This window comes from Thiomonas sp. (assembly GCF_034007205.1).
GTDB lineage: Bacteria > Pseudomonadota > Gammaproteobacteria > Burkholderiales > Burkholderiaceae_C > Thiomonas.
The window spans coordinates 110,813-167,567 of the sequence record NZ_JAVERI010000005.1 but is presented as its reverse complement, the minus strand read 5'-3'; the positions used below and the strand labels follow the sequence as shown (position 1 = coordinate 167,567).

At 65.0% G+C, this 56,755-nt stretch carries 48 protein-coding genes and 1 tRNA gene (2 of these 49 cut by a window edge); 31 read left to right on the top strand and 18 right to left on the bottom strand.

Annotated features, from left to right (window positions below; genetic code table 11):
• From secG to RBR52_RS06030, 18 genes are all read left to right on the top strand, one after another.
• Positions 1–212, top strand: the 3' portion of a protein-coding gene (gene secG, locus RBR52_RS06115) for a preprotein translocase subunit SecG (protein ID WP_320376308.1). 214 nt of this gene lie to the left of the window's left edge; 212 of the gene's 426 nt are visible here — the last part of the coding sequence; the start codon falls outside the window, past its left edge; it ends in the stop codon at positions 210–212.
• Between the two features lie 415 nt (positions 213–627).
• Positions 628–712 (top strand) — tRNA-Leu (locus RBR52_RS06110).
• A gap of 59 nt (positions 713–771) precedes the next feature.
• The gene (locus RBR52_RS06105; RefSeq protein ID WP_320376307.1) at positions 772–1,131 is read left to right on the top strand and encodes an NADH-quinone oxidoreductase subunit A; all 360 of its coding nucleotides are present in this window, start codon (positions 772–774) and stop codon (positions 1,129–1,131) included.
• 63 nt (positions 1,132–1,194) lie between these two features.
• Entirely contained in the window at positions 1,195–1,671 is a 477-nt protein-coding gene (locus tag RBR52_RS06100; protein WP_320376306.1) for an NADH-quinone oxidoreductase subunit B family protein, read from the top strand.
• Positions 1,672–1,729: 58 nt separating this feature from the next.
• Positions 1,730–2,380, top strand: a complete 651-nt coding sequence (locus RBR52_RS06095; protein ID WP_320376305.1) for an NADH-quinone oxidoreductase subunit C — start codon at positions 1,730–1,732, stop codon at positions 2,378–2,380.
• Positions 2,381–2,389: 9 nt separating this feature from the next.
• The gene (locus RBR52_RS06090) at positions 2,390–3,643 is read left to right on the top strand and encodes an NADH-quinone oxidoreductase subunit D (RefSeq protein ID WP_320376304.1); all 1,254 of its coding nucleotides are present in this window, start codon (positions 2,390–2,392) and stop codon (positions 3,641–3,643) included.
• Positions 3,644–3,681: 38 nt separating this feature from the next.
• Positions 3,682–4,182 (top strand): NADH-quinone oxidoreductase subunit NuoE, encoded by a 501-nt coding sequence (nuoE, locus tag RBR52_RS06085; RefSeq protein WP_320376333.1) that lies wholly within the window; start codon positions 3,682–3,684, stop codon positions 4,180–4,182.
• Positions 4,182–5,519, top strand: a complete 1,338-nt coding sequence (gene nuoF, locus RBR52_RS06080) for an NADH-quinone oxidoreductase subunit NuoF (protein WP_320376303.1) — start codon at positions 4,182–4,184, stop codon at positions 5,517–5,519. Before nuoE ends, nuoF begins: the two co-directional genes overlap by 1 nt.
• Positions 5,520–5,558: 39 nt before the next feature.
• The gene (nuoG, locus tag RBR52_RS06075; protein ID WP_320376302.1) at positions 5,559–7,964 is read left to right on the top strand and encodes an NADH-quinone oxidoreductase subunit NuoG; all 2,406 of its coding nucleotides are present in this window, start codon (positions 5,559–5,561) and stop codon (positions 7,962–7,964) included.
• 96 nt (positions 7,965–8,060) lie between these two features.
• Positions 8,061–9,122 (top strand): NADH-quinone oxidoreductase subunit NuoH, encoded by a 1,062-nt coding sequence (gene nuoH / locus RBR52_RS06070; RefSeq protein WP_320376301.1) that lies wholly within the window; start codon positions 8,061–8,063, stop codon positions 9,120–9,122.
• Between the two features lie 9 nt (positions 9,123–9,131).
• Positions 9,132–9,620, top strand: a complete 489-nt coding sequence (gene nuoI, locus RBR52_RS06065; RefSeq protein ID WP_320376300.1) for an NADH-quinone oxidoreductase subunit NuoI — start codon at positions 9,132–9,134, stop codon at positions 9,618–9,620.
• Positions 9,621–9,721: 101 nt separating this feature from the next.
• On the top strand, positions 9,722–10,351 hold the full coding sequence (locus RBR52_RS06060) for an NADH-quinone oxidoreductase subunit J (RefSeq protein WP_320376299.1): 630 nt from the start codon (positions 9,722–9,724) through the stop codon (positions 10,349–10,351).
• Positions 10,352–10,354: 3 nt separating this feature from the next.
• Entirely contained in the window at positions 10,355–10,669 is a 315-nt protein-coding gene (nuoK, locus tag RBR52_RS06055) for an NADH-quinone oxidoreductase subunit NuoK (RefSeq protein WP_320376298.1), read from the top strand.
• Positions 10,670–10,672: 3 nt separating this feature from the next.
• Positions 10,673–12,697 carry an NADH-quinone oxidoreductase subunit L gene (gene nuoL, locus RBR52_RS06050; protein WP_320376297.1) on the top strand — a complete coding sequence of 675 codons (2,025 nt, stop codon included), beginning with the start codon at positions 10,673–10,675 and terminating at the stop codon, positions 12,695–12,697.
• 20 nt (positions 12,698–12,717) lie between these two features.
• Entirely contained in the window at positions 12,718–14,202 is a 1,485-nt protein-coding gene (locus RBR52_RS06045) for an NADH-quinone oxidoreductase subunit M (RefSeq protein ID WP_320376296.1), read from the top strand.
• Between the two features lie 11 nt (positions 14,203–14,213).
• On the top strand, positions 14,214–15,680 hold the full coding sequence (gene nuoN, locus RBR52_RS06040) for an NADH-quinone oxidoreductase subunit NuoN (protein ID WP_320376295.1): 1,467 nt from the start codon (positions 14,214–14,216) through the stop codon (positions 15,678–15,680).
• Positions 15,681–15,692: 12 nt separating this feature from the next.
• Positions 15,693–16,010 (top strand): DUF2818 family protein, encoded by a 318-nt coding sequence (locus tag RBR52_RS06035; protein WP_320376294.1) that lies wholly within the window; start codon positions 15,693–15,695, stop codon positions 16,008–16,010.
• Entirely contained in the window at positions 16,007–16,606 is a 600-nt protein-coding gene (locus RBR52_RS06030; RefSeq protein WP_320376293.1) for an NUDIX hydrolase, read from the top strand. The genes RBR52_RS06035 and RBR52_RS06030 overlap by 4 nt, the downstream gene beginning before the upstream one ends.
• An 18-nt stretch (positions 16,607–16,624) precedes the next feature.
• Here RBR52_RS06030 and RBR52_RS06025 read toward each other — a convergent pair whose 3' ends face one another.
• Positions 16,625–17,689 carry a glycosyltransferase gene (locus tag RBR52_RS06025; protein WP_320376292.1) on the bottom strand — a complete coding sequence of 355 codons (1,065 nt, stop codon included), beginning with the start codon at positions 17,687–17,689 and terminating at the stop codon, positions 16,625–16,627.
• A 108-nt stretch (positions 17,690–17,797) separates the two neighbouring features.
• On the opposite strand from RBR52_RS06025, the gene RBR52_RS06020 reads away from it, so the two are divergent.
• From RBR52_RS06020 to pbpC, 4 genes are all read left to right on the top strand, one after another.
• The gene (locus RBR52_RS06020; RefSeq protein WP_320376291.1) at positions 17,798–19,066 is read left to right on the top strand and encodes a lipoprotein-releasing ABC transporter permease subunit; all 1,269 of its coding nucleotides are present in this window, start codon (positions 17,798–17,800) and stop codon (positions 19,064–19,066) included.
• Positions 19,059–20,102, top strand: coding sequence for a hypothetical protein (locus RBR52_RS06015; RefSeq protein ID WP_320376290.1), 1,044 nt, complete (start codon positions 19,059–19,061; stop codon positions 20,100–20,102). Before RBR52_RS06020 ends, RBR52_RS06015 begins: the two co-directional genes overlap by 8 nt.
• 71 nt (positions 20,103–20,173) lie before the next feature.
• Positions 20,174–26,242, top strand: coding sequence for an alpha-2-macroglobulin family protein (locus RBR52_RS06010; RefSeq protein ID WP_413818297.1), 6,069 nt, complete (start codon positions 20,174–20,176; stop codon positions 26,240–26,242).
• Between the two features lie 8 nt (positions 26,243–26,250).
• The gene (pbpC, locus tag RBR52_RS06005; RefSeq protein ID WP_320376288.1) at positions 26,251–28,476 is read left to right on the top strand and encodes a penicillin-binding protein 1C; all 2,226 of its coding nucleotides are present in this window, start codon (positions 26,251–26,253) and stop codon (positions 28,474–28,476) included.
• Between the two features lie 106 nt (positions 28,477–28,582).
• Here pbpC and RBR52_RS06000 read toward each other — a convergent pair whose 3' ends face one another.
• Positions 28,583–29,614 (bottom strand): peptidoglycan-binding protein, encoded by a 1,032-nt coding sequence (locus RBR52_RS06000; protein ID WP_320376287.1) that lies wholly within the window; start codon positions 29,612–29,614, stop codon positions 28,583–28,585.
• Between the two features lie 309 nt (positions 29,615–29,923).
• Here RBR52_RS06000 and RBR52_RS05995 point away from each other — a divergent pair, with 309 nt between their 5' ends.
• On the top strand, positions 29,924–31,885 hold the full coding sequence (locus tag RBR52_RS05995) for a DEAD/DEAH box helicase (protein WP_320376286.1): 1,962 nt from the start codon (positions 29,924–29,926) through the stop codon (positions 31,883–31,885).
• A 209-nt stretch (positions 31,886–32,094) separates the two neighbouring features.
• Complete coding sequence (locus RBR52_RS05990) at positions 32,095–33,327, top strand: nucleoside recognition domain-containing protein (RefSeq protein ID WP_320376285.1); 1,233 nt, start codon at positions 32,095–32,097, stop codon at positions 33,325–33,327.
• A gap of 32 nt (positions 33,328–33,359) precedes the next feature.
• On the opposite strand, the gene RBR52_RS05985 is transcribed toward RBR52_RS05990, so the two are convergent.
• The 5 genes from RBR52_RS05985 to RBR52_RS05965 all read right to left on the bottom strand — a co-directional run bounded on the left by RBR52_RS05985 (position 33,360) and on the right by RBR52_RS05965 (position 38,769).
• Positions 33,360–33,890, bottom strand: coding sequence for a hypothetical protein (locus RBR52_RS05985; protein WP_320376284.1), 531 nt, complete (start codon positions 33,888–33,890; stop codon positions 33,360–33,362).
• Between the two features lie 98 nt (positions 33,891–33,988).
• A complete protein-coding gene (locus tag RBR52_RS05980; protein ID WP_320376283.1) occupies positions 33,989–35,257 on the bottom strand; it encodes a M20/M25/M40 family metallo-hydrolase in 1,269 nt (422 codons plus the stop codon).
• Positions 35,254–37,026: a 2-oxo-4-hydroxy-4-carboxy-5-ureidoimidazoline decarboxylase gene (gene uraD, locus RBR52_RS05975; protein WP_320376282.1), complete on the bottom strand. Its 1,773-nt coding sequence runs from the start codon at positions 37,024–37,026 to the stop codon at positions 35,254–35,256. The genes RBR52_RS05980 and uraD overlap by 4 nt, the downstream gene beginning before the upstream one ends.
• Before the next feature lie 2 nt (positions 37,027–37,028).
• The gene (gene puuE, locus RBR52_RS05970) at positions 37,029–37,976 is read right to left on the bottom strand and encodes an allantoinase PuuE (RefSeq protein WP_320376281.1); all 948 of its coding nucleotides are present in this window, start codon (positions 37,974–37,976) and stop codon (positions 37,029–37,031) included.
• Between the two features lie 19 nt (positions 37,977–37,995).
• Positions 37,996–38,769, bottom strand: coding sequence for a GntR family transcriptional regulator (locus tag RBR52_RS05965; protein WP_413818295.1), 774 nt, complete (start codon positions 38,767–38,769; stop codon positions 37,996–37,998).
• Positions 38,770–38,943: 174 nt separating this feature from the next.
• On the opposite strand from RBR52_RS05965, the gene uraH reads away from it, so the two are divergent.
• The 5 genes from uraH (at position 38,944) to RBR52_RS05940 (ending at position 44,106) form a co-directional block, all read left to right on the top strand.
• A complete protein-coding gene (uraH, locus tag RBR52_RS05960; protein WP_320376280.1) occupies positions 38,944–39,297 on the top strand; it encodes a hydroxyisourate hydrolase in 354 nt (117 codons plus the stop codon).
• A gap of 54 nt (positions 39,298–39,351) precedes the next feature.
• On the top strand, positions 39,352–40,416 hold the full coding sequence (locus tag RBR52_RS05955) for a porin (RefSeq protein WP_320376279.1): 1,065 nt from the start codon (positions 39,352–39,354) through the stop codon (positions 40,414–40,416).
• Positions 40,417–40,545: 129 nt separating this feature from the next.
• Positions 40,546–41,751 carry a urate hydroxylase PuuD gene (locus RBR52_RS05950; protein ID WP_320376278.1) on the top strand — a complete coding sequence of 402 codons (1,206 nt, stop codon included), beginning with the start codon at positions 40,546–40,548 and terminating at the stop codon, positions 41,749–41,751.
• Positions 41,752–41,798: 47 nt separating this feature from the next.
• Positions 41,799–43,247, top strand: a complete 1,449-nt coding sequence (locus RBR52_RS05945; RefSeq protein WP_320376277.1) for a nucleobase:cation symporter-2 family protein — start codon at positions 41,799–41,801, stop codon at positions 43,245–43,247.
• A gap of 82 nt (positions 43,248–43,329) precedes the next feature.
• Positions 43,330–44,106, top strand: a complete 777-nt coding sequence (locus RBR52_RS05940; protein WP_320376276.1) for a type III pantothenate kinase — start codon at positions 43,330–43,332, stop codon at positions 44,104–44,106.
• On the opposite strand, the gene hslU is transcribed toward RBR52_RS05940, so the two are convergent.
• From hslU to dksA, 4 genes are all read right to left on the bottom strand, one after another.
• Positions 44,094–45,395, bottom strand: a complete 1,302-nt coding sequence (hslU, locus tag RBR52_RS05935) for an ATP-dependent protease ATPase subunit HslU (protein ID WP_320376331.1) — start codon at positions 45,393–45,395, stop codon at positions 44,094–44,096. The genes RBR52_RS05940 and hslU overlap by 13 nt on opposite strands.
• 17 nt (positions 45,396–45,412) lie before the next feature.
• Positions 45,413–45,955, bottom strand: a complete 543-nt coding sequence (gene hslV / locus RBR52_RS05930) for an ATP-dependent protease subunit HslV (protein ID WP_320376275.1) — start codon at positions 45,953–45,955, stop codon at positions 45,413–45,415.
• Between the two features lie 72 nt (positions 45,956–46,027).
• Positions 46,028–47,971 (bottom strand): STAS domain-containing protein, encoded by a 1,944-nt coding sequence (locus RBR52_RS05925; protein WP_320376274.1) that lies wholly within the window; start codon positions 47,969–47,971, stop codon positions 46,028–46,030.
• 80 nt (positions 47,972–48,051) lie between these two features.
• The gene (gene dksA / locus RBR52_RS05920; protein ID WP_320376273.1) at positions 48,052–48,540 is read right to left on the bottom strand and encodes an RNA polymerase-binding protein DksA; all 489 of its coding nucleotides are present in this window, start codon (positions 48,538–48,540) and stop codon (positions 48,052–48,054) included.
• Here dksA and RBR52_RS05915 point away from each other — a divergent pair.
• A complete protein-coding gene (locus RBR52_RS05915) occupies positions 48,524–48,850 on the top strand; it encodes a hypothetical protein (protein ID WP_320376272.1) in 327 nt (108 codons plus the stop codon). The two genes, dksA and RBR52_RS05915, sit on opposite strands and share 17 nt — an antisense overlap.
• Positions 48,851–49,258: 408 nt before the next feature.
• Here the strand turns inward: RBR52_RS05915 and RBR52_RS05910 are convergent, their stop codons facing one another.
• Genes RBR52_RS05910 through RBR52_RS05880 form a run of 7 tightly spaced genes read right to left on the bottom strand, consistent with a single transcriptional unit; the run spans position 49,259 to position 55,919 of the window.
• Positions 49,259–50,305 (bottom strand): GTP-binding protein, encoded by a 1,047-nt coding sequence (locus RBR52_RS05910; RefSeq protein ID WP_320376271.1) that lies wholly within the window; start codon positions 50,303–50,305, stop codon positions 49,259–49,261.
• 55 nt (positions 50,306–50,360) lie between these two features.
• Entirely contained in the window at positions 50,361–51,542 is a 1,182-nt protein-coding gene (locus tag RBR52_RS05905; RefSeq protein ID WP_320376270.1) for a class I SAM-dependent rRNA methyltransferase, read from the bottom strand.
• 14 nt (positions 51,543–51,556) lie between these two features.
• Positions 51,557–52,555 (bottom strand): tyrosine recombinase XerC, encoded by a 999-nt coding sequence (locus RBR52_RS05900; RefSeq protein WP_320376269.1) that lies wholly within the window; start codon positions 52,553–52,555, stop codon positions 51,557–51,559.
• Positions 52,556–52,582: 27 nt separating this feature from the next.
• The gene (locus RBR52_RS05895; RefSeq protein ID WP_320376268.1) at positions 52,583–53,254 is read right to left on the bottom strand and encodes a DUF484 family protein; all 672 of its coding nucleotides are present in this window, start codon (positions 53,252–53,254) and stop codon (positions 52,583–52,585) included.
• Positions 53,255–53,268: 14 nt separating this feature from the next.
• Positions 53,269–54,132, bottom strand: a complete 864-nt coding sequence (gene dapF / locus RBR52_RS05890; protein WP_320376267.1) for a diaminopimelate epimerase — start codon at positions 54,130–54,132, stop codon at positions 53,269–53,271.
• Positions 54,133–54,141: 9 nt separating this feature from the next.
• Positions 54,142–55,047 (bottom strand): lipid A biosynthesis acyltransferase, encoded by a 906-nt coding sequence (locus RBR52_RS05885; protein ID WP_320376266.1) that lies wholly within the window; start codon positions 55,045–55,047, stop codon positions 54,142–54,144.
• Positions 55,044–55,919 (bottom strand): lysophospholipid acyltransferase family protein, encoded by an 876-nt coding sequence (locus RBR52_RS05880; protein WP_320376265.1) that lies wholly within the window; start codon positions 55,917–55,919, stop codon positions 55,044–55,046. Before RBR52_RS05880 ends, RBR52_RS05885 begins: the two co-directional genes overlap by 4 nt.
• A 217-nt stretch (positions 55,920–56,136) precedes the next feature.
• On the opposite strand from RBR52_RS05880, the gene metK reads away from it, so the two are divergent.
• A protein-coding gene (gene metK, locus RBR52_RS05875) for a methionine adenosyltransferase (RefSeq protein ID WP_320376264.1) crosses the window boundary here: on the top strand, positions 56,137–56,755 show its 5' portion. It continues 575 nt past the right edge of the window; the window shows 619 of its 1,194 coding nt (coding positions 1–619); the start codon lies at positions 56,137–56,139; its stop codon lies beyond the right edge, outside the window.

The window sequence follows — 56,755 nt, the reverse complement described above, 5'->3', positions numbered from 1 at the left end:
TGATGGCCTATTTCGGCAACCGCGCCGATTCCGGTGACGGTGGCTTGATGGAGAAACTCGCCGCGCCGGCGCCGGTGGCCTCGGTTGCCACCCCTGCGAAACCGGCTGGTCCGATCAGCGAAATTCCCGGCGTTCCGGCTGCGGGGAACAAGGCTTCTCAAGCGGTGGCGCAGCCCAAGGCAGCGGCTTCGGCGGCGTCTGCGAGCCAATAAATTCGCGTCTCCTGCAGCCAGGCTCACGATTGATGGTGCATTGCAGCAAACACAAGCTCTGCGACTTGTCAATCTGATCTGGGGTTGAGTATTGCGTTAGAGCAATATCCTGCTGCCGCATGTTGATTCGCTGCGGGGGAACCATGTAAGATTCTTATGCTTTGCAAGTCCAGTAACAAGCAAATGGTGTGGTGCTGGCAATGTGGTAACAGGGGCTTGAGCAGGCTTGCGAAAGAAGTCCGCAGTCTCTACACCGAAGGCGCTACACCGCAGCCAGACCAGCGTGAACTGGGTGATGATCCTCAGCATCGCCGATTTCTGTCCCAGATGAGGTTTGTTGCGCCGGGCCACTTTCGCCGTGCAGCTTTTGTTGTGCGGGTCCAGCGGTGATGTTCAAGTGATATCCGGTTTTTGAGCCGACGTGGTGGAATTGGTAGACACGCTATCTTGAGGGGGTAGTGGCGAAAGCTGTGCGAGTTCGAGTCTCGCCGTCGGCACCAAAAATGATTGAAGGGCAGGGCCGCAACCCGACCCACACAACAACAGGAGATGGAGTGCGATGAACCTTGAGCAGTATCTGCCGGTGTTGTTGTTCATCCTGGTGGGCATTGGTGTGGGCGTGGTGCCCCAACTGCTCGGTTATCTGATCGCACCGAGTCGCCCCGACGCGGAAAAAAACTCTCCTTACGAGTGCGGCTTCGAAGCGTTCGAGGACGCGCGCATGAAGTTCGACGTGCGCTACTACCTCGTCGCCATTCTCTTCATCCTGTTCGACCTCGAAATCGCCTTCCTCTTTCCCTGGGCCGTCGCCCTGAAGGACATGGGCCAGATCGGCTTCTGGGCGATGATGATTTTTCTCTCCATCCTCACGATCGGCTTCATCTACGAGTGGAAGAAGGGAGCCCTCGACTGGGAATGATCACTCGCACACATGAACTCGTAGGCTGTGGCGTTGGTCTGAATCGGTGAGGAGGAAAGCATCATGAGCATTGAAGGCGTATTGCAGGAAGGTTTCATCACGACCTCCGCAGACAAGGTGATCAACTGGACGCGCACCGGTTCGCTCTGGCCGATGACTTTCGGGCTGGCCTGTTGCGCGGTGGAAATGATGCATGCCGGGGCGGCCCGATACGATCTCGATCGCTTCGGCATCGTGTTTCGCCCCAGCCCGCGTCAGTCCGACTTGATGATCGTCGCCGGAACCCTGGTCAATAAGATGGCCCCCGCCCTGCGCAAGGTCTACGACCAGATGGCCGAGCCCCGCTGGGTGCTCTCCATGGGGTCTTGCGCCAATGGCGGCGGCTATTACCACTACTCCTATTCCGTGGTGCGCGGCTGTGACCGCATCGTGCCGGTGGATGTGTATGTGCCGGGCTGCCCGCCGACGGCCGAAGCGCTGCTTTACGGGTTGATCCAGTTGCAGAACAAGATCCGCAGGACCGAAACGATCGCACGCTGACCGCCCAGCACTTCCAGCCTTCGCCTACGGCCTTCACCAACTCCGCACCATCGACGCCATGACCAGCAAGCTCGAACGACTCGACACCGCGCTGCGCGCCGCATTGGGTGAGCGCATCGTGGCCCTGCAGGCCAGCGTGGGCGAACTCACGCTCGACGTGGCCCCCGGCCATTACCGCGAGGTATGTCTGGCCTTGCGCGATGAGGCCGAACTGCACTTCGAGCAATTGATCGATCTTTGCGGCGTCGATTACGCGCAATACGGCAATACCGTGCGCGATGAGGCGGGTCGCTTCATGGTGGTGGTGCATCTGCTGTCTTTGCAGCACAACTGGCGGCTGCGCGTGCGCGTGCGCTGTGCCGACGATGATCTGCCGCTGGTGGCCTCGGTCAACGACATCTGGAACGCCGCCAACTGGTTCGAGCGCGAGGCCTTCGATCTTTACGGCATCATTTTCGAAGGTCACCCGGATCTCCGCCGCATCCTCACCGACTACGGCTTCATCGGCCATCCCTTCCGCAAGGACTTCCCGCTTTCCGGTACGGTGGAAATGCGCTACGACCCCGACAGCAAGCGGGTGATCTATCAGCCCGTCACCATCGAACCCCGCGAGATCACCCCGCGCATCATCCGCGAGCCGGGCTATGGTGGCCTGGGCATGGTTCATCCCGGCGGTGTCAACCGTGCTGATCTGGGGCGCCGAGCTTGAGGCATCGATATGGCTGACATCAAAAACTACACCCTCAACTTCGGCCCGCAACACCCTGCGGCGCATGGCGTGCTGCGCCTGGTGCTCGAACTCGACGGCGAAGTGGTGCAGCGCGCCGATCCGCATATCGGCCTGTTGCACCGGGCCACCGAAAAACTGGCCGAGCACAAGACCTACATCCAGGCGCTGCCGTATATGGACCGCCTCGACTATGTGTCGATGATGTGCAATGAGCACGCCTACTGTCTGGCGGTGGAAAAACTCCTGGGCGTCGAGGTGCCGATTCGGGCGCAGTACATCCGGGTGATGTTTGCCGAGATCACCCGTCTGCTCAATCACCTCATGTGGCTGGGCGCGCATGGGCTGGATTGCGGCGCGATGACCGTTTTCCTCTATGCCTTCCGCGAGCGCGAAGACCTGTTCGACATGTACGAGGCGGTGTCGGGCGCGCGCATGCACGCGGCCTATTTCCGACCCGGCGGCGTGTACCGCGACCTGCCCGACAGCATGGCGCAGTACGGAGAGTCGAAGATACGCAATGCTCGCGCCGTCGCGTCGCGCAACGCCAATCGTCAGGGTTCGCTGCTGGACTTCATCGAAGACTTCACCCAGCGCTTCCCGGCCTATGTCGATGAATACGAAACCCTGCTGACCGACAACCGCATCTGGAAACAGCGTACCGTGGGCATCGGCGTGGTGTCTCCCGAGCGTGCGATCAATCTGGGGATGACGGGGCCGATGCTGCGCGGCTCCGGCGTGGTCTGGGATCTGCGCAAAATGCAGCCCTATGACGTCTACGACCGCATGGATTTCGACATCCCGGTCGGCAAGAATGGCGACTGCTACGACCGTTATCTGGTGCGCGTGGAAGAAATGCGCCAGTCCAACCGCATCATCAAGCAATGTGTGGATTGGCTGCGCGCAAATCCCGGCCCGGTGATCACCGACAACCACAAGGTGGCAGCCCCTGCGCGCGAAGAAATGAAGACCAGCATGGAAGCGCTGATCCATCATTTCAAGCTGTTCAGCGAAGGCATGCACGTGCCCGAAGGTCAGGCTTATGCCGCCGTCGAGCATCCCAAGGGCGAGTTCGGCATCTACCTCGTATCGGATGGGGCGAACAAACCCTACCGGCTCAAGATCCGGGCCCCTGGTTTCGCGCATCTGGCCGCACTCGACGAAATGTCGCGCGGCCACATGATCGCCGATGTCGTGGCCATCATCGGCACGCTCGACATCGTTTTCGGGGAGATCGACCGCTGATGGATCGCTCGCCTGTCACTCGTGAAATGCAACGCATGATGTTGTCCGAATCCACCCGCCAGCGCATCGACCTGGAAGTGGCCAAATATCCGTCCGAGCAGAAACAGTCGGCGGTCATCGCGGCGCTGTCCATCGTCCAGCAGGAGCAGGGCTGGGTCTCGCCCGAGGCCGAAAAGGCGGTGGCCGACTATCTCGGCATGCCGCCGATCGCCGTGCATGAGGTGACGACCTTCTACAACATGTTCAACACCCGGCCGGTCGCGCGATTCAAGCTCAGCGTCTGCACCAATCTGCCCTGCGCGCTCAGCGGCGGGACCGCCGCGCTCAAGCACCTCTGCGACAGGCTCGGCGTCGCGCCGGGCGAAACCACCGCCGATGGCCTGTTCACCGTGCAGGAATCGGAGTGCCTGGGCGCCTGCGGCGACGCCCCGGCGATGCTGGTCAACGACCGCAGGTTGTGCAGCTTCATGCAGCCCGAACGCCTGGACGCGCTCATCGATGAACTGCGTGCCGCGGCGTCGAAGGAGGAGTCCAAGTGATGCACCAGCCGAACCAGCCTTTCGGACGCAGCAGCGGGCAGGAGACCTGCTTTCACGGCCGCCACATCCAGCCGCAGATCCTGGCCGGGCTGGATGGCAGCAACTGGGGCATCGAAGGCTATCTGGCGCGCGACGGTTATCAGGCGCTGCGCAAAATCCTCACCGAAGGCTGGACGCCCGAGCAGGTCATCGCCGAGGTCAAGGCATCTGCACTGCGCGGGCGCGGCGGCGCGGGGTTTCCTACCGGGCTGAAGTGGAGTTTCATGCCGCGGCAGTTTCCCGGTCAGAAGTATCTGGTGTGCAATTCCGACGAAGGCGAGCCGGGTACGTTCAAGGACCGCGACATCCTGCGCTTCAACCCGCATGCGGTAATCGAAGGCATGGCCATTGCCGCCTTCGCCATGGGCATCACCGTGGGATACAACTACATCCACGGCGAGATTTTCGAGGATTACGAACGTTTCGAAGAGGCCCTGCGTCAGGCGCGCGATGCGGGCTATCTGGGCGATCACATCCTGGGCAGCGGCTTCAGCTTCCAGTTGCACGCCACGCATGGTTTCGGCGCCTATATCTGCGGCGAGGAAACCGCGCTGCTCGAATCGCTCGAGGGCAAGAAGGGACAGCCGCGCTTCAAGCCGCCTTTCCCCGCAAGCTTCGGTCTGTATGGCAAGCCCACGACGATCAACAATACCGAGACCTTCGCCGCAGTGCCGTGGATCATCCGCAACGGCGGCCAGGCCTATCTCGAAGTCGGCAAACCCAACAACGGCGGTACCAAGATCTATTCGGTCTCGGGCGACGTGGCCCTGCCGGGCAATTACGAAGTGCCCATGGGCACGCCGTTTGCCAGACTGCTCGAACTCGCCGGCGGCATGCGCGAAGGGCGTGCGCTCAAGGCGGTGATTCCGGGTGGATCATCCGCGCCGGTGCTTCCCGCCGACATCATGATGGACTGCACCATGGATTACGACTCGATCGCCAAGGCCGGCTCCATGCTGGGCTCGGGCGCGGTGATCGTGCTGAACGACACGCGCTGCATGGTCAAGTCGCTGATGCGCCTGTCCTACTTCTACCAGCACGAATCGTGCGGCCAGTGCACGCCCTGCCGCGAAGGCACGGGCTGGCTGTACCGGGTGGTGCATCGCATCGAAAACGGCCAGGGCCGCATGGAAGACCTCGATCTGCTCAACTCGGTGTCGGACAACATCGCCGGGCGCACCATCTGCGCGCTGGGCGATGCCGCGGCCATGCCGGTGAAGTCGTTCATCAAGCACTTCCGTCACGAGTTCGAGCATCACATCACGCACAAGACCTGCCTCGTGCCGGCCTATGTCTGAAGCGTTATTTGTCTCGATTCCGCACAGGACACTTTCATCATGGTTGAACTCGAAATCGACGGTCAGAAAGTCCAGGTGCCCGAGGGCGCGATGGTCATGGACGCGGCGACGCAGCTCGGCATCTACGTGCCGCATTTCTGCTATCACCACAAGCTCACCATCGCCGCCAACTGCCGCATGTGCCTGGTCGATGTGGAAAAGGCGCCCAAGCCCTTGCCGGCCTGTGCCACCCCAGTTGCACAGGGCATGGTCGTGCGCACCCATTCCGAGCGCGCGATCCAGGCGCAAAAAGGCGTGATGGAGTTTCTGCTCATCAACCACCCGCTCGATTGCCCGATCTGTGACCAGGGCGGCGAATGCCAACTGCAGGATCTGGCTGTGGGCTACGGCGGTTCGGCCTCACGCTACACCGAAGAAAAGCGCGTCGTCTTCCATAAAGACGTTGGCCCCTTGATCGCCATGGAGGAGATGACGCGCTGCATCCACTGCACCCGCTGCGTGCGCTTCGGTCAGGAAATCGCCGGCATCATGGAACTTGGCATGGCCAATCGCGGCGAACATTCCGAGATCATGGCCTTCGTCGGCAGCACGGTCGATTCCGAGCTATCGGGCAATATGATCGACCTCTGCCCGGTGGGGGCGCTGACCAGCAAGCCGTTTCGCTACAGCGCGCGTACCTGGGAACTGTCGCGCCGCGCCTCCATCAGCCCGCACGACAGCGTGGGCGCCAACCTGATCGTGCAGGTCAAGGGCGACCGCGTCATGCGCGTGGTGCCGCAGGAGAACGAGGCCGTCAACGAATGCTGGTTGTCCGACCGCGACCGTTTCGCCTACGAAGGGCTCAACGGCCCCGAGCGGCTGACGGCACCGCAGATTCGTGAGAACGGCCAATGGAAGCAGGTCGACTGGCAGACCGCGCTCGATTTCACCGTACAAGGCCTGCGCCGCGCCATGGGGCAGGAGGGCGGCGCCGCGCTGGCGGCGCTGGCCGTACCCAGCAGCACGGTCGAAGAGTTGTATTTGCTGAAAAAACTGCTGACTGGGCTGGGCAGCGACAGCCTGGATACCCGCCTGCGACAAAGCGATTTTTCCGCTGACGGCGACGGAACGGCCATTCGCTGGCTCGGCATGCCGATCGCCGATCTGGGACAGTTGCAGGCCGCGCTGTTCATCGGCAGCACGCTGCGCAAGGAGCAGCCGCTGTTGTCGACGCGCGTGCGCCATGCGGCCAAGGCGGGGGCCAAAGTCTCCACCCTGCACGCCGCAAACGATGATTGGCTCATGCCACTGCACGCGCGCATCGCGGCAGCGCCCAGTCGATGGGTTGCCGAGCTGGCCGGGGTGGCCCGCGCCGTGGCTCAGGCCAAAGGCATCGAGCCGCCTGCGGCGCTGCAGAGCCTGGCCGAGCCGAGCGAGCAGGCCAAAACCATCGCGGCCAGCCTGCTCGGTGCCGAACACAAGGCGGTGTTCCTCGGCGATTCCGCCGTGCAGCATCACCAGAGCGCCATCCTGCGCGCGCTGGCGCAGTGGATCGCGCAACAGGTCGGCGGTGTTTGCGGCGACCTCACCGAGGCGGGCAATACCGTGGGCGCGGCCCTGCTGGGCGTTTCACCTCTGGCGCCGGGCCGCGATGTGTCCAACATCCTCGCCCAGCCGCCGCGTGCCCTGATGCTGTTTGGCGTCGAGCCGGAAGACGACAGCGCCGATCCGGTCGCTTTGCAAAAAGCACTTGCGCAGGTCGAGTTCATCGTCTCGTTCAGCCCCTTCGTCGACTCGGCCGAGGGCTACGCCCAAGTCATGCTGCCGATTTCGCCCTACACCGAAACCGCAGGCAGTCTGGTCAATGCCGAAGGTCGATTGCAGAGTTTCAACCCCGTGGTGCAGCCCCTGGGTGAGACGCGTCCAGGATGGAAAGTGCTGCGCGTGCTGGGCAATCTGTTCGAGTTGCGGGGCTTTGATTATCAGAGCGCGGCGGAGATTCGTGCAGAGGCCTTCGCGGCCTTGGGCGGCGCCGATCGGATCGCTGACCGTCTGGCGCAGTCTGCATCTTTGGACTTGCCGTCGCAGTTGCCCGCCACCGCATCGGCGGCGATCGAGCGTTTCGCCTCCGTGCCGATCTATTCGAGCGATGCGATTGTGCGCCGTGCGCCCAGCCTGCAGCGTACCCGCGATGCCCGCGAGTCCCGCATGGCGGGCGTGTCCGCAGCGCTGTGGGAGCAACTGGGCCTTCAGAACGGTGATTCGGTGTGCGTGATGGCGGGTGCCCAGAGCGTGGTGCTGCCTGCGCGCCGCGACGCGGCGCTGGCGCCAACCGTGGTGCGCATTGCCGCGGCCTGGGCCGAGGCGGCCGAGCTGGGGCCGATGTTCGGCGCGGTTCAGGTCGAGCGGGTCAGCTCGGCCCAGGCTGTTTCGGCAGCACCCCACGCAAGTCCCGAAAAGGTCTGAGATGAAACACTCGTGGCCTTCTCAAAGTTCGCAAAGTTTCCCCTGTCCAGCGGGGAATGAAGCGCGCCCGGCGCGATCCTACGCATCCTGCTGACCATGCTCGAATCCTTCAATCAAGGCGGACTTTCGCTGCTCGGGCCGATCGCCTGGCCGATCGTCTGGGATCTGATCAAGATCATCGTCGTCCTCGTGCCGCTGCTGGGGGCCGTGGCCTATCTGACGCTCTGGGAACGCAAGCTGATCGGCTGGATTCAGATCCGCATCGGCCCCAACCGCGTCGGCCCGTTCGGGCTGTTGCAGCCGGTGGCCGATGGCCTCAAGCTGCTGTTCAAGGAAATCGTCATTCCGTTTCGCTCGAACAGGCGTCTGTTCCTGCTCGGGCCGGTGATGACCATCATGCCGGCCCTGGCAGCCTGGGCGGTCATTCCATTCGGCCCGGATGTCGCCCTGGCGAATGTGAATGCCGGGCTGCTCCTGCTGCTGGCGCTGACCTCGCTCGAGGTCTACGGCATCATCATCGCCGGCTGGGCGTCCAACTCCAAATACGCCTTCCTGGGGGCCATGCGGGCATCGGCGCAGATGGTGAGCTACGAAATCGCCATGGGTTTCGCCATGGTCGTGGTGCTCATGGTGTCCGGCAGTCTGAACCTGACCGAAATCGTGATGGGGCAGACTCATGGCACCTTCGCTTCCATGGGGCTGAACTTCCTCTCCTGGAACTGGCTGCCGCTGCTGCCCATTTTCGTGGTGTATTTCATCGCCGGGGTGGCCGAGACCAATCGCGCGCCCTTCGACGTGGTCGAGGGCGAATCGGAAATCGTCGCCGGTCACATGGTCGAGTATTCGGGCATGGCGTTTGCCATGTTCTTCCTGGCCGAATACGCCAACATGATCCTGATCTCCATCCTCACCACGGTCTTGTTCCTGGGGGGATGGGATGCACCCTTTGCCTTCCTCGGCTTCATTCCGGGATGGATCTGGCTGGGGATCAAGACTTTTGTCGTGGTCAGCCTGTTTCTCTGGCTGCGCGCCACTTTCCCGCGCTATCGCTACGACCAGATCATGCGCCTGGGCTGGAAGATTTTCATCCCCGTCACCCTCATCTGGCTGGTGGTGGTGGCCGCCTGGATGCAGACCCCCTGGAACATCTGGAAGTGAGGCAGACCGATGGCCGCTTTGCGTGACACCTTCAACAGCTTTTTCCTGGTCGAACTCTTCAAGGGTCTGGCGCTGACGGGCAAATACGCCTTCAAGGGCAAGATCACGGTGCAGTACCCGGAAGAGAAAACGCCGCTGTCGCCGCGTTTTCGCGGCCTGCATGCGCTGCGCCGCTATCCCAACGGCGAAGAACGCTGCATCGCCTGCAAGCTGTGCGAGGCCGTCTGCCCGGCACTGGCCATCACCATCGAATCGGAACAGCGCGAAGACGGCACGCGCCGCACCACGCGCTACGACATCGACCTGACCAAGTGCATTTTCTGCGGCCTGTGCGAAGAGAGCTGCCCGGTGGACTCGATCGTCGAAACCAATATCTTCGAATACCACGGCGAAAAACGCGGCGATCTCTATTTCACCAAAGAGATGCTGCTGGCCGTGGGCGACCGCTACGAAAAGGACATCGCCGCTGCCAAGGAGGCCGACGCCCCATACCGCTGATCGCCAAAAGGCTCGCGCCGGACACGGGCGGGCTTTCAGGCGATTGTCCCCATTGTTTCCAGGCTGACGGCCCAGGCCGCGGTCAGGCTCCTGTTGTGATCATGGACGTTCAAACCACCCTGTTCTACGTGTTCTCCGCCGTGCTGCTGTTTGCCGCGCTGCGGGTGATCACGGCGCGTAACCCGGTGCACTCCGCGCTCTATCTGGTACTGGCTTTTTTCCAGATGTCGGCCATCTGGCTGCTGCTGCGTGCCGAGTTTCTCGCCATCGTGCTGGTGCTGGTTTACGTCGGGGCGGTGATGGTGCTGTTCCTGTTCGTGGTGATGATGCTCGACATCAACCTCGACACCCTGCGCAAGGGCTTCTGGCGCTACTTCCCGGTGGCGGCGCTGGTGGGCGTGCTCATCGTGCTGGAAATGGCCGCGGTGCTGATGCAGGGCTTTCAGATCGGCGGCATGACGCGCGCCGCGCAGGTCGGCGCGGCGGTCTCCGCCGACAACCCGCTGGCGCATCTGTCCAACACCCGCGCGCTGGGGGTGGTGCTGTATTCGCAATACCTGTTTGCGGTGGAAATTGCTGCGGTCATCCTGCTGGTGGCCATCATCGCGGCCATTGCGCTGACCCTGCGCAAGCGCAAGGATGTGCGCAATATGCCGGTGTCCGAGCAACTGAAGGCCCGTCGCAAAGACCGCGTGCGGCTGGTGTCCCTGCCCGCCCAACCCAAGGAGTAGGCCATGCTCGGTTCATTGACCCTGGCGCATTACCTGGTGCTCGGCGCCATGCTGTTTGCCATCTCGGTGGTGGGCATTTTTCTCAACCGCCGCAACCTCATCGTCATTCTCATGGCCATCGAGTTGATGCTGCTGGCGGTGAACCTGAATTTCATCGCCTTCTCGCACTATCTGCAGGATATCTCGGGGCAGGTATTCGTGTTCTTCATCCTGACCGTCGCGGCGGCGGAGTCGGCCATCGGTCTGGCGATTCTGGTCGTGCTGTTCCGCAACCTCAACACCATCGATGTCGAAGAACTCGACCAACTCAAGGGCTGATCGATGCAAGCCACGCTGAACCCCACCTTGCTGCTGGTCATCGCACTGGCGCCGCTGGTTTCTTCCCTCATCGTCGGGCTGTTCGGGCGCACGATTGGACGCTCGGCGTCGCACTGGCTGACCACGCTGTCGGTCGCGCTGTCCTTCGTGCTGTCGCTCGTCGTCCTCAATGACGTGATCCACGGCGCCCGCTTCAATGCCACGATCTACGAGTGGATGGTGGTGGGCAAGCTGCACATGGAAGTCGGCTTCATGATCGACGGCCTGTCGGCGCTGATGATGGCCGTCGTCACCTTCGTCTCGCTTGCGGTGCATATCTACACCATCGGCTATATGGCCGATGACGACGGCTACCAGCGCTTTTTCAGCTATATCTCGCTGTTCACCTTCTCCATGCTGATGCTGGTGATGAGCAACAACATGCTGCAGTTGTTCTTCGGCTGGGAGGCGGTGGGCCTGGTGTCTTATCTGCTGATCGGCTTCTGGTATACGCGGCCCACGGCGGTGTTCGCCAATATGAAGGCCTTCATCGTCAACCGTGTGGGCGACTTCGGCTTCATCCTGGGCATCGGTCTGCTGGCGGCCTACACCGGCAGCCTCAACTACACCGAGATTTTCGCCAAGGGGCCGGACCTGGCGCTGCTGCATCTGCCGGGCACCGACTGGATGCTGCTCACCGTGGCCTGCATCGCGCTGTTCGTCGGCGCCATGGGCAAGAGCGCGCAATTTCCGCTGCACGTCTGGCTGCCCGACTCGATGGAAGGCCCGACGCCGATTTCCGCGCTCATTCACGCCGCCACCATGGTGACGGCGGGTATTTTCATGGTGGCGCGCATGTCGCCGCTGTTCGAGCTGTCGAACACCGCGCTGTCTTTCGTGTTGGTCATCGGCGCCATCACCGCGCTGTTCATGGGCATTCTGGGCGTGGTGCAGACCGACATCAAGCGGGTCATCGCCTACTCCACCCTGTCGCAACTGGGTTATATGACCGTGGCGCTGGGGGCTTCGGCCTACTCGGTGGCGATTTTCCACCTGATGACCCATGCCTTCTTCAAGGCCCTGCTGTTCCTCGCGGCGGGCTCGGTGATCATCGGCATGCACCACGACCAGGACATGCGCAATATGGGCGGGCTGCGCAAATACATGCCCATCACCTGGATCACCTTCCTGATCGGCGGTCTGGCGCTGTCCGGAATTCCGCCGTTCGCCGGCTTTTTCTCGAAGGACAGCATCATCGAGGCGGTGCATGCCAGCGATCTGCCGGGCGCGGGCTTCGCCTATTTCGCCGTGGTGGCCAGCGTGTTCGTCACCGCGCTCTACACCTTCCGCATGTATTTCATGGTGTTCCACGGCGAGGAGCGGTTCCGGCAGGTGAAGCACCAGGCGCATGGCCACGATGATGCCCACGGCCATTCCGGTGCTCACGAACCGCATGAGTCTGCCTGGGTGGTGACGGTGCCGCTCATCATGCTGGCCATTCCGTCCGTCCTCGCGGGCTATCTGTTCATTCAGCCGCTGCTGTATGGCGACTATTTCGGCCATTCCATTTTTGTCAACATCGCTGCGCACCCGGCGATGCACGATCTGGCCGAACACTGGCATGGCCAGATGCAGATGATGGTTCACGGACTGACTTCGCTGCCGCTGTGGCTGGCGCTCGCCGGCATCGCCACGGCTTATTACGGCTATATGGTGAACCTGCGCTTCCCGCAGGCGGTGAGCCGCATGCTGGGGCCGGTCTATACCGTGCTGCAAAACAACTACTACTTCGACTGGTTCAATCAGAACGTCCTGGCCGCGGGGGTGCGCCTGCTGGGCACGGGTCTCTGGAAGGGCGGCGATGCCGGGCTGATCGACGGCCTGCTGGTCAACGGCACGGCGCGCGTGGTCGGCTGGACGGCGCGTCTGGTGCGCCTGTTGCAGACCGGCTACGTCTACTACTACGCCTTGGCGATGATCGCCGGTGTGGTGGTGTTCATGGGCTATTTTGTTCCGGGCAAGCTGTTGTCCGGCTGGTTCATCCGATAACAGCGCAGCGCGATACAAGCATGCAATCTCTCCCTTTGCTCAGTCTGTCCATCTGGATTCCGATCGCCTTCGGTGTCGTGCTGCTCTTCGTTCAGGGCGAGCAGCGCGCAGGCGCCGCGCGCTGGCTGGCGCTGGTCGGCTCGCTGATCTCCTTTCTCATCACTCTGCCCTTGATCAGCGGGTTCGACAAGGCGCAGGCGGGCATGCAGTTCGTCGAGTCCGTGCCGTGGATACGGCCTTTCAACATCCACTATGCCCTGGGCATCGACGGCGTGTCGCTGTGGTTCCTGCCGCTGACGGCCTTGATGACCGTGATCGTGGTCATCAGCGCCTGGGAGGTCATCAAGGACCGCGTCAACCTTTATTTCGGCGCCTTTCTCATTCTGTCGGGCCTGATGATCGGCGTGTTCGCCGCAACCGACGCCCTGCTGTTCTATGTGTTCTTCGAGGCGACGCTCATTCCGATGTATCTGATCATCGGCATCTGGGGCGGCCCGCGCCGGGTGTACGCCGCCTTCAAGTTCTTTCTCTACACCCTGCTCGGCTCGCTGCTGATGCTGGTGGCGCTGATCTACCTTTACCTGCAGTCGGGCGGCAGCTTCGACATCGCCAACTGGTATCACGTGCCGCTGTCGATGACGGCGCAGATTTTCATTTTCATCGCCTTCTTCTTCGCTTTCGCGGTGAAGATTCCGATGTGGCCGGTGCACACCTGGCTGCCCGACGCGCACGTCGAAGCGCCCACCGGCGGCTCGGTGATTCTGGCGGCCATCATGCTCAAACTCGGCGCCTACGGTTTCATCCGCTTCTCTTTGCCCATGCTGCCCGATGCCAGCCATGCGCTCGCGCCGGTCATGATCGCGCTGTCGCTGATCGCGGTGATCTACATCGGCTTCGTCGCCCTGGTGCAGGCCGACATGAAAAAGCTGGTGGCGTATTCGTCGATTGCGCACATGGGCTTCGTCACCCTGGGATTTTTCCTGTTCTCCGACCTGGGCGTGCAGGGCGGGCTGGTGCAGATGATCTCGCACGGCTTCATTTCCGGCGCCATGTTCCTGACCATCGGCGTGTTGTATGACCGCATGCATACGCGCCTGATTGCCGACTACGGCGGCGTGACCAACACCATGCCCAAGTTCGCCGCACTGGCTGTGCTCTTCGGCATGGCCAATGCGGGACTGCCGGGCACCAGCGGCTTCGTCGGCGAATGGATGGTGATCCTGGCGGCGGTGAAGTTCAACTTCTGGATCGGCCTGCTGGCCGCGACCACGCTCATCCTGGCCGCGAGCTACACGTTGTGGATGATCAAGCGCGTGTACTTCGGGCCGATCGGCAATGCACAGGTCGCGGCGCTCAAGGACATCGGCGCCCGGGAATTCTTCATGCTTGCGGTGCTGGTCGGCGCGGTGCTCTGGCTGGGCGTGTATCCCAAATTCTTCACCGACCCGATGCAGGCTTCGGTGCAACATCTGCTGCAGTTTGCGGCGTCCTCCAAATTGCAGTGACGACAACCACCATGAATTGGATCGCCATTTATCCGGAAATTCTCCTGCTCGTGCTGGCCTGCTCGGTCATGCTCGTCGACCTGTTCGTGAAAGATGCGCAGCACCGCGTGAGCTACTGGCTGACGCTGCTCGGGCTGGTGGGCATCGGCGTGCTGTGCGGGCTGTACTACGCCTCGGGAATGCAGCAATTCGCCATGGCACGCGCGCTGATCGTCGACCCGATGGCGATGCTGCTCAAGCTGTTCACCGTCATCGCTACTCTCACCACGCTGGTCTATTCACGCCGCTATGCGCTCGATCGTGGCATGTGGGGCGGCGAGCTGTTCAGTCTGGTGCTGCTGTCGCTGCTCGGGCAGTTCATCATGATCTCGGGCAACAATCTGCTCACCATCTACCTCGGCCTGGAATTGTTGTCGCTGGCGCTTTACGCGCTGGTTGCGCTGCGGCGCGACCACACCCTGTCCACCGAGGCGGCGATGAAGTATTTCATCCTCGGCGCGCTGGCTTCGGGCTTTCTGCTCTACGGCATGTCCATGCTGTATGGCGCGACGGGGTCGCTCGATCTGGTCACGATCTTCCGCATGATCGCCGTCGAGCCGATCAACCGCGCCGTGCTCGTGCTGGGGGTGGTGTTCATCGTCGCAGGCCTGGCGTTCAAGCTCGGGGCCGTGCCTTTCCATATGTGGATTCCCGATGTGTATCAGGGCGCGCCCACGGCCGTGGTGCTGATGGTCGGCGCGGCGCCCAAGCTCGCGGCCTTCGCCATGGCCATCCGTCTGCTGGTCGAAGGACTGTTCCCGCTGGCGATGGACTGGCAGGGAATGCTCGTGGTGCTGGCGGTGCTGTCCATCGGCCTGGGCAATCTGGCGGCCATTGCGCAGACCAATCTCAAGCGCATGCTGGCTTATTCCACCATTGCGCAGATCGGCTTCGTGCTGCTGGCGTTGCTGTCGGGCATGCTCAACGGCAATGGACTCTCGGCCTCCACCGCCTATGGCGGCGCGATGTTCTACATGGTCATTTACGTGCTCACCACGCTGGGCACCTTCGGCGTGATTCTGCTGCTCGCCCGCGAAGGCTTCGAGGCCGAGGAAATCCGCGATTTCGCCGGTCTGGGCAAGACTGACCCCTGGATGGCAGGTGTCATGACGTTTCTTTTATTCTCTCTGGCGGGTATTCCGCCTTTCGCCGGGTTTTACGCCAAGCTGGAAGTGCTCACCATTCTGTTCAATACCGGGCGGGTCTGGCTGGTGGTGTATGCGGTCATCCTCTCGGTCATCGGCGCGTATTACTACATTCGCATGGTCAAGGTGATGTATTTCGATGCGCCCACGGCGCTCTCGGCTTCGCGTGCAAGCGGCGCCGGCGGGGCGCGGGCGCTGCTGTCGCTCAACGGCCTGGCGATTTTGTTTCTTGGGTTGATGCCCGGTGGCCTGATGACCTTGTGTTATCAGGCCATCGCCAACACCCTGCACTGAAAGCGTTTCACCATGCAGAATTCCGCAATCTGGCTGGTCATCGTCCTGGCTTTCGTCGCCGCGAACCTGCCCTTTGTCTCCAATCGCTTCTTCCTGGTGTTTCCGCTGAAGAAGACCCCCAAGTCGATCTGGCTGCGCCTGCTCGAACTGTCGATCCTGTTCTTCGTCGTCGGCTTCATCGGCATGGCGCTCGAAGCGAGGATCGGCCAGAACTACCCGCAGCATTGGGAGTTCTACGCTGTGTCCGTGTCCATGTTCCTGGTGCTGGCCTTTCCGGGTTATGTGCTGCGCTACATGGTCAAGCGCCATCCGGTGCCGGGGCGCTCATGAGCGGCGATCCGGCGCGCGTGCCGCAGGCGGCGGCCTTGCGCGAACACACCCTCGACAGCGAGATGGTGTTTCGTGGCAGCTTCCTCAACATTTCGCGCGATCGGGTGCGTCTGGCCAATGGCGCCCAGGTCACACGCGAATACATCCGCCATTCCGGCGCGGTGATGATCATTCCCTTGCTGGACAACGGCAATGTGCTGATGGAGCGCCAGTTCCGCACGCCGATGCAGCGGGTGATGGTGGAATTCCCCGCGGGCAAGCTCGATGCGGGAGAAAGCTGGCTGGCCTGCGCGCAACGCGAGCTGCGCGAGGAAACCGGCTACAGCGCTCGGCAATGGGCCTATATCGGCCGGATCAACAATGCGATTTCCTACTCCGACGAAACCATCCATCTGGCTTTCGCGCGGGGTCTGATCGCCGGCAGTCAGGCGCTCGAAGACAACGAACTGCTCGAGGTTTTCGAGGCCAGCCCGCAAGACACCCTGGACTGGGTGCGCAATGGCCAGATCACCGACGTCAAGACCGTGATCGGCGCCTTCTGGCTGGAAAAGCTGCTGCAGCATGTCTGGAGCGTCGACTGGCAGGACGTCGCCTGACGGTCCTTCCTTGCGGCCCTAAATCCTGCGCCGCAGGAGCAGTCGGTAGGCCAGCAGATACAGGGTGACGAAGCCGACGCAGCAGGCCATGAGCAAAGGGGTGTTTCCCCACCACAGCATGGCCGGTCCGACGCTCAGCGCCGCGACGGCCCAGAGATATGGCGCGGTGGCTGCATTGCGGCGCAGCCGCGGATCGGGGTGGTCGTCCTCGTCGAGCAAGCGGGTGAGGCGCCAATAGACCAGATGATGCAGGTGCAGCGTGTCCGGCGCCGTGCCCGCGCGCTGACGAAACTTGCGCCGCCACAGCGAATACAGCAGCTCCCACACCGGGTAGGCCAGCACCATGAGGGCGAACCAGGGGGAAACGGCCGGGTTGCGCGTCACCAGCAGCACACTGAGCAGCGCCATCCAGAAGCCCAGCAGGTAGGCCCCGGTATCGCCCAGAAAGATCTGGCCGCGTGGCCAGTTCCAGAACAGAAAGCCCAGCAGCGCGCCGATGGCGGCTAGACTGAGCGCCATGATCAGCGGGTCGCTGACCTTGAACGCCACATAGCCGATGGCGCCGAAAATCATGAAACTCACCATCCCGGCCAGACCGTTGTAGCCATCGAGCATGTTCACTGCATGCGGCAGCGCGCTGATGGCGACGAGCGCGACGACCCAGCCCAGCGCTGGCCAGGCCCGCAGCCAGGCATCCAGCGGCCACAGCCCCAGGCGAACGATGCTGGCATCGAGCAGCCAGACCGCCAGAGCCGCGGCGAGGACCGTGGCCAGCGCCCGCCACAGGGGCGGAACATGGCGGCGCAAGTCTTCCACCGCGCCGGCGAGCAGCACCGGCGCGACGGCGATGGCCAGGCGGCTGGCAAAAGATGGGCTGACATAGGCCAGGTGCATGAGCCACAGCAGGCCCACCATCGTGCCCAAAGCCAGGGCAAAACCACCTGTGCGCGGGGTCGGATGCTTGTGCCACTTTTGCACCCCATGCGTTTCGTCCAGGCCGAAGCGCCAGCGCCGCCCCAGCACGATGAGGGCGGCGCAGCCCAGCCAGCAGAGCAGGGCGGACAGGGCGGTGGCGTGCAGCATCGGAGGACGAAAAGCGGGTGAGGACGACATTGTGCCTTCGCGCGGTTTGCGAGCTTTGCTTTTTCCTCGCACGGCCTTACAAGAGGGCGTCGCCTACACTTCATGCCTATGTCCGCATCCTTCTCCTGGCCTTACGAACTGCTCATCGGCTGGCGCTACACCCGCAGCGGGCGGCGCAGTCGGCGCAACGGCTTCATCTCCTTCATCTCGGCGGTCTCCGTAGGCGGCATCGCCCTCGGCGTGGCTGCGCTGATCGTGGTCATCTCGGTGATGAACGGGTTTCAGAAAGAGGTGCGCGACCGCATGCTCAACGTCATTCCGCACATCCAGATTTTCAACGTCAACGCTCAGGCGCTGCCCGACTGGCGCGGCGTGGCGCAGCAGGTCGAGCGCAATCCGGCGGTGACCGGGGTGGCGCCCTTCGTGCAAGGGCAGGCGCTGGTGGCGCAGGGCAGCCAGTTGCAGGGCGTGCTGGTGTGGGGGGTGGAGCCGGGCGAAGAAGCCCGGGTGTCGCAGATCCCCGAGCACATGGTGGCGGGCAGTCTGGCTGCGCTCAAGCCGGGCGACTTCGGCGTGGTGCTGGGCAACGAACTGGCCAATGCGCTGGGGGTCGGCATAGGCGACCAGATCACCCTGGTGGTGCCCAGCGGTTCCATCACCCCGGCGGGCATGATCCCCCGCCTGCGCACCCTGCGGGTGGTGGGCATTTTCAATGTGGGGCATTACGAATACGACAGCTCCCTGGCGCTGGTGAATCTGCAGGATGCGAGTGCGCTGTTCCGCACCGGCGGCCCCACCGGGCTGCGGGTGCAGACGCGCCATATGAACGACGCGCCGCAGATTGCGCAAGACCTGCAGCGCGTGCTGCCGCCCGAACTCGTGGCCCAACCCTGGACCGAGCAGAACCGCACCTGGTTCGAGGCCGTGGTGATCGAGAAGCGCATGATGTTCATCATCCTCACCATGATCGTCGCGGTGGCGGCGTTCAACCTCGTCTCCACCCTGGTCATGACGGTGACGGACAAGCTGGCCGACATCGCCATCCTGCGCACGCAGGGCGCCAGCCCCGGCTCCATCATGTCCATCTTTCTGCTGCAGGGCGCGGTGACGGGGTTTCTCGGCACATTCGCCGGTGTCGCGCTGGGTTGTCTGATCGCGTTCAACCTCGACCCCATCGTCTCCTTTCTTGAGGCCGTGCTGCACACCCAGTTCCTGCCGCGCAGCGTCTACCTGATCCACACCATGCCGAGCGATCCGCGCTTTGGCGACATCGCCACCATCACCGTGGCCTCGCTCGTCCTGTCTTTGCTGGCCACGCTCTATCCGAGCTGGAGCGCCTCCCGGGTGCAACCGGCGCAGGCTTTGCGCTATGAGTGAACACCTGCTCGTTACCGATCTGCCGACGGCCTCGCCCGCGTTCTTTTCACTCCTCACGCAACCGGGCCTGCCTGCCACCGCTGCGCTGTGCCGACAGGCCGTGGTGCTGGAGCAGGAGCCGCCACGAGAAGATGCCCAGGCTGCCTGGCTGACGCCCGCAGAGCGTTGGCTGCTGCACGCCCTGCGGCTGGAGAGCGCCAACACCGAGCAGGCGCCGTGGGCGCGTCTGGCGGCGCTGGCCGATGGCGCATCGGAGGCCTTTCCCCCCGATCTCCCGCTGGGCCTGCTCACCCCGGCGCATTTGCTGCTGGGACGCGACAGCCTCTCGCTCGCCGACCCTGCTGCGCTCGATCTGAACGCGGACGAGGCGCAGCAACTGTTTGCCGCGATCGAACCGCTGTTTGCACAGGCGGGCTGGCAGCTTCGCTGGGCCACCCCGCTGCGCTGGTATGCCGCGCATCAGAGCTTGCGCGAGGTGGTCACGGCAGGCGTGGCGCGGGCGCAGGGCCGCAACGTCGCCGCCTGGATGCCCGGCGGTCCGGCGGCGCGGCCCTGGCGGCAATTGCTCACCGAAGTGCAGATGACCTGGCAGCACCACGCCCCCAACGAAGCGCGCGAACGCCGCGGCCTGCCCGACGTCAACACGCTGTGGATTCATGGCTGCGGTCCACTGCCTGCCGACTGGCTCAGCCCGATGCGCCTTGCGGAAGATGCGGGGGCAGATGCAGTCAGCGATCCCGCGATTTCTGCCGCCCTGCGCGGCTTGGCTTTGAGCCCGCCTGAACGACACTCCGGCCCGCTGGACACCCTGCGCGTGTTCGACGCCCACGCCTTGCTGGCGGACGACGCGGCAGCCGGTCTGCGCCAGCTCGATGCCGACCTTTCCGCCACCATCGCTCAGGCGGTGCAGCAAGCGGGAGGGGTGCGTCTGACGCTTGCCGGCGAACGGCGCTGGCGCACGCTGTCGATAAGCCGCCTGCAAAGCTGGCAATTCTGGCGGCGCACGTCCTTGGAATCTCTGTTAAACGGCCTGTAACGACGATTTACTTTCAAATTTCCTTGTTACATTTGTCCCCGTACAACCGGGTACAGACGACGGGGATTGCGATGGGAATGCGGCGTTTATGGGTGGGTCTGGGCCTTTTGACGGCGATGCAGGGCGCTTTTGCGCTGCAGGTCAGCAGTCTCAGCCCGCAGGGTGAAGTGGCCCAGGTGCGACAGGTGGTGGCCCGGTTCGACGGCCCCGCGGTGAATTTTGGCGACGCCCGCGCTCCCGCGCCGCTGACCGTCACGTGCACCGACGCGCAGGCCGCGCAGGGCAATGGCCGCTGGATCAGCGCCAAAGAGTGGGCCTTCCAGTTCGCCGACGATCTGCCCGCGGGCGTGCGCTGCACGGTGCAGGCTGTCTCTGGATTCAAATCGCCCGATGGCCAGACGCTCAGCGGCCCGACGCACTGGACGTTCAACACCGGCGGGCCGACCGTCGAGCACATCTGGCCTTCTGACTACAGCACCATCAGCGAGCAGCAGTCCTTCGTGCTCCAGCTCAGCGCCGAAGCGACGGCGCAAAGCGTGAGCGAACACGTCCATTGCCAGATTCAGGGCCTGGGCGAGCGGGTGGCGGTGCAGGCGATCACCGGCGCGCAGCGCAAGGCGCTGATCGCGGCGGTGGAGAAAAGCGAGGAGATCGACCTGAGCGAGCTTGAGGCCGAGCAGCCGCAGGCGCTGCTCACCCTGCGCTGCGCCCGCCGCTTTCCCGCAGGCGGCGAGGTCGCGCTGGTTTACGGCGCAGGCGTGAGCACGCTGGGCGGCCTGACCAACAAAGTGGAGCGGCGCTACGAGTACCGTGTGCGCGAACCGTTTGCCGCCACTTTTCGCTGCGAACGGATGAACGCCCAGGCGGATTGCGTGCCGCTCAAACCCCTGACGCTGAGTTTCAACGCACCGGTGCCGCGCAAACTCGCGGCGGCCATTCGCCTGCGGGCAGGCGGGCGCAGCATCGCCCCGGCTCTGTCCGGCGACGATGACGACGAGGCAAGCGATGACGCCCAGCAGGTGAGCGGCATCCGCTTCGACCCGCCCTTTGCCGAAAACGCCGCGATGCAGATCGTGCTGCCGCCGCAATTCGCCGATGCCGACGGGCGCCGCTTGCGCAACGCAGCGCAGTTTCCGCTCAGCGTTGCCACCGGGCCGATTCCGCCGCTGGTCAAGTTCGCCACTTCGCCCTTTGGCATCGTCGAGCGCTTTGCCGAGGGTGTGGGCAGCGGCCCGGCGCTGCTTCCGGTCACCGTGCGCCAGGCGCCGCTCAAGCAGGGCGTGCGCGACTACGCCCTGTCCGATCTGCAACCGCAGACCGATGCGCAGATCATCCGCTGGTTTCGGCTGGTGCAGCGTTTCAACCATGACGAAGTCTCGCGCGACGTGGCGAGCCGATTCGTCAGCCAGCCTTTGCCGCCCGTGCTGCACGAGGCCAACGGCGATGCCATCGATCCCTATGACGTGCAGACCCGCATGGTGTCGCTGCTCAAGGGTCAACCGGGCCTGCGCCAAATCGCTCTGCCCGCGCCGCAAGGCGGCAAGCCGCGGCCCTTCGAAGTCGTCGGCATTGCGCTGCAGCCGGGGTTTCATGTGGTCGAAATCGCCTCCAAAACCCTGGGTCAGGCCTTGCTCGATCCGCGCTATGGTGCCGACCGCGAAATGGTGGTGCGCACCGCGGCGCTGGTCACCAATCTGAACGTCAGCGTCAAAATCGGCCGTGAAAACGCGCTGGCCTGGGTGACCACGCTCGACAAGGGCCGGCCGGTGCCCGGCGCCAGGGTGCAGGTGTCCGACTGCGACGGCCGCCTGCTGACCACGGCGACCACCGATGCGCAGGGCCTGGCGCGGCTGCAGGGACTGGAGCCCAGCGCGCCCAGTTGCAATAACGACGACGGGCTGGGCTACACCGGCCTGGGCTACTTCGTCTCCGCCCGTGCGCAAGACGCCGACGGCAAACCCGACATGGCATTTGCCTGGAGCGAATGGAACGACGGCTTCGAGCCCTGGCGCTTCAATGTACCCACGGATCGATCCGCCGGGCCCGATGTCATCGCGCAAACCCTATTCGACCGCACCCTGCTGCGCGCGGGCGAGACGGTGTCGATGAAGCACATCGTGCGCACGCAAACGCTGGCGGGGCTGAAACTGCCCAAGGACCTTCCCGACACCCTGGTCATCACCCATGTGGGCAGCGGTCAGGAGTTCGAGCAGTCGCTGCAATGGCAGCGCACCCCCACCGGCGGCATGGCGGCGGTCAGCCAGTTTGCCATTCCGAAGTCGGCCAAGCTGGGGGAGTACGACGTCGAACTGCGGTACGACGCGGATCAGAGCAGATCATTGCCCAGCGGCAGTTTCCGTGTGGAGGAATTCCGCCTGCCGGTGTTCACCAGCCGCATCACCGCGGCGGACGGCAAGCCGCTGATCCGGCCCAAGAACGTGCCGGTCTCGGTGCAGGTGAGCTACACCGCGGGAGGCCCCGCGGCCAATCTGCCGGTCAAGGTTTCGGCGCTTCTGAACCGCACCTGGCCGCGGTTCGAGGGCTATGACGCCTTCGACTTTTCGGCGCCTTCAGCATCGGGCGTCAGCCGGACTTCGGACGATTCCGGGGAAGGCAAGGTCGTCGCCGACAAGCTCGCCGTCACCCTCGACCGCCAGGGCCTGGGCCGCGTGCAGATCGAAGGTCTGCCGCCCATCACCCGGCCGCACGAGCTGTTGATCGAGGCCAGCTATGCCGACCCCAATGGCGAAATCCAGACATCGAGCAGGGTCGAGACGCTGTGGCCCGCTGCAGTCGTGGCGGGCATCAAGACCGACAACTGGGTGTCCGCAGGCAAGCGCGTCAAGATCCAGGCGCTGACGCTGAACCTGCAGGGAAAGCCGCAGGCGGGCGTGCCGCTGACGGTCAAGGCCGTGGCGCACATCACCACCACCAGCCGCAAGCGCATGGTGGGCGGCTTCTACGCCTACGACAACAAGACCAGCACCAAAGACCTCGGTACGGTGTGCAGCGGCACAAGCGACGCGCACGGCCTGCTGTCTTGCGATGCGAAAATGGATCAGGCCGGTGAGATCGAACTCATCGCCAGCGCCACCGACGCGCAGGCGCGCAGCGCGCAGGCGTCAACCAGCGTCTGGGTGACGCGGCAGGGCGAGCTGTGGTTCGGCGGCGAAAACCACGACCGCATCGACGTGCTGCCGGAGAAAAAGACCTATCAGCCCGGCGAGACGGCGCAGTTTCAGGTGCGCATGCCCTTCCGCCACGCCACCGCGCTGGTGACGGTCGAGCGCGAAGGCGTGATGCACGCCGAAGTGATGCAACTGAGCGGCAGCGACCCGACCGTGCGGCTGAAGGTCAGGCCCGAGTGGGGGCCGAACGTCTATGTGAGCGTGCTGGCGCTGCGCGGGCGGCTTTACGACGTGCCCTGGTACAGCTTTTTCACCTGGGGCTACAAGACGCCTCTGGAGTGGTGGCGCATGTTCTGGGGCGACGGCAAGGACTATGTGCCGCCAACCGCGATGGTCGATTTGAGCAAGCCGGCCTTCCGCTTCGGCATGGCGCAGATCCGCGTGGGCATCGCCGACCATACCCTCAAGGTGGCCGTGCAGACCGACAAGACCACCTATCCGGTGCGCGGCAAGGCGCGGGTGACCCTCACCGCCACCCTGCCGGGCGGCAAACCGGCGGCCGGGGCTGATGTGGCGCTGGCCGCGGTCGATCAGGCCCTGCTCGAACTCATGCCCAACACCAGTTGGGACCTGCTGCACGCCATGTACGCCGCGCGACCCTGGGGCGTGGAAACCGCCACGGCGCAGTCCGAGATCATCGGCCGCAGGCACTATGGCCTCAAGGCCGTGCCCGCGGGCGGCGGCGGGGGCAAGAGTGAAACCCGCTCGCTGTTCGACACCCTGCTGCTGTGGAAACCCGATGTGGTGCTCGACGCGCAGGGCCGCGCCGTGGTCGACCTGCCGCTCAACGACAGCCTCACCGCGTTTCGCATCGTCGCCGTGGCCGAACACGGGCTGAGCCAATTCGGCACTGGCGAGGCCACGATACGCACGAAGCAAGACCTGCAGATCCTCTCCGGCCTGCCGCCTCTGGTGCGCGAGGGCGACCGTTTCACCGCACCCTTCACCCTGCGCAACACCACCCAAAAGGCGATGAAGGTCACGCTCACCCCGCAGGTGGTCGGTCTGGCGCTGCCGCCGCAGACCGTGAACATTCCGCCCGACTCCGCCGTCGAGGCGAGCTGGACGGTGAATGTCCCCGTGTCCGGCACCCCCGATGGCACGCACACCCTGGCCTGGCAGATCGACGCCCGCGACACCCTGCACGGCGCCAAAGACGCGCTGCGCGTGCAGCAGCAGGTCATGGCCGCCGTGCCGCTGGCGGTGCAGCAGGCCACGCTGGTGCAGGTGGATGGCGACTACAGCCTGCGCGTGGCGCCGCCGGCCGATGCGCTCGCCACGCCGACCCTCCCCACGAGTGGGGAGGGAGTGATCGCTCCTCCCCCACACAGTGGGGGAGGTTGGGAGGGGGAGACGCCCGCCTTGGGGCGGCCCTTCGGCGGGGTGAAACTGGCGCTGCAGCCCACGCTGTTGGCGGGTCTGGACGGCGTGCGCGAGTGGTTCCGCCGCTATCCCTACGGCTGCCTGGAGCAGAAAGCGAGCATCGCCATCGGCTTGAGCGATGCGGCGCGCTGGCAGGCGGTGATGGCCGCGCTGCCCACCTATCTCGACGGCGACGGTCTGGCCAATTACTTCCCGGTGCGCGAAGGCGAGGGCGATCACGGCAGCGATGTGCTCACCGCGTATCTGCTGGCGGCCTCCGACGAGGCGTCCAGGCTCGATCCGGCCTTCGCCATTCCCGACGATCTCAAGGCGCAGATGCAGTCCGGGCTGATCGCCTTCGTCGAAGGGCGGATCGAGCGCAGGTTCTGGGCGCCGCGCGCCGATCTGGAGGTGCGCAAGCTCGCCGCCATCGAAGCCCTGGCGCGTGACGGCAAGGCGCAGCCGCGCATGCTGGGTAGCATCACCCTCGCCCCCAACCAGTGGCCGACCAGCGCGGTGATCGACTGGCTGTCGATCCTGCAACGCCTGCCGGATGTGCCGCAGCGCGCGCAGCGCATGGCGCAGGCGGAGAACATTCTCAGGTCCCGCCTGAGCTGGCAGGGAACCAAGCTGGTGTTCAGCACCGAAGACAGCGATGCCTGGTGGTGGCTGATGACCGGCGGCGATGTCAACACCGCCCGGCTGATGCTGCTGGTCCTGCGCAACCCGGCCTGGCAGGACGATCTGCCCCGTCTGGCCAGCGGTTTCATCGCCCGGCAGCAGCGCGGCGCCTGGCCCACCACCACAGCCAATCTGTGGGGCTCGCTGGCGCTGCAGGCGTTCTCCCGCGCCTTCGAGTCCGAGCCGGTGCGCGGCATCACCCGCGCCACGCTGGGGCAGGAGACGGGCGTGGTCGATTGGGGCAAGGTCTCCCCGGTCACCGCCCGTTCGGCCAGCGGGGCGATGCACGCGCGCAGCGCCATCGGGGCGCCCAATGCGGCGCAGAACTGGGAGCACAACACCGTGTTCCTGCCGTGGATTTCCAAGGCGGAGCAGACGCTGCAGCTGCAGCAGCAGGGCAGCGGCAAGCCCTGGGTCACGGTGCAGTCCTGGGCCGCCGTGCCCATCAAGACGGCTTTCGATGCGGGCTACGGCATCAAAAAGACCATGGAGCCGGTCGAGCAGGCCGTCCCCGGCAAGTGGTCGCGTGGTGACATCGTGCGCGTCACCCTGGAGATCAATGCCAGCAGCGATATGAGCTGGGTGGTCGTCTCCGACCCCATTCCCGGCGGCGCGACCATTCTGGGCAGCGGCCTGGGACGCGATTCGGCCATCGCCACCCGCGGCGAGCAAAGCACGAGCGACGATGACGACTGGAACACTCGGGAAGCCTACGAGGAGCGCAGTTTCAGCGCGTTTCGCAGCTACTACGCCTATCTGCCCAAGGGCAGGATCAGCCTGCAATACACCCTGAGGCTGAACGCCATGGGCAGCTTCGCGCTGCCGCCCACGCGGGTGGAAGCGATGTACGCGCCCGAGATGTTCGGCGAGGCGCCGAATGCGCGCTTCGAGGTCAGGGCGCGGCCGTGAGTCGGGCGATGCGCCGTCTGCTCGGGCGCTTGCGGTGGCCGCTGCTGGCGGCCGCACTGCTCGCCCCGTCGCTGGCAGCGGCCGCCGTGCCGTCCTTTGCGCAGGTCGAGCGCGATTTCCGATCTTCAGAAACGCTCATTCTCGACCGCCGAGGCGTCGTGGTGCAGCGCCTGCGCACCGATCCCACGGTGCGGCGCGGCCGGTGGGTGAGGCTCCCCGATGTCTCGCCCGCGCTGCGCACCGCGCTGGTCCTGAGCGAAGACCGCCGCTTCTACGAGCACAGCGGGGTGGACTGGCAGGCGGTGTCCGCCGCGGCCTGGGGGCGGCTGTTTCACCGCAGCACCCGCGGCGCGTCCACCCTCACCATGCAGCTCGCCGGCCTGCTCGACGCCGACCTGCGCGTGCGCGGCAGCGGCCGCGACTGGGGGCAGAAAATCGGCCAGGCCCTCACCGCCACCGAACTGGAACGGCACTGGCGCAAGGATCAGATTCTGGAGGCCTATCTCAACCTCGTGCCGTTTCGCGGCGACGTGGTGGGCATAGCCGCGCTCTCGCGCACCCTGTTCGACAAGGCACCGCAGGGGTTGGATGCGCGCGAAGCCGCCATCACCGCGGCGCTGGTGCGCGCGCCCAATGCCCCCGCGTCCAAGGTGGCGCGGCGCGCCTGCGGCGTGCTGCGCGACATGCAGGGGAAGCCGTCAACGGCCGCAGATGATCTGTGTGCCGGGCTGAAGCCGCAAACCGCCGCCGCGCTGCAGCGCCGCGCGTTCGCTGCGAGTGAAGGCATTGCGCCGCATCTGGGACGCAGGCTGGTGGCGCTGGTCACACCGCCGGGCGGCCGCCCGCCCGCGCGGATTCGCTCCACCCTCGACGCGCGCATCCAGCGCGTGGCGCAGAGCGCACTGCTGCGCGCCCTGAGCGAACTGCGAGGCCGCAATGTGCAGGACGGCGCCGTCGTCGTGCTCGACAACGCCAGCGGCGAGGTTCTCGCCTGGGTCGGTTCGTCGGGAGATTTCAGCGCGGCGGGCGAGGTCGACGGCGTCACCGCGCTGCGCCAGCCCGGCTCGACGCTCAAGCCCCTGCTCTACGCCCAGGCGCTGGCCGAACGGCGGCTGACCGCCGCCTCGCTGCTCGACGACACGCCCACCCAAATCCCCACCGCCTCGGGCCTGTACATCCCGCAGAACTACGACCATCGCTTCAAGGGCTGGGTCAGCGTGCGCACGGCCCTGGCCTCCTCGCTCAACATCCCGGCGGTGCGCACCCTGGTCATGGTCGGACCGGAAGCGTTCGCGCAGCAACTGCGGGCGCTGGGCGTGCAGCTCGCGCAGCCCGGCGACTATTACGGCTACAGCCTGGCGCTGGGCGCGGCCGAAGTCACGCTGCTCGACCTGGCCAACGCCTATCGTTCCCTGGCCAACGGCGGCCGGTACACACCGGTCGCTCTGCTGCCCGGGCAAAAGACCGCTGCCCGGCAGGCGCTCGACCCCGGGGCGGCGTGGATCGTGGGTGACATGCTCTCCGATCCCAACGCCCGCGCGCCGACCTTCGGCGCCGACAGCCTGCTGGCCACCCGTTTCTGGACCGCGGTGAAAACCGGCACCAGCAAGGACATGCGCGACAACTGGGCGGTCGGCTGGTCGCAGCGCTACACCGTGGGCGTGTGGGTGGGAAACGCCGCAGGCGCGCCGATGCACGACGTCAGCGGGGTCAGCGGCGCCGCGCCGGTATGGGCCGCGGTGATGCGGGCGTTGCATGCGCGCACGCCCAGTCGCCAGCCCGAGCCGCCGCCCGGACTCGAACGGGTCGAAGTGCGCTTCGATGCACAGCTCGAAGCGCCCCGCCGCGAATGGTTCCTGCCCGGCACGGCGCAGGCGCGGTTCGCGTTGGATCGGCAAACCGCCGCACCCGGCTTGAGCGCGGGGGTGAGACTGCACCACAGCCCAGCCAGGGCAGCGTCGGGTGCAAGACAGCGCATCACCGCCCCGGCGGACGACACGATATTCGCGCTCGACCCCGATATTCCGCCGCAGAAGCAGCGGATCGAACTGACCGCATCCGCGACAGACGCCCGCTGGCAGCTCGATGGTCATGCACTGGGACGCGGCGCGCGCCTGTCCTGGTTCCCGTTGCCGGGCCGCCATCAGCTCGCCTTGGTCGATGCGCGCGGGCAGGTTCTCGACCGCATCACCCTGGAAGTGCGCGGCGCCGGGCTGCGCCTGTCCAGGCGCTGATGCTGCGGCTTTCAACCCTGCGTCGAAAACGCCCAGGCCGATGATGGACTCGGTCTGGGCGTGAAGGGTCTGTCCTTGCAGACAGACGATGGTCTTTGGAGGTGGTTTACTGATTGAACGCCGCAATGGTGGCTGGGTCGAGCACGCCCGATGCAGGCACGCCGCGCGATTGCTGGAAGCGTTTCAATTCCGCCCGGGTTCTCGGCCCCATGATGCCGTCTGGCGTGCCGACCGGGAAACCCAGCGCGTTGAGCTTTTCCTGCGCCTGTTTGAGCGTCATGGTCATCGGCGCGGACTGCGCGGCGGCCACAGGCTGGGCCGCAGGGGTCGAGCCGCCCTGCACGCCCAGTTGACCGCCGGTGCCCAGACCGCCCTTGACTTCCTGCGCCTTGTAGCTCTGGACGGCCTTGACGATGCCGTTGTAGGAGTCCATGAACGCGGCGACGATCACCTTGCCTTGCGCCGTGTTGGCATAGCCGCCGCCGATTCCGCCCGCAGCACCGCCGAACAGACCGCCGATGGCGCCGAAGTCCCAGTTCTTTGCGCTGCCCTCGGCGGCGGCAAGCTGCACGCCCGAGCGGTTGTCCACCAGGGTCAACAGGGTGCTGGCCTCCTTGGCGCTGGCGCTGCCGCCGACGATGGAGCCGACGGGGCCGAGCAGTCCACCGACCAGAGCGCCGATATTGCCCGCGTTATTGTTCGAGAAGGTGATCGAGGGGGTCAGGGTGTAGTCAGCCGACACCATTTGGCCCTTGCCAAAATTGGAGTTCTGGCGCAGCTCGCCCGATTGCGCCAGGGCGCGTTCCTGCATCATGTTGTTCATGGCGCGGCCGCGATCGACCACCACAAAGCAGTTCGACTGCTGGATCATCAGCTTGAGCACCGGCGTGGTGGGGCCGAGCTGATATTGGCTGGTCAAAATGCCATACCAGGGCGAATTGGTGTCTTCTTCCACTGCGATGGTGCCCAGTGGAGCATTGCAACGCACCAGTTTGCTGTTGGCGTTCTGGCTGTTGGCGCCGCCCGCCGAGCCGGTGGCTTCGGTTTTTGCAGCTTGAGACCCCATATCCATGCTGGAACAGGCGGCGAGCGACAAAACCGCGGCCATGGCCGCGATGCGCTTGATGGAACCGATCATTGTTTGAACTCCAAGTTGTTGTGGATAAGTCTTGATCTTCCCGCGTGTCAGAAAATAAGACGCCCGGATGAGCCTGGATGCTAGAGGATTCTTATGGCGGTTTTCCGATGGATATGCGGGTTTTATTCGCAATATGGCATGGCCGCGTCTTTTTAACGCCACAACCCATCGGGACGTTTGGAAATAAATAACCCTGCGCTGCGCCATGCAGGGGGATGCTTGACGGGGCAATGAGCCCTTGCATATCGGCAACACGATTCATCCGCGCGCGCACAATGGAGGTTCAGCCGTCTTCAAGGCAAAAAATCCATGACTTCCCAAGAAAACTCTCCCTTTGCCGAACTCGGCTTGCCCGAACCGCTGCTGCAAGCGCTGCGCGATGTGGGCTATGAAACCCCGTCGCCGATTCAGGCGGCGACCATACCGCCGCTGCTGGCTGGGCGCGATGTGCTGGGGCAGGCGCAGACCGGTACCGGCAAGACGGCGGCGTTTGCCCTGCCCATCCTGGCGAAGATCGATTGCAGCGCCCGGCATACCCAGGCGCTGGTGCTGGCGCCCACGCGCGAACTGGCCATTCAGGTGGCCGAGGAGTTTGCGCGCTACGCCGCGCATCTGCCGGGTTTCAACGTGCTGCCGATCTATGGCGGGCAAAGCTATGTTCCGCAGCTCGCCTCGCTCAAGCGCGGCGCCCACGTGGTGGTGGGCACGCCGGGGCGCATCATCGATCACCTGGAACGCGGCACGCTCAAGCTCGACCAGCTCGCGCACATGGTGCTCGACGAAGCCGATGAGATGCTGCGCATGGGCTTTATCGACGATGTCGAGTCGATCCTGCAGAAGACGCCGCCGCAGCGTCAGGTGGCGCTGTTTTCGGCCACCATGCCCGCGGCCATCCGCCGCATTGCGCAGACCTATCTGCGCGATCCGCAGGAGATCACCATCAAGGCGGCCACGACCACGGCCACGCACATTCGGCAGCGCTACTGGATGGTCAGCGGCCTGCACAAGCTCGACGCGCTCACCCGCATTCTGGAGGTCGAGCCGTTCGAGGGCATGATCATCTTCGCCCGCACCAAGCAGGCCACCGAGGAACTGGCCGAGAAGCTCGCGGCGCGCGGTTTCACCGCAGCAGCGCTCAATGGCGACGTGCCGCAGGCGCTGCGCGAGCGCATGGTGCAGCGGCTCAAGGACGGCCAGCTCGACATCCTCGTGGCCACCGATGTGGCGGCACGCGGTCTGGATGTGGAGCGCATCAGCCATGTGGTGAACTACGACATCCCGACGGATACCGAAAGCTATGTGCACCGCATCGGCCGCACCGGACGCGCCGGACGCAGCGGCGAGGCCATTCTGTTCGTCACCCCGCGCGAGCGGCATTTGCTACGCGCCATCGAGCGGGCCACGCGCCAGCCCATCACGCCGATGCAACTGCCCAGCGCCGAAGCGGTCAACGACAGCCGCATCAACCGCTTCATGGCGCGCATCACCGCAGCGCGCGAGCAGGAGGGCCTGGAGGAATACCAGCGCCTGGTCGAGCGTTACGAACAGGAGTTCGACATTCCGGCCATCGAGATTGCCGCGGCGCTGGCGCGCATGGTGCAGGGCAACAAGCCTTTGCTGATGCGCCCGGGCAGCGAACCCGCCTACAACGCCGAATCGCCGTCCCCTCGCCGCGAGCGCGAGCCGCGAGAGGTCCGCGAGCCGCGCACGCCCCGCCCCGCGCGGGCCTCACGCGAGGAGATGCCGGCAGCACGCCCTGCGCGTGAGCGCGCGAAGCCCCGTGACCTCGACGATTTCACGCAGACTCTGATGCAGGCCCGGGAGTCGGCTGATGCCGCGCCCGTCGAGCACCCGGCGCACGGAGAACGCACCGCCCGCGGGCCGCACGGCTCGGGCGAGGTGCGCTTCGAGACCTACCGGGTGGAAGTCGGGCGCGATCACGGCGTGGAGGTGCGCAATCTGGTCGGCGCCATCGCCAACGAGGCTGGGCTGGAGAACAAGCACATCGGCAATATCGCCATTCGCGGCGACCACAGCTTCGTCGAACTGCCCGAAGGCATGCCCAAGGACGTGTTCCGCACCCTGCAGAAAACCTGGGTGAGCGGGCGGCAGTTGCAGCTCAGCAAGGTCGAGCCTGGGCGCGATACGGGCAGGGAACGTCCGGCGTCCCGAGCGCCCGCGCGGCGTTTCGATTCGGGCGATGCGCCGCCTGCACCCAAGCGCCGCGCCGCGACCATGCCCGGCGGCAAGTCGTTCAAGCGCAAGCCTTGAGAGGGCGTGAACAAAGCCGCCATGACCGCTCATCGCGCCAAAAGCGCCCCACTCTGCGTTGCAAATGCGCGCCGTGCCTACGGGCACGGCTGTGCTTTGCGCCTTGATTGGAGCGCTTTGGACACGCTGCTCGGCCACGCCGGATTCATTCACACCCTCTGACGCGGCCGGACGAAGCAGGGGCCTGAAAGCGCGCCGTCGGCAAAAGAATGCTCGACCGTCTCTGGCTGGGTTTCTTTCTGGTGGCTGCCGTCTCGGCCCTGGCGCGCTGGGCATTGGGTGATGCGGCGGTGTTCGCCGCGATGGTCGAGAGCCTGTTCGCCATGGCCAAGCTCTCGGTCGAGGTCATGGTGCTGCTGTTCGGCACGCTCACCCTGTGGCTGGGCTTGCTGCGCATCGCCGAGCGCGCGGGGCTGGTCGAACTGCTGGCGCGTGCGCTGGGGCCGCTGTTCCGGCGGCTGATGCCGGAAGTGCCGCAGGGCCATCCGGCCATCGGTCTGATCACGCTGAACTTCGCCGCCAATGTGCTCGGCCTGGACAACGCCGCGACGCCTATCGGCCTGCGCGCGATGCGCGAGTTGCAGACGCTCAACCCCAGCCACGACGCCGCGAGCAACGCGCAAATCCTGTTCCTGGTGCTCAACGCCTCGTCGCTGACGCTGTTGCCGGTGAGCATTTTCATGTACCGCGCGCAGCAGGGCGCACCCGACCCCACGCTGGTATTCCTGCCCATTCTCATCGCCACCAGCGCGTCCACGCTGGCGGGGCTGCTCAGCGTGGCCTGGATGCAGCGGTTGCGGCTGTGGGACCCGGTGGCGCTGGCCTATCTGGGCGGCGGCGCGCTGCTGCTGGGCGCGCTGCTCGCGGGGCTGGTGACGCTCAGCGCAGCGGCGCTGGCCAGTGTCTCGGCGCTGGTCGGCAATCTGGTGCTGTTCGGCGTCATCCTCGCCTTCCTGCTGGCAGGGGCGATCAAGCGGGTGCCGGTGTATGAAGCTTTCATCGATGGTGCGAAAGACGGTTTTGGCGTGGCGCGCGACCTGCTGCCCTACCTGGTTGCCATGCTGTGCGCGGTGGGCGTGCTGCGCGCCTCGGGCGCGCTGGGCTATGCGCTCGAAGGCATTCGCTGGGTGGTGCACGGGCTGGGGATGAACACCGACTTCGTCGCCGCGCTGCCCACGGCGCTGGTCAAGCCGTTCTCGGGCAGCGCCGCGCGCGCCATGTTGATCGAGACCATGCAGCACTACGGCGTGGACAGCTACCCGGCGCTGCTCGCGGCGACGATGCAGGGCAGCACAGAAACCACGTTCTATGTGGTGGCGGTGTATTTCGGCGCGGTGGGCATCAAGCGCGTGCGTCACGCCGTGGGCTGCGCGCTGGTGGCGGATCTGGCGGGCATCGTGGCGTCGATCGCGGTGTGCGCGTGGTTCTTTGCGCCGCATTGAGCCGAACCGGGACGCATTGAGCGATTGTCGACTTATTGTCCGAGCTGGCGCAGCAGGTCGATGGCCTTGGCCTCGCCATGCTTGGCCGCCAGCGCGGCCTTGATCTCGGGGAGCAGGGCGAGCAATTGATCGGCTGTGTGGCACTGCTCGATCTTGAGCTGCAGGGTGTAGGCCTTGATCATGCCGAGCTGGCGGCTCACCAGACCGTTGATCTGCTCGTATAGACGCGAGAAATCGGCGGAGGAGCTGACTCTGGCGGATTGGGTTTGGGTGCTATCGAGCGCCAGTTCGGAGGGCAGCTCGTCGTCGTCATGCAGGAACGTGTCGGCCGCTTCCTCAACGCTTGCGGCAGGCGGCGGTTCGGGCGCTGCAGGGGCGGCGATCAGTTCGAGTGCAAGCAGCTGCTCCAGCGCGTCTTCGGGAGCGGAGATGGCCTGCATCAGCTCCCGCAGGGTTTGCACGTCGCGCTTGCCGTCCACCAGAAGCAGCACATTGCGCAACACGCGCGAATGCAGAACCGCCCGCTTGGCCATCTCGTCCTGCCCCTTCGCAGTTTTGAACAACAAGCTCTCCGGGCGCATGGCGGTATCTCTCGCACGAGTCTGAAATGGTGCGGAGTTTAGGGCTTGGCGTGGGTTCGGTCGCCTTCGGGCTGGGCGATTTAGCGCAGCAGATCGAACAGGGTGCGGGCGACGACCTGCGTGGCGCGGCGCAGATCTTCGAGCACGATGTGCTCGTCGGCGCGCTTGGCATTGCTCTCGCGCACGGTGCGGGGGCCGGCGCCGTAGATCACTGCGGGAATGCCGCGCTCGGCGTAGAGGCGCACGTCGGTGTAGAGCGGGGTGCCGATCACGGGGATGGGTTCGCCGAACAGGGTTTGCGCATGGCGCTGCAGCGGCGTGGCCAGGCGCTCGAATCCGGGAATGGGTTTGAGCGCGCGTGCGAGCAGCATGCGGCGGATGTCCACGGTGATGCCGGGGATGGTGGCGGCGGCCTGTTCGATCGCACGCCGCAGTTCGGCTTCGACCGCGGCCGGGTCTTCCTCGGGGATCATGCGGCGGTCGAGTTTGAGCACCACCTTGCCGGGGACGACGTTGGTGTTGGTGCCGCCTTCGATCAGTCCGACGTTGAGATAGGGATGGTCGATGCCCGCAACCTGCGATTGCACCTTGCGGTACAGCGCATTCAGGGCATAGAGCGCATTGAGAATGGCCACGGCGCCCTGCAGCGCGTCCACGCCGGAATGCGCAATGGCGGCATGCGCCATGACGCCGTGCACCGTCACTTCGAGCTGCAGGCAGCCGTTGTGGGCGTTGACCACCTGATGGCTGAAGCCGGCGGCGATTTCCAGATCGGGACGGGTCAGGCCGTGTTCCAGCAGCCAGCCTGGGCCGAGCTCGCCGCCGAACTCTTCGTCATAGGTGAAGTGCAGTTCGACGCCGCCCTTCAGGGGCGCTCCTAGCGACTCGAGCGCGCGCACGGCGAAGGTGTAGGTGGTGAAGTCGCATTTGCTCACCGCGGCGGCGCGGCCGTAGAGCCTGCCGTCGTCGATCTCGCCGCCATAGGGGTCGTGCGTCCAGCCTTCGCCCGGGGGCACCACGTCGCCGTGGGCGTTGAGCGCGATGACCGGGCCGCCCGCGCCGTATGGGCGTCGCACGATGAGGTTGGTGATGGACTGCAGGCCATGCGCTTTGCACACTTCGGGGGGAATGGCGACCTTCTCTGCCTTCATGCCGAAGTCGGCCAGCAATTGCGCGGTACGCTCGGCATGCGGCGCGTTGTTGCCGGGCGGGGTGTCGGTGGGCACGCGCACCAGTTGCTGCAGCATGCGCGTCTGCTCGTCGAAGTGCGCGTCGACCCAGCGGTCGAGCGCCGCGTAGAGCGCCTCGCGAGTCTCATGGGAGGAGGGGACAACGGAGGTGTCGGTCATGATGCGGCGAGGGTGTCGAGGAGGTGTTGGAAAGCGGCGCAGGCGAGGTCGAGATCGTCGGCGGTGCTGGATTCGAGCGGGTTGTGGCTGATGCCGGCGTTTTCGCCGCGCACGAACAGCATGGCCTGCGGCATGACGGTGTGCAGCATCATGGCGTCGTGCCCGGCGCCGCTGGGCAGGTGGTGCAGCGGCAGGCCGAGTGCGGCCACCGCGCGCTCCCAGCGTTGTTGCAGCGCCGGGTCGCTGGTGGCGGCCTGCTCGCGCATGGTTTCTTCGAGGGTGAAGCGCAGCTTGCGGCGGGTGCAAAGGGCGGCCAGTTCGGTGCGGGTGTCGGCCAGCACGGCGTCGCGCTGGGCATTGCTGGGCGCGCGGATGTCGAGGCTGAAGCGGCAGCGGCCGGGCACCACATTGATCGAGCCGCCGGGGACTTCGAGCAGGCCGACGGTGCCGACGCTGTCGCCATCGGCCGCTGCGCGGCGCTCCAGGAACAGCGCCAGTTCGGCAGCGGCGCAGGCGGCGTCGCGGCGCGCGTTCATCGGCGTGGTGCCGGCATGGCTGGCCATGCCGATGATCTCGCCCACGCAGCGCACGCTGGCGTTGATCGAGGTGACGATGCCCAGCGGCAGGTCGAGGGCGGCCAGCACCGGGCCCTGTTCGATGTGCACTTCGACAAAGCCGATATAGCGCGCCGGGTCGCGGCGCAGCGCCGCAATGGCGGACCAGTCTGCGGGCAGACCGGCATGCTGCATAGCGTCGCGCATGGAGATGCCGTCGCGGTCTTGCTGGTCGAGCCAAGCTGGGTTGAAGGCGCCGGTGAGCGCGCCCGAGCCGAGGAAGGTGGCCTTGTAGCGCTGGCCCTCTTCTTCGGCGAAGGCCACGACTTCGAGGCTGAAGGGCAGGCGCCTGCCGGTGCGATGCAGTTCGCGCACGCAGGCCATCGGGATGAAGATGCCGATGCGCCCGTCATACTTGCCCGCGTTGCGCACGGTGTCGTAGTGGCTGCCGGTGAGCAGGCGCGGGGCCGTGGGGTCGCTGCCTGGGTAGACTCCGACCACGTTGCCGACGGCGTCGATGTCCACCGCGTCGAAGCCGCAGTCGCGCATGGCGGCGGCAATCTCGGCGGCCGCGGCGCGGTGGGCGTCGGTGAGGTAGGTGGCGGTGAGTTCGCCGCGCGCCTGCCATTCAGGTTCGCTGTGCCGGGCAAGGCGTTCGCACCAGTCCCACACGCGGTTGCCTTGTTTCGGCACGAAGCCGAACCGGTCGTTCAGCCGCAGTTCGGCAATGCGATGGATCTGGCGCAGGGCTTCGGCGAACTCGAAGTCCGGCGGGTTGTCGAGGCGGCGCTCCAGGGCGGCGATGATCTGCGCCCGGCTCAGCCCGGCGCCGCGCGGCCCGCGCACCGCGAGGATGAAGGGCCAGCCAAAACGCGCGGTGTACTCGGCATTCAGCGCGTTGATGCGGGCGAGCTCTTCAGGCGTGCAGTGCGACAGACCGGCGCGCGCTTGCTCCTGCGTGGACTCGGCCGTGAGCTGGCCCGCCACGGCCGCCTTGCCCGCCAACTCCGGGTGGGCGCGGATCAGGCCGAGCTGCTCTTCGCGGCTGGCCTGGCGCACCGTTTGCACCAGCGCGGTTTTCAGCGCGGTCAGGGTGGAAAAAGGGCGGGCTGCCCAGGTGCGTTGTGCAATCCAGGGCGAGTGCTCATAAACGCCGTCGAGCAAGTCGGTGAATTCGGTCTGGTTGGCTGCGTTGAGTTCGGCAAGCGTGGGCATGATCACTCCCACACAAAAGCGGTGGCCGCATCGAAGGGATGCTCGGCCTGCCAGTGACGCGCGATGTCGATGCGGCGCGCGATCCACACCCGGTCGTGATGCTGCACATGATCGAGAAAGCGCTGCAGCGCGCGGATGCGGCCGGGCCTGCCCAGCAGACGCGCGTGCATGCCGATGCTGAGCATCTTCGGCCGTTCTTCACCCTCGGCGTAGAGCGCGTCGAAGCTGTCGCGCAGGTAGATGTAGAAGTCCTCGGCTTGCGCAAAGCCCTGGGGCAGGGCGAAGCGCATGTCGTTGCTGTCCAGGGTGTAGGGCACGACCAGATGGGGCGCAAGGCCGCCGTCTGTCTTGCGCACCTGCAGCCAGAAGGGCAGGTCGTCGCCGTAATAATCGCTGTCGTAGGCGAAGCCGCCGAAGTCGGCCACCAGGCGCCGGGTGTTGGGGCTGTCGCGGCCGGTGTACCAGCCCAGCGGACGCACGCCGCAGACAGCTTCGATCGCATCCACGCCGAGTTGCATGTGCTCGCGCTCGGTGTCTTCGTCCACGTTCTGATAATGAATCCAGCGCCAGCCGTGGCAGGCGATTTCATGGCCGAGCTCCACGCAGGCGCGGGCGAGGTCGGGCGTGCGTTGCAGCGCCATGCCCACGCCGAAGACCGTGAGCGGCAGGCCGCGGCGCTCGAACTCGCGCAGGATGCGCCACACGCCGGCTCGCGAGCCATATTCATAGATACTTTCCATGCTCAGATGCCGCGCCGGGTAGGACGCGGGATTGAACATTTCGGAGAGAAACTGTTCGCTGCCCGCATCGCCATGCAGCACGCAGTTCTCGCCGCCTTCCTCGATATTGAGCACGAACTGCAGCGCCACACGGGCCTGGCCGGGCCAGCGGGCATGGGGCGGGTTGCGACCATAGCCGACGAGGTCGCGGGGATAGGGTGGGGTGGACATGACGTACTTGGGCCTGTGCTCAATCCGCGTGGCTGCCCAGCGCCTGGGCGAGGTCGGCGCTGGTGGTTCTCGGGTGATACAGCAGGCTGCTTTCGGTGGCCAGCAAGTGGGCCTCCATCAATTGCTTGGCTTTGGCGACGTCCCGCGCTTCCAGAGCCTTGAGGATGGCGACGTGTTCGTCCGACGAATGCTGCGCCGCGCGCGACGATTGATACATCAGCGTGATGAGGGCGCAGCGCGAGATCAGCTCCGACAGAATCTGCGCCAGCACCTGATTGCCGATGCGCTGGGCCATCAGCACATGGAAATCGCCCAGCAGCCGCGTGCGGCCCGTCACATCCACCCGGCCGACCACGGCCTGCTCCTGTTTGAGATGGGCGCGCAGGGCACGGAAATCGCTCGGCGTGGCCTGCTGGCAAAACGCCTCGACCAGATGCTGTTCGAGCATGCGGCGCACCGCGAACACCTGCTTCGCCTCTTGCACCGAGGGCTGCGAGACGAAGGCGCCGCGTGCGGGTTCGAGCGTGACCAGATGATCGCGCGCAAGCTGAAACAGCGCCTGCCGCACGATGGTGCGCGACACGCCGTAGATCGTCGCGATCTTCTGCTCGGTGAGCTTGGCGCCGGGCGCCAGACGATGTTCGATGATGGCCGCGGTGATGGCAGCGACGATGGTCTGCGTCGAATCGCTGACCGGGTTCTCGGCAGCGGCGACAGCGCTTACTGCCTTGCCTGCTGGTGCCTGTGCCTTCACAGCGGGTTTGCGGCGCGCATTCACGGGTTCACTCTTCACGATGGATTTCCGGCACAGTGTTTGCTTCGTCCAGAAGACGGCCGAATGGGGCATTCGGCGCAATATTGCAATTCTCGCAGTTCCGTTTGACACACAACAGCATACAATTTAAATTTTGATTGTATGCAAAAATTCTAGGTCAAATCCGTAGATTATTTCTGACCGAAGACCACGATGGGCGCCCTGACTACACACATTCTCGACACCGCGCATGGACTGCCCGCCGCAGCCGTGCATATCGATCTGTACGCCGAACAGGGCGCGGATTGGGTGCTGCTGCGTTCCGTGCAGACCAACGCCGACGGGCGCTGCGATGCGCCGCTGCTGCAGGGCGGCGACCTGCGGCCAGGAAGATACCGGCTGGTGTTCCAGATCGGCGCTTACTTCAGGGAGCTGGGTGTGGCGCAGTCGAGCCCGCCTTTCCTCGATCAGATTTCTCTGGAGTTCGGTGTGGCCGATGCGCAGCAGCACTATCACGTGCCCTTGCTGGTTTCCCCCTGGAGTTATTCGACTTACCGCGGCAGCTAGACAACACAATCGGCTGTTTGCTGTTTCATTTTCGCAAAGTTCAAAGGACAAGCAATGAACAAACAACTCGCGATCATGGCCCTTATTCTGGGCTCGGGTCTAAGCGCGGCGGCCCATGCTCAATCCAGTGTTCAACTCTATGGGACCGTTGATCTGGGTGTTGAGCACTTCAGTAACGGTGCGGGTAGTGTCAACAAGCTAGGCAATGGCATTCTCAACCCAAGCGTCGTGGGGCTCAAAGGCCAGGAAGATTTGGGTGGCGGTACTTCGGTGTTCTTTCAGGCCGAAACTTCGTTCTGCGCCAATGGTGCCGCGCCTGGGGCCAGCACTGCCAACGCGCAATACTGCGGCCCGGGTTTTATGGGCCGTACCAGCATTGTGGGACTGAAAGGCAGTTTTGGCAGGTTCCAAATGGGTCGTATGTTTACGCTTAGCAATGGCGACTTCTACGTCATCGACCCCTTGCACAGCGACAGCCTGAGCCCGTTTGGCAATACCAATGTCGCAACCATCGGTGAGCCCGTCTGGTACAGCCAGGCGATTGCCTATTACTCACCGAGCTTCAAAGGTTTCAACGCCGCTGCCATGTACCAATTTGGCGATGGCATCGGCATAGCCAGCACCACAGGCGCATACAACCTGCATCTGGGCTATGCGCAGGGGCCATTGTTTATCGGCCTGGACTATGAGAATCAGAAAGGCCCGAATAACGTCACCGCCCTCAAGCACACCATGCTGGCTGCCGCCTACGACTTCAAGATGATTCGAATTGGCGTTTATGCAGCCCGTAACAGGCCAGATCCCAGCAGCGGCAATCCCAACCTGAACGCCTACGCTTTGACTGCAAGCGTGCCCTACGGCGCTGCGACCTTTATTGGTGAATTCGCAGTGCAGAGCGACAAAACTGTGTCGCGGCCGAATACCCGCATGGTGAATCTCGGCGTGCTCTACGCCTTGTCCAAACGTACCTCACTGTATGCAATGTACGCCCGAGCGACGGATTATTACGACTTTGTGAACGAAGTCGATGCCTTCGGCAACAACGACGCACCCACGGCCGCAAACGGTTCGGGTGCTGCTTCCACTGGCATCGCCTTGGGCGTCAGCATGAATTTTTGAAATCAATCCATCGTCGCAGCAGCCAACCAACACGCCAAAAGCATTGCGTCTTTTGGCACGCGACCTTGAAGACTTTCGCAGAGCCTGCCGTGGCGAAAGTCGACTTCATATGACCTTTCAGGAGATGTCATGATGAGCGACTTGATGACCACCATCCTGCCCTACGGCATGAACTGGGCCGATTTATTGCTGCGCTGGCTGCATGTGATCACAGCCATTGCCTGGATCGGCTCTTCTTTCTACTTTGTCTGGCTCGACAACAGCCTGGAAAGACCTACCGACCCGGAGCTGAAAGCCAAGGGCGTGGATGGGGAGCTGTGGGCGGTGCATGGAGGGGGCTTCTACAACCCGCAGAAATACATGGTCGCGCCCAAGAACTTGCCGCAGCATCTGCACTGGTTCTATTGGGAGAGTTATTCCACCTGGCTGTCGGGCTTCGCCTTGCTGTGCGTGCTGTACTTCTATCACGCCGGTATTTTCATCGTCGATCCGCGGGTGTTCGCCTGGACTTCGCCAGGGTATGCGGTGGCGGCCATGCTGGGCTTTCTGGTCGTCGGATGGTTGGTTTATGACGGCATCTGCCGCGTGTTCGGCCAAGGCAAAAATGGCGATCTGATCGTGGGCATTCTGGTTACGGTGTATGTGGTGCTCGCATCCTGGCTGGCCTGTCATCTGTTTGCGGGTCGGGCGGCGTTTCTCATCATCGGCGCCATGCTCGGCTCCTCGATGAGCGCCAATGTGTTCTTCTGGATCATTCCGGGTCAACGCCGGGTGGTGGCGGCCATGCGCGCTGGGCAGACGCCCGACCCGATGGACGGCAAGCGCGGCAAACAACGCAGCGTGCACAACACTTACTTCACCCTGCCGGTGCTGTTCGCCATGCTGTCCAACCATTACAGCTTCGTGTATGACGCGCCGAACAACTGGCTGGTGCTGGTGCTGATGATGCTCGCCGGCGCGCTCATCCGCCAGTTCTTCGTGCTCAAACACAAAGGCGCGTGGAAGTGGCAATACTGGATCATCGGGGCGGGGCTCATTCTGGCTGTGGCGGTAGCATTGGCGCCGAAACCGCAACCTGTGCTGTCGAATGCGAAGCCGGTGACCTTCGCCCAAGTGCAGCACATCGTGCAGGAGCGCTGTCTGCTCTGCCACTCGGGAGCGGCGGCCAGCAAAGGCGTTCGTCTGGATTCGGCCCCAGGCATCGTTAGCCATGCGCAGGCGATTTATCAGCAAGTGGTGGTGCTCAAGGCCATGCCGCTGAACAACGCTACGCAGATGACTGATCTAGAACGCGCCGAAATCGGGCAATGGATCAAAGGCGGCGCCAAGCCCTGAACTGCCAACGCCCGGTTATCGTGATGCCAACAGAAAAGGAGACGATCATGGCCCAAACGCTCGCACCTGCGGCTGCTGAAAGCGCACCGCATTCGGTTGATGAAGTGCTGTCCGCTGGCAAGCTGGTGGCCTTGGGCATCCAGCATGTGCTGGTGATGTACGCGGGCGCCGTGGCAGTGCCCCTGATCATCGGCTCGGCGCTGAAGCTGCCGGTGGAGCAGATCGCCTTGTTGATCACTGCCGATCTGTTCATCTGCGGGGTGACCAGCATCATTCAGTCGCTCGGGCTCACGCCCTGGTTCGGCATTCGCATGCCGGTGATGATGGGCATGACCTTCGCTTCGGTCACGCCGATGATTGCCATTGCGACTACGCCCGGCATGGGGCTGCAAGACATCTTCGGCGCCATCATTGCCGCCGGGGTGTTCGGGCTGCTGATCGTGCCTTTTGCTTGCCGTTTGATGGGCATGTTTCCGCCCGTGGTCACCGGTTCGGTGATCACCATCATCGGCATTTCGCTCATGCAGGTCGGCATTCAGTGGGCTGTTGGCGGGGCGTGGCTCAAGCCCATGATTCCCAACCCGGCGCCAGGTGTGCCTGCGGGAAGTCTGATGCCGAATCCCGCCTATGCCTCGATGGAAAACCTGGGCATCGCCCTGTTCGTGCTGGTGGTCATTCTGTTCATCAGCAAATTCGGACGCAACTTCCTGAAAAACATTTCGGTGCTGATTGGCCTTGTGCTCGGCAGTGTGGTGGCAGCCCTGTTGGGGCTGATGCATTTCGACCAGGTCGCCAAGGCCGATGCATTTCATCTGGTGATGCCGTTTCAGTTTGGCGCGCCGCAATTCGCCATTGGCCCGATCGTGACGCTGTGCGTGGTGGAACTGGTGGTGTTCGTCGAGTCAGCCGGCATGTTTTTCGCGCTGGGCGACATTGTTGGGCGCAAAGTGGGTCGCGCAGAGCTGGGGCGTGGCCTGCGGGTCGATGCCTTGGGCACCATTCTGGCGGGCATGTTCAACACCTTTCCCACCACCTCGTTTTCGCAGAACATCGGCCTGGTGGGCATGACCGGCGTGCGCAGCCGCTGGGTGACGGTGACTGGCGGCGTCATCATGCTGCTGCTCGGGCTGATGCCCAAACTGGGCGCGCTGGTGGCGGCCATTCCCCAGCCAGTGCTAGGCGGCACGGGCATCGCCATGTTCGGCATGGTGGCGGCCACGGGCATCCGCATCCTCAGCGAGGTCGATTACAAGAACAATCGCAACAATCTGCTCATCGTCGCCCTGGGCATCGGCTTTGGCATGATTCCTCTGGTGGCGCCGCAATTTTTCATCCACTTCCCCGAAGTCCTCGCGCCCATGCTGCACAGCGGCATTCTGCTCACCGCCGTGGTGGCTTTTTTGCTCAATGCGTACTTCAACGGCTTCGGCAAACCGGATGCCAAGAGCCTTCTGGATCGCGAACACGCGGCGGAAGATGGGGCCAAATTGCGCTGATGGCCCGCGCAGCCCTGACGGCAGATTCGCGGGTTTGCTCTGCTATGGTTTAGAAGACCACAATTCCTGACGCGCTACCCGGATGCATCTTCTCGTTCTTGACGTGGGCAATACCCGGCTGAAATGGGGAATCTATGCGCGCTCGCAGCGCAACGCGGAGTTGCTGGCCGGCGGGGCGATGCTGCTGGAAGAAGCCGACCAACTCGGTCGCATACTGGCGACGCAACCTCGCGCTGAGCGCGTCATTGGATGCGCTGTTGCCGGAGCCGTGGTCACGGCGCGGGTGTGCGCCGAACTCGCTGCGCTCGGGCTGCGCTGCCGCTGGATTGCCGCGCAGGCCGAACAATGCGGTGTGCGCAACAGCTATGCCGTGCCGTCGCTGCTGGGGGCGGATCGCTGGGCCGCGCAACTCGGGGCGCGCCAGCGCGTGCCCGACCGCGCGGCGATGGTCATCAGCGTGGGAACCGCCGTCACGGTGGATTGCCTCAGCCGGGATGGGGTGTTCATCGGCGGCATCATCCTGCCCGGATTCGGGTTGATGCTCAAGGCGCTGGAGATGGGCACTGCCGGTCTGCGCGTGCCGGAAGGCGACATTGTCGAGTTTCCCACCAATACCAGCGATGCGTTGATGACGGGCGGAGCACTGGCCATTGCGGGCGCGGCGCGGCAGATGCACGCGCGTTTGCAGGCCCGCGAGCCGGGCGAGGTGGTCGTGCTGCTGACCGGCGGCGCCGCGCCCAAGCTGCGCGATGCGCTGGGCTTGCCGCATCAGCATGTCGAGCACCTGGTGTTCGAAGGGCTGCTGTGCATCGCCGCGCAGCAGCCGCGCCCACACACACAGCGGCATCAGAGCACGTAGCGTGACAGGTCTTCGTCGCGGGCGATGTCGCCCAGGCGGGAATTCACCATCGCGGCATCGATCTGCACGGTCGTGTGTTGCGAGCCGTCGGCGTGGAAGGACACCTCTTCGAGCAGCCGCTCCATGACCGTATGCAGCCGTCGTGCGCCGATGTTCTCGGTCTTCTCGTTCACCTGAAACGCCACTTCGGCCATGCGGCGGATGCCATCGGCGGTGAACTCCAGCCGCACGCCATCGGTGGCGAGCAGCGCGGCGTACTGCTTGGTCAGACTGGCATCGGTGCTGGTGAGGATGGCCTCGAAATCGGCGACCGAGAGCGACTCCAGTTCCACCCGGATGGGAAAGCGCCCCTGCAGTTCGGGAATCAGGTCGGAAGGCTTGGCGACGTGAAACGCGCCGCTGGCGATGAACAGGATATGGTCGGTGCGCACCATGCCGTACTTGGTGCTCACGGTCGTGCCTTCCACCAGCGGCAGCAGATCGCGCTGCACGCCCTGGCGCGACACATCCGCGCCCTGCGTGTCGCTGCGCGAAGCCACCTTGTCGATCTCGTCGAGGAACACGATGCCGTTCTGCTCCACCGCGCGCAGCGCGCCGGCCTTGATCTCATCCTCGTTGACCAGCTTGGCGGCCTCTTCGTCGATCAGCAGCTTCTGCGCTTCGCGCACGGTAACCTTGCGCGTCTTGCTGCGCGTCTGGCCCATATTGGCGAACATGGAACGGATCTGCTCGGTCATGTCCTCCATGCCGGGCGGGCCCATGATGTCGATGCTGGCCGGGTGTACGGCGACGTCGATCTCGATTTCCTTGTCATCGAGCTGGCCTTCGCGCAGGCGCTTGCGCAGGATCTGGCGGGTGCCACCGGTTTCCCGGGCGTCGCTCACGCCGGGCAGCAGGGCGTCGAGGATGCGGTCTTCCGCGCGGTCTTCGGCGCGGGTGCGCTGCTGGCGCATGGCACTCTCGCGCGCCAGTTTCACGGCGGCCTCCATCAGATCGCGGATGATGGTGTCGACATCGCGGCCGACATAGCCCACTTCGGTGAACTTGGTCGCCTCGACCTTGATGAACGGTGCGTCGGCCAGCTTGGCCAGGCGGCGCGCAATCTCCGTTTTGCCCACGCCGGTGGGGCCGATCATCAGAATGTTCTTCGGCGTGATTTCGTGGCGCAGCGGCTCGGCGACCTGCTGCCGGCGCCAGCGGTTGCGCAGCGCGATGGCCACCGCCTGCTTGGCCTTGGTCTGGCCGATGACGAAGCGGTCGAGCTCGGAGACGATTTCGCGGGGGGTCATGTTCATGGGCTTCGGACTCACTGTTCACCCAGCGTTTCGATGGTGTGCGATTGGTTGGTGTAGATGCAGATGTCGCCCGCGATGCGCAGAGACTGCGCGACGATCTCGCGCGGGCTCAGCTCGGTGTGCTCCAGCAAGGCGCGGGCGGCTGCTTGCGCATACGCGCCACCCGAGCCGATGGCGACGATGCCGAACTCGGGCTCCAGCACATCGCCGTTGCCGGTGATGATGAGCGAATGCTCGGCATCCGCCACCGAGAGCATGGCCTCCAGGCGCCGCAGCATGCGGTCGGTGCGCCAGTCCTTGGCCAGCTCGACGGCGCTGCGCAACAATTGGCCTTGATGCTTTTCCAGCTTGGCCTCGAAGCGCTCGAACAGCGTGAAGGCATCGGCCGTGCCGCCGGCAAAGCCCGCCAGAATCCCGCCGTTGTACAGCCTGCGTACCTTGCGCGCGGTGGACTTGACGACGATGTTGCCCAGCGTCACCTGCCCGTCGCCGCCCAGGGCCACGGTCGCGCCGCGGCGCACGCTGAGAATGGTGGTGCCGTGATATTGATCCATGGAGGGATTCGGGGATGGGTGCAAATCGATCAAGAGGCGCGGGAGAGGGCTTGCCGGCTTGCCGCGCGGTCATCAATCCCGGCGCAGTTGGATCAGGGCGTGTTCGTGCAGGCCGAGGATGCTGAACAGGCCCGCGATCAGCCGGTGCACGCCGGTGAACTGCAGGGTCTTGCCGCGCTCGTGCTGCATCATGGCCCAGTTGAGCAGCGCCCCGGCGCTGGAAAAATCGATGCGACGCAACTGGCGCAGCGAAATGCTCAACTGTTCGTGGTCTTTTGCCGCCCGTTCCAAGGGGTCCAGGAAGGTGCCGGAGCTGCCGAGAATCTCGCCGCTGAGTTGCAGTTGCGCCGAACGCGATCCGCCGCTGCTGAGAATCGAATGCGGGTTCAGGCCGGAGTTGTGGAACGCGGAGGTCGTGGCGGGAGCTGCCGCGGGTTCGGGCGGGGCATCGCCGCCGGCCGTCTCCAAATGGGCGCGACTGGACTCCCAGGCGGGAGGCGAGATTTCGTAAGTCACGCAGTAGTCGAGCGCGATGGCGTCGAAATCGTTCTGCTGGTTGAGCAGACGCAGCAATTCCAGGCGCAAGGCCCACCACAGCGGATCGGCATCGCGCTGCATCGCCGGAGCCTGCGCCTGGCAGAGCGACATCAGCGACTGCACACCATGCAGCGTGACCGTGCAGGTCGTCTGGTTGAGCTTTTTCAACGCTTCGACCAGCGTCGGCAGCGCGGCGGGTGCGATGGCGCGTACCGCATCGAAATTCAGATCGATGGCCGCCGGCGCATTGAGCAGCATCTTGCGCAGGCGATCGGCCTGCGCGGCATCGATCGAGGGCGAAAACACCAGCGAGGGCTTGAAGCCGCCCGGGGCCGGCGAAGCCGAAGCGGGAGACGCGGGAAGACCTTCGTCGGTCATGGGCGCCGAGGTCTGGAAACGACTGACGAAATCCACCACCAGCGCTTCGAACTTGTCGATCTGCCCCGATGCGCGGAACAGATCGAACAGTGCCAGCCAGAGTTCCTTTTCCGCTCCCAGGTCCTGCGAGTTGGAAATGGCGTCACGCAAGGCGGACTCGGCGGCGGCATCATCGCCGTTGGCGAAATCCATCACGGCCTGATCGAACAGCGGGTTGGAACTCAAGGCCTCGTGCACTTCCACGGCAAAGAACGCGCTGGGCATGAAATCGTTGCTCGATCGCAGCCAACTGTCGCCGGAGGGCGCGGATGTTCGCAAGGCCAGGGCATCGTCGCTGAGCCGGGTGGCGGCCGCGAGTGTGGGCTGTTCGTCAAAGCGGGCAGCGGCAGACGCTTGCGCGCCGGGAGAGGACGCAGCAGCGCCGGGGACGAAAGGAACGGTCGGGGCGTAGCCGGGCGGCTGCGCAAGAGGTGCAGCGGGTGCGGATTCGCCCGGCGAGGTCGTCGGTGCGGACTGCGTGGGGATGCCGCTGGCCGGGCCGGAGGCTGCTGCAGCGAGTCCCGGCTTGCCGATCAAGGTGGTGTCGGCGTAGGCCGTGTCCACTTTCCAGTGCAGGGCGCTGCCGGAGGTCGTCGGTGTCGGCGTCCCTGCGGTCAGGGGGGGAAGCGAGCTCAGCGGCGGCTGGGTCTTGGTGGGGACATTGACGCCGTGTGGGGATGGCCGCGTGACCGCGCTGCGTGTGCGCGACGAGGGCGGGGCGTGTTCGCCGGCCATCGATTTCTCGATTTCGTTGATCTTGCGCAGGGTCTCGCCCCTGTCGTGTACCGGAGCGGGCTGCGACGTGAGCTCGGGGATATTGGTCTGCAGGCTGTCATCCATGCCCAGATCGGTGGCCTCTCGCCTGCGCAGCTTGCGCAGGCCATCGAGCTCGCGCTTGCGGATGAAATCGTCCTGACGCTTCTGATCCTCCCTGGCCTTGACCCGCGCGAGGTTCTCATGCTCTTGCAGGGCCTGTTCGTCGGTGAGCGACCAGTCGCGGGTCGGGTTCTTGACGAAAGAACCCACCCGCTTCCAGAAACCGCCTGAACCCGAACTGCTCATGCCTGAGTGACCTGGAAAGGTTGTCTGCCGAGTGGATGGGCTGACCGAATGGGGGCTGACCGAATGGGGCTGGCCCGCGTTCAATCGTTGAACATTTTCTGCTTGATCTCACGCCGCTGCTGCGCTTCGAGCGACAGGGTGGCCGTCGGTCGCGCCAGCAGGCGGCCGATGCCGATGGGCTCGCCCGTCTCTTCGCACCAGCCATACTCGCCGCTTTCGATGCGTGCAAGCGCCAGTTCGATCTTTTTCAGCAGCTTGCGTTCACGGTCGCGGGTACGCAGTTCGAGCGCATGCTCTTCTTCGATGGTGGCGCGATCGGCTGGATCGGGTACCAGCAGCGTGTCTTCGCGCAGATGCTCGGTGGTTTCGCCCGCGCTCTTGATCAGGTCGTCGCGCATGGTGCTGAGCAGACGCTTGAAGTATTCGCGCTGAACGTCGTTCATGTACTCGCTGTCGGGCATGGCCAGCAGGTCTTGCTCGGTCAGCTCCGACACCGGTTTGTTCTTCCAGGCATTGGCCTGCTTGGGGTCGGTCTTTCTGGGAGTGGGTTCGATGGTGGTGCTGCTCATGGAACTTCTGTCGAGTCGGATGGGTTCCGGCGACCCCATGGCCGCCGATAAGGGTTTCGAGGCGTGGAGTTTACTCACGCCGGAAGAGGAGGATCGCCGAAGCGCCGGCGAGGATGTGATTTTTTTTGCCGTTGCGGCCGAGGCGACAGGCGGATTTTGCGCCGTCTCGGTCTTTGCGGACGACTTGGCAGGCGCAGAGGGTGCGGCCGCAGCCGTCGGTTCAGCCTTGCTCCTGGCTGCGACCTGTTTGACTGCGGGGTTTTTGTCTGCTGCCGCAGGCTTGCCCCTGCCTGGAGCGGCGACCGCTTGATGAGTCGGCTTGACCACGAATTTTCTCCCGAACTTTTCATCCGGCAGCCCATCGCTGCCTGATTTGCTGCGTTGCTCGGCACGGACACAGAGAAATCGTCGTGCGCTGACCGGGCGCTGATTGAGCGTGCCGACCCACCCTGGGAGCCTGTCGGACTTGAAGGAAACCGGCTGCACCGGCTGCAAATTCGCTTCGATTCTTCAAGTCCGACAGGCTCCTGGGGTTCTTCCGCACAGGGCCTGCTGCTCAAACTTGCTGCCGCTTTTGATCGTGCTCAAGGCGTCGATCGGGGCGGTGATCGGCGTCAGCCTTTGCCGCACCGTGTGGATCGCAGCCTGCGGCTTCAGGCGGGCAGGCCGCTGCCAAAACCAATCGATTCTATTCATTTCGGATGGCAAGGCAAATGCGTCATGCAACCAGGCATTGCTCCAGTCCTTTTTCGAGAATGTCGCGCGGCAGGTCGATGCCGATGAACACCATCTTGCTCTGCCGCTGTTCCTGCGGATTCCAGGGGGCGGCCAGATCGCTGCCCATGAGCTGGTGCACGCCCTGGAACACGACCTTGCGGTCGATGCCCTGCATGTTCAGCACCCCCTTGTAGCGCAGCATGCGCGGGCCGTAGACCTGCACGATGGCGCCGAGGAAGTCTTCGAGCCTGGCCGGATCGAAGGGTTTGTCGGCGCGGTAGACGAAGGATTTCACGTCGTCATCGTGGTGGTGATGGTGCGGATGGTTGCAGTGCTCGCCGTGCGCATGATCGTGATGGTCGTGCTCATGGTCGTGGTCATGATCGTCGGCCTTGAGGAAATCGGGGTCGATGTCGAGCTTGGCGTTGAGGTTGAAACCCTTGAGGTCGAGCACCTGCGACAGCGGCACCTCGCCGAAATGCACCACGCTTTGCCTGGCGCGCGGATTCATGTGGGCGAGCCGATGCTGCAGGGCGGCGAGTTCGTCGGCGCCGACCAGATCGGCCTTGCTGATGAAAATCTGGTCGGCAAAACCCACCTGGCGGCGTGCTTCCTGCCGGCTGTCGAGCTGGCCGTCGGCATGCTTGGCATCGATCAGGGTGAGGATGGCGTCGAGCATGTACTGGCTGGCGACCTCGTCGTCCATGAAAAAAGTCTGTGCCACCGGCCCCGGATCGGCCACGCCGGTGGTCTCGATGACCACGCGGTCGAACGACAGTTCGCCCTTGCGTCGCCTGGCGGCCAGATCGGCCAGGGTGGCGCGCAGATCGTCGCGGATGGTGCAGCAGATGCAACCGTTGGACATCTGCACGATCTGCTCGCCCGCTTCCTGCACCAGGATGTCGCTGTCGATGTTCTCTTCGCCGAACTCGTTCTCGATCACGGCGATCTTCGAGCCATGCGCTTCGTGCAGCACGCGCTTGAGCAGCGTGGTCTTGCCGCTGCCGAGAAAGCCGGTGAGGATGGTGGCGGGGATGAGGGCGGCCATAGAGGGAATCCTTGTGATCGATCAATAAAAGTATTTTGGGGCTGTCGCGCCGATGTCAAGCCTTGCGCAGCAGCAGCCCCTTGAGGTACTCGCCTTCGGGGAAGTGCAGGCTCAAGGGGTGGTCGAGGCCGGCGCCGGTGCGGGCGACGATCTGGGCGTCCGCTCCCGCGTCGAGCGCGGCGCCCGCGACGATTTTCTGGAACAGCTCGGCGCTGACACCGCCCGAACACGAAAAGGTGAACAGCCAGCCGCCGGGCGGCAGCAGGTGGAACGCCAGGCGATTGATGTCCTTGTAGGCGCGTGCGGCGCGTTCGACCTGTTGCGGGCTGGCGGCGAATTTGGGCGGATCGAGCACGATGGCGTCGAACTGCGCGCCCTCGTCGCGCAGGCGGCGCAGCGTGGCGTTGACGTCGGCGTCGATGAAACTCGCCCGAGCCGGATCGAAGCCGTTGAGCGCGACATGCTCAGCGGCCAGCGCCAGCGCGGGTGCGGAGGAATCCACCGAGACGACCTGTTGCGCCCCGCCGGCCAGCGCGGCCAGCGAGAAGCCGCCGGTGTAGCAAAAGCCGTTGAACACGCGCTGCAGACCTTGCATGCGCACCTGTTTGGCGAAGCGGGCGCGGGCGTCGCGCTGGTCGAGATAAAAGCCGGTCTTGTGGCCGGTGGCGACGTCGACCTGCAAGCGCAGGCCGTTCTCGACGATCTCGACCTGAGTGGCTCCGCCGCCGCGCAGCCAGCCGCAGGACGCGGGCAGGCCCTCGCGCTCACGCAGCGCGGCGTCAGAACGTTCGTAGATCCGTGTGCCGGGCATGAGGCTCTGCAAGCCGTCCGCGATCACCGATTTCCAGCGCTCGATGCCCGCGCTGCCCGCCTGCAGCACCACGATGTCGTCATAGCGATCGACGATGCAGCCGGGCAGACCATCGCTCTCGCCGTGTACCAGCCGGCAGGCGCCGAGGTCGAGCCCCAGCGACTGCCGGCGCTCGATGGCAGCGCGCAGTTGCTCGGTGAAAAAGCTGGCATCGATGCGTTGTTTGGCCTCGAAGCTCCAGACCCGCAGCCGGATCTGCGAAGCGGGGCTGAACGTCGCCCAGGCCAGAAACTGGCCGTCGTGCGATTCCACGCGGACGGTTTCTCCGCTGTCTGCTGCTCCTTTGGCGATCGAGCTGGCAAATACCCAAGGATGGCGACGCAGCAGTGAGCGCTCCTTGCCAGGGTGCAGGCGGATGGTTTTCATGGAAGGAAGACGGCTCAGGGCTTTTTGCGCGCCCGCGGGTGGGCTGCGTCGTAGACCTTGGCCAGATGCTGGAAGTCCAGGCGGGTATAGACCTGCGTGGTGGCGATGCTGGAATGTCCCAGCAATTCCTGTACCGCGCGCAAATCGCCGCTGGACTGCAGCACATGCGAGGCGAAGGAGTGGCGCAGCATGTGCGGATGCACGCGCGCGTCCAGCCCAGCGGCGCGGGCGTGCTCGCGCAGTTCCAGCCAGACCCGCTGCGGCGTGATGCGGCCGCCGCGTGCGCCCAGAAACAGGGCGGCTTGGGCGTCGGCGTCGGCGCCTTCGCGCAGCAGCGAGGTTCTGAGGACGAGCCAGTGCTGCAGCGCCAGCAGCGCGGGCCGGCCGATCGGCACGCTGCGTCGCTTGTTGCCCTTGCCGGTGACGGTGGCCTCGGCGGCGTCCCAGTCGATCCAGCCGCGGGCGGTCTGGCTGGCGCGCACGTCCAGCCCGGTGAGCTCGGACACGCGCAGGCCGCAGGAATACAGCAGTTCGGCGATGGCATGCGCGCGCGCGCTGCGGGTGGCGAAGGGTTCGGCCTGGTGCGGACGCGATGATCTCGTGGACTCTTGCGGGACGTAAGCGGCCAGCGCGACAGCCTGATCGACCGACAAGGCCTTGGGCAGCGGTCTGGCCGCCTTGGGGGCGCGCACGTCCTGCACCGGGTTGGCGGCCACATGGCCCAGCCGACCCATCCAGCGGAAAAAGCTGCGCCACGCCGACAGCCGCGCGGCAATGGCGCGCGGGCTCATGCCGCCCGCATGCAGTTGTGCGGCCCAGCGGCGGATGTGCAGCGATTCGATCGGTGCGGCGCCCAGCGCTTCGGCGCGCTGCAGCAGGTCATCGAGATCGCGCCGGTAGTTGACCAGCGTGCCGTCTGCCAGGCGGCGCTCGGTTTGCGCGTGAACGAGATAGTCCGCCGCAAGCTGGCGCAAGGACGGCTTGTCGGGCTGGGATGAACCGGACGCGGCCATGCGGTGGCGGGAATTGCGCGACGATTTTCAGCACGCCAGCAGGCTCACCAGCGCGGCGCTGGCCAACTGGCCGATGAGGGTGAGGAAATCGGTGCCCATATCGGCGGTGAAGCGCTGGGTGTCGGGCGAGGCCAGCACCAGCAGCCCCATGCATAGGCTGGTGTGCGGGTTCTGCAGCGGGATGAGCGCGAGCGATTGCGCCATCTGCGCATCCGGCAGCCAGTGCGCGGCCTCGAAGCCGGGGTTGGGGCCGACGAAGGGGGCGGACAGACTGGCGGCGAAGGTCCTGGCGTCCTCGCTCACCCCGGTGGCGAATTCCAACGCGGCGAACTCCTCGCGCACCGGCCAGAGCTTGAGCGCGGTCATGGGCAGATCGAAGGCGGCCTTGAGGGTGTCCTGCAGCGTTTGCGGCAATTGCGCCGGGGCGCCCTGCTGCGCCAGCAGACAATCGCGCGCCCAAAGCAGCAGCTTGCCCGCCAGGGTTTCGTTGTCCACCGCGTTGCGCATCATCGCGGCGAGGCGATGCTCCAGCGTGCGCATCTTGTCGCGCAGCATCTCCATCTGCCGCTCCTGCAGCGACACGGCGCGGTTGCCGTGCGGACTGTGCAATTGCACCATGGTGAGCAGCTCGGCGTGGCGCTCGAAGAATTCGGGGTTGGCGGCCAGGTAGGTCGCCAGATCGTGTTCGCTCAGTTCCATCAGGTTCTCCAGAATCAGGGCAGATCGGGCAGGTCGATCACGCCGTCGAAAACAAAGGCGGCCGGGCCGGTCATGTGGACGGACTGACCGAGCCCCGCCCAGGCGATGGTCAGCAGGCCGCCGCGGGTTTGCACATCGACCGGGCCTTGCAGCCAGCCGTGGCGCAGACCCGCCACCACGGCGGCGCAGGCGCCGGTGCCGCAGGCCAGGGTTTCGCCCGCGCCGCGCTCCCACACCCGCAGGCGGATGTGCCGGGCATCTGCGATCTGCATGAAACCGGCGTTGACCCGCTTGGGAAAGCGCGGGTGATGTTCGATCAGCGGGCCGTCGCGCAAGACGGGGGCGGCGTCGACATCGTCTACCCGCTGCACCGCATGCGGATTGCCCATCGACAGCACGCTGATCCAATGGGTTGTGCCGCCAAAATCCAGCGGCCATTGTTCCCAGGCGTCCACAGGCTTGGGCGAAAGGCCGGTGGCGTCGAACGGCACCTTGGGCAGATCGAACACCGGCGCGCCCATGTCCACGGTGACGCGACCATCACTCTGCAACTCGGGCTCGATGAGGCCTGCGAGCGTCTGTACCCGGATGCGGCGCTTGGAGGTCAGACCCTTGCCGTGCACATAGGCGACGAAGCAGCGCGCGCCGTTGCCGCATTGCTCCACCTCGCCGCCGTCGGCGTTGAAAATGCGATAGCGGAAGTCGACCTCGGGCGAGGGCGCGGCTTCGACCACCAGAATCTGGTCTGCGCCCACGCCCAGGTGCCGGTCGGCCAGCAGGCGCAACTGCGCCGGGCTGAGTTGCAGCGGGGCGTGCGTGGCGTCGAGGACGACGAAGTCGTTGCCGGCGCCGTGCATTTTGGTGAACGCGAGTTGCATGGGTCTGGGTCAATACACCGAGGGCTGGTCTTCGGGCCGGGTCTTGAAGCGCTTGTGCACCCAATGGTATTGCGCGGGCATGGTGCGCACCTGCTCTTCGATGAAGCGATTCATGCGGCGCAGGTCGGCGTCGATGTCGGCGGGCTTGCCACGAGCGTCCAGCGCGGGGAAGTCGGCCCAGGCGGGATGCACGGTGATGGCGTAGCCGCGCGCGCCGGGCAGGATGCGGGTGACCACCGCGTAGACCCGGGCGTCGGCCGAAGCCGCCAGCCGCGGAGCGACATCCAGCGTCGCGGCGGGCAGGCCGAAAAAGTCGATGAAGCGCGAACTGCGCGGGCCGAAATCCATATCGGGCAGGGTGTAGAACGGCACCCCGGCCTTGAGTTGCCGCAACATGCCCGCCGCGCCGACTCGCCGCGAGACGATGGCGGCGGTGTGAAAGCGACTGCGCCGCGCCACCACCCAGTCGTCGAGCACCTTGTTCTTCTGCGGGGTGTACATGCCCGAAACCGGGCGCGGCGCCACCAGGCTGAGCGCCGTCCATCCGGCATCGAGCCCCTCGAAGTGAAAGCCCAGCAGCAGGGTGTTGCGGCTGCCGTCCAAAGCCTCCTGCACCGGACCTTCGAGGTGCAGCAGGCGTCGCAAGCGCCTCGGGCTGGCATACCAGAGCACGCCGCGTTCGAGAAACGCTCGTGCGACATAGACGAAATGCCGACGTGCCACCGCGTGCCGCTGCGCCGCCGTCCATTCGGGAAAACAGAGTTCCAGGTTGCGCAGGGTGATGCGCTGGCGCGATCCCGCCAGCGGCCACAGCAGCCAGCCCACCGCAGTGCCCAGCGCGGCGAGCACGGGGTAGGGCAGCAGATGCAGCAGCCAGACGAGGGCGATGCTCAGTCGCGCGGACAGCGACTTCATGGCGCGGGCTCCTCGGCGCTGTTCGGCGCCGGGGGCTGCGCTGCGCCAGAGGGGACTTTGTAGCGGTTGTAGGCCCAGAGATATTGTTCCGGGCAGCGCCGGATCAGACCTTCCAGCGCGCGGTTGATCTGCGTGGCCGCGCGCTGCGGATCGGCATCCAGGGCTTCGGGAAAGGGTTCGAGCGTGAGGGTGTAGCCGCGACCGCCCGGCTGGCGCAGCGCCGAGGCCAGAATGATGCGGGCCTTGCCCAGTTGCACCAGACGCGAGGGCAGGGTCATGGTGTAGGCCGGGCGACCGAAAAAGTCGGCCCACACGCCTTCGCCGCTGCCGGGCGCCTGATCGGGCAGCAGGCCGACGGCCTCACCCGCGCGCAGGGCACGCAGCAACTGCCGCACCCCGGCGAGATTGGCCGGGGCGGTGGCCAGGTTGTGGCGCTGGCGCGAAGCCAGCGCCAGCGGCAGCAGCACGGCCTTGCGCGGCGGGCGGAACATCACCGTGATCGGCCCCCAGAGCGCGGCGACCTGCGCCGAGATTTCAAAACATCCCAGGTGCGGCGTGAGGTAGAGCACGCCCAGGCCCTGGGCGCGCACGGCATCGACATGCTCCTTGCCGATCACCTGTACCTGGTGCACGGGCGCCGCCGCGCCGCGGCGGAACCAGACCACGGGCAGCTCGCCGACCATGCGCCCGGCCTGCGCGGCGGCCTTGAGCGCCAGTTGCCGCGGCGCATAGCCCGCCTGTTGCAGGTGGGCGCGCAGACGCTGGCGGTAGACGCCCGACGCGGCATAGACCAGCAGGCCGAGCGCCGCCCCCAGCGCCTGGAGCAAACCCAGGGGCAAGACAGACAGCCAGCGGAAGATGCGCAGCAGCACGATGGTGCATTTCCCTGAAGTTCAAAGGGTGCCATGTTACGAAGCGCCGCAGCGGACGCGCAGGCATAGAATGCGTGACACTGCCACCGAGTTAATGACAACTTGCGGGGTGGCAGGGGCGGCCGACCTTCGGGGCGGCTGCTGGGCAGTCCGCTAAAGCGTCGCCGTGCGAGACCCAAACGGTGGCGTCGATCCCTCACCGTTTGAAAGGTCCGCCGTGGCAAACACCTTCCTGTTCACCTCCGAATCCGTCTCCGAAGGCCATCCCGACAAGGTGGCCGATCAGATCTCAGATGCCATCCTCGACGCCAATCTGGCGCAAGACCCCGCTTCGCGCGTCGCCGCCGAAACGCTGGCCAACACCGGCCTGATCGTGCTCGCGGGTGAAATCACCACCCATGCCGTGGTCGATTACATCCAGGTGGCGCGCGATACGCTCAAGCGCATCGGCTACGACGACGCCGATTTCGGCATCGATCACAAGAGCTGTGCCGTGCTCGTGGCCTACGACAAGCAAAGCCCCGACATCGCCCAGGGCGTGAACAAGGCGCACGACGACGCACTCGATCAGGGCGCGGGCGACCAGGGGCTGATGTTCGGCTACGCCTGCGACGAAACCCCCGAGCTGATGCCCGCGCCGATCTATTACGCGCACCGTCTGGTCGAGCGCCAGAGCCAGTTGCGCCGCGACGGCCGCCTGCCCTGGCTGCGCCCGGATGCCAAGAGCCAGATCACCTTCCGCTACGAAAACGGCTATCCCGTCGCCATCGACACCGTGGTGCTGTCCACCCAGCATGCGCCCGACATCGACATGGCCGATCTGCGCGAGGCGGTGA

What these genes read in the sequence shown, in the direction of transcription:
- RBR52_RS06105 (WP_320376307.1), top strand. Translation starts at nt 772, where the DNA reads ATGAACCTTGAGCAGTATCTGCCGGTGTTGTTGTTCATCCTGGTGGGC.
- RBR52_RS06100 (WP_320376306.1), top strand. Translation starts at nt 1,195, where the DNA reads ATGAGCATTGAAGGCGTATTGCAGGAAGGTTTCATCACGACCTCCGCA.
- RBR52_RS06095 (WP_320376305.1), top strand. Translation starts at nt 1,730, where the DNA reads ATGACCAGCAAGCTCGAACGACTCGACACCGCGCTGCGCGCCGCATTG.
- RBR52_RS06090 (WP_320376304.1), top strand. Translation starts at nt 2,390, where the DNA reads ATGGCTGACATCAAAAACTACACCCTCAACTTCGGCCCGCAACACCCT.
- nuoE (WP_320376333.1), top strand. Translation starts at nt 3,682, where the DNA reads ATGTTGTCCGAATCCACCCGCCAGCGCATCGACCTGGAAGTGGCCAAA.
- nuoF (WP_320376303.1), top strand. Translation starts at nt 4,182, where the DNA reads ATGCACCAGCCGAACCAGCCTTTCGGACGCAGCAGCGGGCAGGAGACC.
- nuoG (WP_320376302.1), top strand. Translation starts at nt 5,559, where the DNA reads ATGGTTGAACTCGAAATCGACGGTCAGAAAGTCCAGGTGCCCGAGGGC.
- nuoH (WP_320376301.1), top strand. Translation starts at nt 8,061, where the DNA reads ATGCTCGAATCCTTCAATCAAGGCGGACTTTCGCTGCTCGGGCCGATC.
- nuoI (WP_320376300.1), top strand. Translation starts at nt 9,132, where the DNA reads ATGGCCGCTTTGCGTGACACCTTCAACAGCTTTTTCCTGGTCGAACTC.
- RBR52_RS06060 (WP_320376299.1), top strand. Translation starts at nt 9,722, where the DNA reads ATGGACGTTCAAACCACCCTGTTCTACGTGTTCTCCGCCGTGCTGCTG.
- nuoK (WP_320376298.1), top strand. Translation starts at nt 10,355, where the DNA reads ATGCTCGGTTCATTGACCCTGGCGCATTACCTGGTGCTCGGCGCCATG.
- nuoL (WP_320376297.1), top strand. Translation starts at nt 10,673, where the DNA reads ATGCAAGCCACGCTGAACCCCACCTTGCTGCTGGTCATCGCACTGGCG.
- RBR52_RS06045 (WP_320376296.1), top strand. Translation starts at nt 12,718, where the DNA reads ATGCAATCTCTCCCTTTGCTCAGTCTGTCCATCTGGATTCCGATCGCC.
- nuoN (WP_320376295.1), top strand. Translation starts at nt 14,214, where the DNA reads ATGAATTGGATCGCCATTTATCCGGAAATTCTCCTGCTCGTGCTGGCC.
- RBR52_RS06035 (WP_320376294.1), top strand. Translation starts at nt 15,693, where the DNA reads ATGCAGAATTCCGCAATCTGGCTGGTCATCGTCCTGGCTTTCGTCGCC.
- RBR52_RS06030 (WP_320376293.1), top strand. Translation starts at nt 16,007, where the DNA reads ATGAGCGGCGATCCGGCGCGCGTGCCGCAGGCGGCGGCCTTGCGCGAA.
- RBR52_RS06025 (WP_320376292.1), bottom strand. Translation starts at nt 17,689, where the DNA reads ATGCTGCACGCCACCGCCCTGTCCGCCCTGCTCTGCTGGCTGGGCTGC.
- RBR52_RS06020 (WP_320376291.1), top strand. Translation starts at nt 17,798, where the DNA reads ATGTCCGCATCCTTCTCCTGGCCTTACGAACTGCTCATCGGCTGGCGC.
- RBR52_RS06015 (WP_320376290.1), top strand. Translation starts at nt 19,059, where the DNA reads ATGAGTGAACACCTGCTCGTTACCGATCTGCCGACGGCCTCGCCCGCG.
- RBR52_RS06010 (WP_413818297.1), top strand. Translation starts at nt 20,174, where the DNA reads ATGGGAATGCGGCGTTTATGGGTGGGTCTGGGCCTTTTGACGGCGATG.
- pbpC (WP_320376288.1), top strand. Translation starts at nt 26,251, where the DNA reads ATGCGCCGTCTGCTCGGGCGCTTGCGGTGGCCGCTGCTGGCGGCCGCA.
- RBR52_RS06000 (WP_320376287.1), bottom strand. Translation starts at nt 29,614, where the DNA reads ATGATCGGTTCCATCAAGCGCATCGCGGCCATGGCCGCGGTTTTGTCG.
- RBR52_RS05995 (WP_320376286.1), top strand. Translation starts at nt 29,924, where the DNA reads ATGACTTCCCAAGAAAACTCTCCCTTTGCCGAACTCGGCTTGCCCGAA.
- RBR52_RS05990 (WP_320376285.1), top strand. Translation starts at nt 32,095, where the DNA reads ATGCTCGACCGTCTCTGGCTGGGTTTCTTTCTGGTGGCTGCCGTCTCG.
- RBR52_RS05980 (WP_320376283.1), bottom strand. Translation starts at nt 35,257, where the DNA reads ATGACCGACACCTCCGTTGTCCCCTCCTCCCATGAGACTCGCGAGGCG.
- uraD (WP_320376282.1), bottom strand. Translation starts at nt 37,026, where the DNA reads ATGCCCACGCTTGCCGAACTCAACGCAGCCAACCAGACCGAATTCACC.
- puuE (WP_320376281.1), bottom strand. Translation starts at nt 37,976, where the DNA reads ATGTCCACCCCACCCTATCCCCGCGACCTCGTCGGCTATGGTCGCAAC.
- uraH (WP_320376280.1), top strand. Translation starts at nt 38,944, where the DNA reads ATGGGCGCCCTGACTACACACATTCTCGACACCGCGCATGGACTGCCC.
- RBR52_RS05955 (WP_320376279.1), top strand. Translation starts at nt 39,352, where the DNA reads ATGAACAAACAACTCGCGATCATGGCCCTTATTCTGGGCTCGGGTCTA.
- RBR52_RS05950 (WP_320376278.1), top strand. Translation starts at nt 40,546, where the DNA reads ATGATGAGCGACTTGATGACCACCATCCTGCCCTACGGCATGAACTGG.
- RBR52_RS05945 (WP_320376277.1), top strand. Translation starts at nt 41,799, where the DNA reads ATGGCCCAAACGCTCGCACCTGCGGCTGCTGAAAGCGCACCGCATTCG.
- RBR52_RS05940 (WP_320376276.1), top strand. Translation starts at nt 43,330, where the DNA reads ATGCATCTTCTCGTTCTTGACGTGGGCAATACCCGGCTGAAATGGGGA.
- hslU (WP_320376331.1), bottom strand. Translation starts at nt 45,395, where the DNA reads ATGACCCCCCGCGAAATCGTCTCCGAGCTCGACCGCTTCGTCATCGGC.
- hslV (WP_320376275.1), bottom strand. Translation starts at nt 45,955, where the DNA reads ATGGATCAATATCACGGCACCACCATTCTCAGCGTGCGCCGCGGCGCG.
- RBR52_RS05925 (WP_320376274.1), bottom strand. Translation starts at nt 47,971, where the DNA reads ATGAGCAGTTCGGGTTCAGGCGGTTTCTGGAAGCGGGTGGGTTCTTTC.
- RBR52_RS05915 (WP_320376272.1), top strand. Translation starts at nt 48,524, where the DNA reads ATGGTGGTGCTGCTCATGGAACTTCTGTCGAGTCGGATGGGTTCCGGC.
- dksA (WP_320376273.1), bottom strand. Translation starts at nt 48,540, where the DNA reads ATGAGCAGCACCACCATCGAACCCACTCCCAGAAAGACCGACCCCAAG.
- RBR52_RS05910 (WP_320376271.1), bottom strand. Translation starts at nt 50,305, where the DNA reads ATGGCCGCCCTCATCCCCGCCACCATCCTCACCGGCTTTCTCGGCAGC.
- RBR52_RS05905 (WP_320376270.1), bottom strand. Translation starts at nt 51,542, where the DNA reads ATGAAAACCATCCGCCTGCACCCTGGCAAGGAGCGCTCACTGCTGCGT.
- RBR52_RS05900 (WP_320376269.1), bottom strand. Translation starts at nt 52,555, where the DNA reads ATGGCCGCGTCCGGTTCATCCCAGCCCGACAAGCCGTCCTTGCGCCAG.
- RBR52_RS05895 (WP_320376268.1), bottom strand. Translation starts at nt 53,254, where the DNA reads ATGGAACTGAGCGAACACGATCTGGCGACCTACCTGGCCGCCAACCCC.
- dapF (WP_320376267.1), bottom strand. Translation starts at nt 54,132, where the DNA reads ATGCAACTCGCGTTCACCAAAATGCACGGCGCCGGCAACGACTTCGTC.
- RBR52_RS05885 (WP_320376266.1), bottom strand. Translation starts at nt 55,047, where the DNA reads ATGAAGTCGCTGTCCGCGCGACTGAGCATCGCCCTCGTCTGGCTGCTG.